The following is a 55,997-nucleotide window of genomic DNA, read 5'->3' as shown; positions in this document are numbered from 1 at the left end:
GCATCGATGTTTTAGTGGTGGTGCCCCATAATGCTGAATCCATGGCTGCGATTGTGGAAAGAGCGCATGATGCAGGCATTAAGGTTCTGTCCTACGATCGTCTTGTGCGAAATGCGGAAGTGGATTTATATGTATCGTACGATAATGAACAAGTAGGCGTCCTTCAGGCGGAAGCCATTACAAAGCTGGTTCCAAAAGGGAGATATGTTTATCTTGGCGGAGCAGAAACCGATTATAATGCCCATCTTATGAAGCAGGGGGTATTTTCTGTGTTAAAGCCTCTGATTAACAGCGGCGAAATCACAGTCGTCTTTAATCAGTGGACAAAGGACTGGCTGCCGGAGTACGCAAAGGATAACATGGAAATTGCGCTTGATGTGAATGACAAAAAAATAGATGCTGTCATTGCAGGCAACGATGCCACAGCAGGTGCAGCGATTGAAGCGTTGGAGGAGCTCGGCTTAGCCGGCAAGATTCCTGTAGCGGGCCAGGATGCGGATCTATCGGGCGTCAGACGAATTGTTGAAGGCACGCAAAGCCTGACCATGTATAAAAGCATTGATGCGCTTTCGCAAAAAGCAGTTGAATTGGCCATTATGCTTGCAGAGGGAGAAGAAATTACAGAAGACCAAACCATTAATAATGGAAAAATTAATGTTCCTTCCATCCTTCTTCCCCCTGTTCCGGTTGACGAGACTAATATTCATGAGACCGTTATTGCAGATGGCTTTCACCTTGAAGAAGAAATTTTCTCTCCTTAAGTTCGATTCTATTAAGCCTATCCGGTGCACCGGATGGGCTGTTTAACATGCACGGCCCTTCCTAACCCACCCCCTACTAAAAATAAGAATATTGAAAAATTACAGAACAAAGCTAATTTACTACTACAAGTAAGCGTTTTCATTAGGGGATGCGATGCTATATTTACCATGTAGTAGTTACTTCCATATTTGAAAGGGGATCTTACAACAATGGGGAAAAGATCGAAAGCATTGGGGTTACTGACAGCAGCCGTTCTAACAATGGGTATGGCAGGCTGCGGCAGCGAAGGTGGATCCGGCGGCGGCAGTGAATTGGACGTAGGAATCGTGCTTCCAACAAAAGACGAGCCTAGATGGGTTCAGGATGAAACAAGATTCCAGGATGCACTTGCTGATTCGGATTACACGACTGAAATTCTTTTCAGTCAGGGATCATCAGCGAAAGAAAAAGAAAATGTTGAAACCTTAATCAGCAAAGGCATGGACGTGTTAATTATTGCACCACATGATGGAGCAGCTGCCGGGTCTGCAGTGGAAGCAGCAAAGGATGAAGGCATAACCGTTATTTCCTATGATCGGCTAATCACGGATACAGACTCTGTTGACTATTATGTGACCTTCGACAGCGTAGCGGTTGGAGAAGCACAGGGGCAGTATCTGGTGGATAATGCAGAGGGTTCAGGCATCCCGCTTTACCTTTACGCAGGAGCAGCCTCTGATAATAACGCATTCCTATTTTTTGAAGGGGCATGGAACGTTCTGCAGCCAAAAATTGCAGATGGAACATTTGTCATTGCCAATTCAAGTGAAGCTGAAGCACTTAAAGATAAAACAGAACTGAGCCGTGAAGAGCTTGGAAGCATCCTTGGACAGGTCACAACCAACTGGGATCCAAGTGAAGCCAAAAACAAAGCAGAAACTCATTTAACTTCTGCAGGCGATGATATGAAAGGGAATGTCTCCATTCTTGCACCAAATGACGGAACAGCCCGGTCCATTGCGGATGTTTTTGCAGCAGACGGTGCTATTACGGATTACATGATCACAGGCCAGGACGCTGAAAAAGCTTCTATTCAATACATTATCGACAGCAAGCAGTCCATGACTGTCTTTAAAGACGTCCGAACACTCGTTGAAGATGCGATGGGTATGGCAGTTGATGTTTTAGACGGAAACACGCCGGAAACTACGGCAACGTATGACAATGGCAGCATGGAAGTAAATGCGAAACAAACGGACGTCATTGTGGTCGATCAGGAGAATGTACAATCTGAACTGATTGATTCAGGTTACTACGAAGCCGGTGAATTTGAAGGATTGGAATAACAGTTAAAAAATGGAGTAATCACGCCGTTCACACTTGACGTGATTGCTCTGTATTCATTAACAATCATGTTTTAAGGAGGCAGAAGGATGAGCGGTACAATACTTGAGATGAAAAAGATCTCAAAGGAGTTCACTGGTGTAAAAGCGCTCTCTAATGTCAATTTCAAAGTGGAACAAGGAGAAATCCATTGTCTTGTCGGGGAGAATGGTGCCGGAAAGTCCACCTTAATGAAGGTTCTGAGCGGTGTTTATCCTTACGGAGAATATGCGGGAGATATTTTATATCTGAATGAAGTTCAGCAGTTTCATACAATCAGTGACAGCGTAGAGGCTGGCATTGCGATTATTTATCAGGAATTGGCTCTCTTTCCCGACCTCTCCATCTATGAAAATATTTTTGCCGGGAACGAGCTGCACCGAAAAGGCATCGTGGATTGGAATGAAGCGATCACAAAGTCTAAGGAGCTGCTGGATAAAGTAAATCTTCACATCAATCCGGAAACCTTAATCAAAGAAATCAGTGTTGGCAAACAGCAGCTGGTTGAAATTGCCAAGGCACTGAGTAAAAAAGTAAAGCTCCTTATTCTCGATGAACCGACGGCCGCTTTAAATGATAAAGACAGTGAGAACCTCCTGCAGCTGTTAAGAGAGCTGAAAGAGCAAGGCATCACATCCATTATGATTTCCCACAAACTAAATGAGGTCATCGCGATTGCAGATAAAGCGACTGTTCTTCGGGATGGGGAAACCATTTGTACACTTGACGCATCAAAGGGAGAAATCACCGAAGCTGCAATTATTAAGAACATGGTAGGCCGCGACATTGAAGACATTTACCCTAAGCGCAAGGTACCTGCGACAGGGGACAAATTGCTTGAGCTGCTTGACTGGACCGCTCATGACCCGCGGACCGGCCGAAATGTTGCAGAGAATATCAATCTTCATGTGAATTACGGGGAAATCGTTGGGGTTGCCGGTCTGATGGGCGCAGGCAGAACGGAACTGGCTCTTAGTATCTTCGGCAACTCCAAAAAATATAAAACAAGCGGAACCATCCGGATAGACGGGAAACCTGTAAAGCTCAGCCATACAAGTGATGCCATTAAATCAGGCATTGCGTACGTCACAGAGGATCGAAAAGGAGACGGCTTATTTTTACTGCAGGATATAAAAAGCAATATTTCCATTTCTAATCTTGGTCATTTATCTAAGTACGGCGTGGTCAATGAAAATGAAGAAATCAAAACGGCTGAGGAATACAGAAAATCTCTCGGTGTGAAAACCCCGTCCATTCAGCAGAAGGTTGGAAATCTGAGCGGCGGAAATCAACAGAAGGTTTCGATTGGCAAATGGCTCTTTGTCGGTCCTAAGCTGCTCATACTTGATGAACCGACCCGTGGAATTGACGTCGGGGCAAAGCTTGAAATATATACGGTGATGAATAAGCTGATCGAAAGCGGCATGAGCATTATTATGCTGTCTTCCGAGCTTGGTGAAGTACTCGGCATGAGTGACCGCGTGTATGTAATGGCGAAAGGCCAAATAAAAGGGGAGCTTTCTTCTTCAGAAGCCAGCCAGGAAAAAATAATGGAATTTGCTACACAATAGGAGTGATGGACATGAACATATTGAAAGAGGCGAAAGCGCTATTAAAACATAATATACGAGATTATGGAATGTACATCGCGTTACTGGTCATTATGCTTATTTTTACCGTGATGACAAATGGTCTTTTTATGTCATCCCGAAACATCAGCAACTTAATTGATTCTGCCGGGTATATCGCTGTGCTCGCTGTCGGGGTTATGCTCGTCATCGTGATACGCCATATTGACTTATCCATTGGTTTTTTAGCGGGTTTTCTTGGCGCCATTGCAGCCATTTTACTGGTACAGGTCGGTCTTCCTGTCTATCTGGTTATTCCCATCATTCTATTGCTTGGGATGGCTGCAGGGTCGATTACCGGATTACTTGTCGCAAAAGTCGGGATTCCCGCATTTGTAGCAACACTCGCCGGCTGGCTGATTTACAGAGGAGCTCTTTTACAAGCTACCGAAAAATCAGGCACGATCAACGTGAATAATGACGCTTTCAACGCCATCGGCAATGGGTATATCCCTTCCCTTGCTCAAATCGGAGGCCTTCACCTTCTCTCTTTACTGCTTGGTGCTGCAGCAATTATTTACTATATTTATAGTGCCATTAAAAATAGAAAAAACAAACTGCGGTACAATTTCGAGGTCGTTTCTGCTCCATTGTTTATCATCCAGCTCGTTCTCGTTTCTTTTTTGATGGGGTATGTGACTTGGATTCTTGCCGGCTACAACGGCTTTTCGTGGACGATGATTATCATCCTGCTGGTGCTGATTGTTTATCATTTTATAACGACTAAAACAGTCCTCGGCCGGCATATCTACGCAGTCGGCAGCAATCCGGAAGCCGCGCATCTTTCGGGAATCAATGTAAGTAAAATTACGTTTATTGTCTTCGGTTCAATGGGGATGCTTTCCGCTTTATCCGGAATCTTATTTACATCCCGATTGCAGTCTGCCACAACTACTGCCGGCACCCTGTTTGAACTGGATGCAATTGCTGCTGCGTTTGTAGGCGGAGTTTCTGCAGCAGGCGGTGTCGGAAAAGTAACCGGTGCTGTCATCGGGGCAGTCGTAATGGCTACACTTGTAAACGGAATGAACCTTCTTGGCGTCGGGATCGCCTCTCAATACATGATCCGCGGCGGCGTTCTTGCACTGGCAGTTATCTTTGATGTCATGACAAGAAGACAGGGAGCATAGGGACTCCATTAGCAAACCAAGGCTTGAGGCTGGGACCTAAATTGTCTCAGCCTCCTGTATTCGGTTAAACATTTCTATTTGTTTCTTATCTCCCACTTTAAAACAAGAAATATAATGATAAATAACACCTTGAGTTACACATCCTGTCAGCGTGTAACTCAAGGTGCTATCCAAGTTAAATACTGCGATTCTTTAATCCCTTTGTCTCAACCCAACGGACAGTTCCCGCAATAGGGCTGCTCCTGGCCTTCTTTTAATTGATAGAGACGGCAGCAAGTTTCTCTGATCGGAATGGTCTGCCAATCTTCAGGCCTCTGCAAGTACTTTGAAAAAGGATTTTCTTTGCATCCCGTCCACTCTGCATCCACTTCCGTCATTTCATCAAACAGGTCTTGCAGCTGTGAATCGGGATAGTGAGTTGATTTTTTTCGAAAAACAGACTGCAGACGAACGGCGATATTTTCCCATAAAATCTTTTGCGGGATTCTGCATGTTTTTGAAAACTGCTCCACCATTGGGGTGAGATGATGGGCAAATACAGTTGTTTTCCAGTCCTCGTCAAGCGCAGGATTTTGATCATCCACCAGCAGGGCGAAGCGATCAAAAAGAAATTCAGCATTGTTAAGCCAGTTTTCTTTTTCCTTTTGAAGTCCGTAGTATTCAAGAGCAGCGGCCGCTGTTAAAACGGCGTACCGCTTGATGATCAGCGATGCAGCCGTTGATTCGAGTCTGATGTCACTTACACTGGCGTAGCGGCTGACAATTTGGGCAATCGTTTCCGGTTCTGTCAGCTTTTCTGCCGGCACACCCTCTCTGCCATCCTTTTTTTCGATTCCGTAGCTGTGTAAAACGTCCATGCTTGGTCTCCTTTACATTCTGTCCTTTATTGATTACGGTAGCGAAATAATAAATAGAGGAAAAACGGTGCACCGATTGCGGCTGTGAATACTCCTGCAGGAATATCAAGCGGCAGGAAAAGGGTCCGGGCAACAAGATCGGCTATGATAACAAGGAATGCGCCAACTAGAGCGGTGACGACAGCCAATCCAGGGAACGACCGGTGAACCATGCGCCTGGCAATATGCGGCGCCATCAGCCCCACAAATTCAATTCCTCCAGCATAAGCCGCTGCTGTTCCTGCAAGCATGACACTGCACATCAAAAAGATAAATTGCTGAAGCTGCACGCGAATGCCGACACTGACAGAGAAATCTTCCCCTATCTCTGTGACATTCAGGCCTCTCCCAAACACAATGAGAAATGGAATGGGAATAAGAAGCCACCAGATCATAGAGGTGACATCACTCCAGGAAGCCCCGTAAATGCTTCCCGTCAGCCAGATATAAGATTTTGTTGTCGTAGCTGTTTCACTCATGACAAGCATAAACGTGACACATGCCTTCATAATGGCAGAAAGCCCCACTCCGATCAGCACCAGCCGGATTGGCGTTACTCCTTTATTCCATGAAATAAGATAGATTAACAGAGCAGCAAGCAGGCCTCCCAGGATGGCTGCAAGCGGCAGATACTGCATGCTGATTACACCTGCACCAAACGAAATAAAAGTGACAGCACCAAAAGAGGCACCGCTTGTAATTCCGATAATATCCGGTGAAGCAAGCGGATTTCTTACAAGACTTTGTAAAATCAGACCCGCTACACCAAGCGCCGCCCCTACCAGCAAGGCGAGCAGCGCCCTCGGAAGACGCAGCGTTTCCACAACAAATGTGTGCTGATCAATTTGTCCTGATAGCTGCTTAAACACTTCAGATAGAGGTATCCAATTGCTGCCTGCTGAGAGACTCAAAAGGAAGACCACTCCTACTACTGCAAACCAGCCTGCAACAGTGAGCAGCCAGCGCATCGACAGCTGAATCGAGATACGGTCATTAAAAAGACGCAAGGTCCAGTACTTCATTTTTTCGCCACCCCTTTCTTAGCAAGGTAAATAAAGAAAGGTCCGCCAATCAGCGCGGTCATTACTCCGATCGGCACTTCCTGGGGGGCAATAATAATGCGCGCCACGATATCCGCTGACAATAAAATCGCTGCACCTAATAAACCACTGTATGGAAGAACCCATCGATAATCATTTCCCACAAGGCTTTTTGCCATATGCGGAACGATGAGGCCGATAAATCCAACAGAACCCACTACAGCGACTGAACCGCCCGCCAGGACGATAACCAAAAGACCCAGAATGAGCTTGGTTACACCCACTTTTTGTCCAAGCCCTTTTGCCACATCATCGCCTGATGAAAAAACACCCATCGGCCGCGCCATAAAAAAGCTCACCACAAGCGCACTCAGCAAAAACGGCATGACCGACATGAGCATGTCCATATCGCGTCCTGCAACGGAGCCTGCAATCCAAAAAAGGACCGTTTGAATGGACTGTTCATCCAGCACCAGCATCCCTTGTGTAAATGAAACAAATAAAGCGGTTAAAGCAACCCCTGCGAGAATGACTTTGATCGGAGTAAGACCGTCACGTCCAAGACTCCCGAGAAAAAACACAGTCCCCCCTGCAATGGCTGCTCCGAGAAAGGCAAACCACATATAGCCTGAAAGTGAGGACACTTCAAGCCAGGTAATCGCAAAAACAATGAAGAAGATCGCTCCCGCATTAATCCCTAAAAGATCAGGTGCTGCAAGAGGATTTCTTGTTAACGCCTGCACAAATACACCCGCCAAGGCAAGGTTTATGCCAATAACAAGTGAAATGACCGCTCGCGATAAACGCGAGGTGCCAATGATTAAATGATTGGTAATATCAGGATCATATCGAGTCAGCGCCTCCCACGTTTCCGAAAGAGGAATGGCGGTCTGTCCTACTGCAAGACTTGTTAGAAACAGCAGGGCAACAGCCATGAACAGCCCAATTAACCCGATCCATTTAACTAGTGGGGAATGCAACATATAAACGCCTCTTCTTTCATGAGAAAAAGGGGACGCATGATGCCTCCCCTTCAACCATTTTTATTGCTCAACCTCGAAATACTCGTAAATATCATCCAGCATCCCGTTTGCAGCCTGTAAGCCGCCAGCCATATTCCATGAAACCTCATCAACGGTATACACATTGTCGTTTTGTACCGCCTCAAGGTTTTGGTAAAGCGGGTGAGCTGTCCATTCTTCAAAATTCTTCTGTACGTCAGGCGTTTCCTCCATGAATTGGAAGAAAACATCCGCATTCATTTGAGGAATCGCTTCTTTGTCATTTAGCATGACAATTTCTTCATTTTGTCCCTGAAGCTCAATTGGCTCTTCAAACCCAAGCTCCTGCAAAATGGACCCCGCAAAACCAGTTACATAGATTCGAGCATGATCTGGGCGGTAATTTAGTACTGCAGCACTCATCGGCCAGTTTTCTTCTGAACCGATTTTTTCTTGAAAATCAGCAATTCGGCCGTCCCATTCTCCTAAAAGACTCTCAGCCTTTTCTTCTTCTCCAAGCGCCTGTCCAATCAGATTCGTTGTTTCTTTAAAATCATAGATTGTTTCATTGACAATCGTTGGGGCAATTTCTGATAGCTGCTCATAGATCTCTTCATGACGGATCTGAGAAGCAAAAATCACATCAGGCTCCAATGCAGCGATTTCTTCTAGGTTAGGCTGTGTTTCCTGACCTACATACGTAACCTCCTGCAAATCATCTTTTATGTAATCATACATCGGAAGTTCCACCCAGGATTCAACCACTCCAACCGGCGTAACATCGAATGCAAGTACTGTATCCGTTGCTCCCTGATAAAGTGACACCACACGCTCCGGCTTTTCTTCAATCGTTGTTGTACCCATTGCATGCGAAACTTCAATTGCTTCACTTTCTTCTGCAGCATTGCCGCTATCCGATTCAGCTGCATCCGATCCTTCTTCCTCACTGCCTCCACAGGCTGCAAGAAAAAGCACTGAAAGCATACATGCTGCAATCAAAAGTAATAATTTCTTGTTCATTGTTCTAATCTCCTTTTAGTGATAATGATTTTCATTCGCAATTTGATTGTATGATACTTGCAAAAGTTAATCAACCACTAATTGAGAATTAATTTCAATTATTTTTTATTTTATATTGACTTATTTTTTCCTTTAGATGAAAGAAACCCCACAGCGCTCTTCCAAATAAACATGCCATGTAGATGCTTCAACTATGAAAAATTCGCTCCAAACCATAGAAAAAATGCAAGGACAGCTATATTTAAGAGAGTTATGATAAGCGCTATAATCGAGATTAAGCGTTTCTCTTTACTGCGAATAAAAGTGATAATGGACAACACAATGGAAAGCAGTATCTCTGCAAAGACAAAGTTTATTATGATTGTCGCTACTCCTTCTGAAAACGCAACAGCTATTGGATCAATGGATACCATCAATATCGATACGAGTACACTTACCGCAAGAAAAGAATAACTTCTCCAAGAGTAAGACTTCGCCATACATTTTCCTCCTTTCGATTAATTATGTTTCATAAACCATACCCACTATTAGATTAACATTTTTTACTTTTGTTTCCAAAATAACATTAATAGTTAGACATTTTTACAATAGATGTCTGACGGATCCGTGCCTTCTGAATTCCGGTTCTATTGAAAGGTTTCGATTTTCTGGCAAGGTTTGTCTATCTCCTGTCGTGACAAGCTTCCATGAGTATGTCATAATGATAGTGTTTTAAAATGCAACACGTTAGGAGTCGAAGCCTTTGAAAGCAATGTTGATTGCCCCTTACAGCGGGATGGCTGAAGTTATGAAGCAGCTCACCCTGCCTTCAGATGTGACGCTTGATATACGAGTGGCAAATCTGGATGAAGGCGAGGAATTTGCACGCCAGGCGGAGCTGGAGGATTATGATGTTTTGATCAGCCGGGGAGGAACCGCTTTAACTATTGAAAAAGCGGCATCATTGCCTGTCATCCATATTGATATAACAGGATATGATATGCTCCGGGTATTTACACTTATTAAAAATATGAATAAAAAAGTGGCACTTGTCGGTTTTTCTTCTATTACTCAAGGTGCTGCCACACTTTGCAATATTCTTGAATACGACGTGGAAGTAAAAACCGTCCATACCCGGGAAGAAGTAAAGCCTTTGCTCGAAGAATTAAAAGCACAGGGCTTCCAGGCGGTGATCGGTGACGTCATTACAGTTCAGACCGCTGAATCGACCGGGATCCACGGGGTGCTCATCACTTCCGGAAAAGAGGCACTGCTGCAGGCGGTTGAAGAAGCAAGACGGGCATTTTTGCTTTCAAAAAAAGTGAAGCACAATTTCTCACTTCTGCACGAAACCTTTTTACAGTTCCCCTATCCTATGGCGATTGTAGATGAGGAATTGTCCATCCGGGAAAAGAATGAAGAATTCGACCGAATTGCCCAACCGATCACTTTTTCCTCCATAAAACGGTCTGTTATGGACAGCATAGACAGCCAAACAACCAAATGGATTCCATTTACGACAAACAACCGCACCTACATGCTTCAAATTTTTTGTATAAACCGGTATATGGCCGGGCTGATCTTTTACCCAACTAACGGGCTGGAAAAACGGAATGATGTTTCCATTCACTTTGATGTGAAGCCTATGGCGCTCATCGGAGACAGCTTGTACACCCATTCATTAAGAAATCAACTGAAAATACTTTCCTCCCAGCACAAGCCTGTTCATATTATCGGAGCAGCAGGAACCGGCAGATCGGCAGCTGCATCATTCCTTCATATTGAACGCTTTAAGGAAGCACCGTTAATATCTCTCGATGGTGCACAGATGGACCAAAGCAGTTTAGAAACTCTTACGAAAATTCTGCTGCCGATCCAAAAAGGAACCCTTCTTATTCACCGGCTCCAGTCTGCAGACCCGGAATTACTAAATCAAGTAACCGTATTGACCGAACGGTTGCCAGCAGATATTCAAATTCTATTCATTGATGACCAGCCTTATTGTGAAACTAAAGAAGCTGAAGCGCTTCATCTGCTTCCTTTAGTGGAGAGAAAAGCAGATATTCCGGCATTTGCACACTACTTTTTAACATCCTTTCACATGGAAACCGGCAGTGAAACGCTTGGCATAAAAACGGAAGCAATGGAACTTTTAAAACAATATCATTTTCCGGGCAACTTAAATGAACTGAAACAAACCATTCGCGAATTAAGCAGGCAGGCATCAGGTTTTTATATTGAACCGGAAGATGTAAAAAAGCTGCTGGAAGCGAAACAATCTCTGGCTTTCTCTAACCAGCTGCAATTGTCAGGAACTTTAAAGGAGATGGAAAAACAAATCATTGACCAGGTGCTGAACGAAGAAAACGGCAATCAGTCCAAAGCAGCCAAACGTCTTGGAATAAACCGCTCCACACTGTGGCGTAAACTAAATGAGGAATGATGGAAGACTCTCTTATCGAGTCTTCTTTTTTGTTTAAAATTGCAACATTATTATATTATCTAATTTTTTGTTTAATTTAACTGTTGCAAAAAAGCGCTTACAGGTTTATATTAATAATTGAAAGCGCTATATTTTAACTATTTATATAAAATATCATCAAAGGGGATGGCAAAATGAAGATTAAAGCTACACTTGACCGTATTCCAGGTGGTATGATGGTAGTGCCATTGTTGCTTGCTGCAACACTTAACACCATTGCACCAGACTTGCTCCGAATCGGGAATTTTACTCAGGCACTATTTGTAGATGGAGCGAGCACTTTAATCGCACTCTTTCTTTTATGCACCGGCGCTCAGATCAACTTTAAAAATGTAGGCGTCAGTCTTGGCAAAGGAGCGACACTGCTAACCGTGAAATGGGTTGTCGGAGCCTCTGTCGGGTTGCTTGCTTACACATTTGCTGGTGACAATGGGCTTTGGCTTGGACTTGCTCCAATTGCTATTATTGCAGCAATGACAAACAGCAATGGCGGTCTGTATGTTGCACTAGTCGGTCAATACGGCGATAAAACAGACCGTGCAGCTTATTCACTTCTTGCGTTGAATGACGGACCTTTCCTCACAATGGTGGCCTTAAGCATCTTTGGAGCAATGGGCTTTGTGGACGGATTGTTCTCGGTAACATCATTTATTTCCGTTTTACTGCCTATTGTAATTGGAATGATTTTAGGAAACCTGGATGAGGATATGAGAGACTTTTTAAATACAGGAAGCTCTATGCTAATCCCATTTTTCGCATTTGCCCTCGGAATGGGAATTAACTTCACTGCGATCGTTGAAGGCGGTCTTGCAGGTGTGGTCCTTGGACTGCTTACGGTCTTTGTCACAGGATCAGCTGCTTATCTTGTATTCAAAGCGATGAAATGGAACCCGATCGTCGGAGCAGCAGAAGGCTCAACAGCGGGGAATGCGGTCGCAACACCTGCTGCGATCGCTGCAGCTAGTGCAGGTTTTGCTGCTAATGCAGAGCTTGCTACTGTTCAGGTAGCGGCTTCTGTTGTGACAACAGCGATTCTTCTTCCGCTGTACGTTGCCTTTTTAGTAAAGCGTCTGGAGAAAAAAGGAGTCAGACTGCCGGAAGATTATTCAACGGAAGACAGCTCCACGAAAGCATCTTAGAATTAAATGAGGGATTAATATGAAAAAAATGATCGGAATTATAGCAGATGATTTAACAGGTGCGAACGACAGCGGAGTACAGCTGACGGAAAAGGGCATCCCAACCTCTGTGCTGTTTGATCTTTCTGACCGGTCGCACACCCTTGACAGCGGGCTGGTCATCGACACAAATGCCAGAGCGCTGGTCAGAGAAAAAGCAGCTCAGCAAACAAAAAAAGCCGCACTTTTTTTAAAGGAAGCCGGCTATCAAACCATTTATAAAAAAATGGATTCGACCCTGAGAGGGCATATCGGCACGGAGTTAAAAGCAGTAAAGGAAGTGTTCACACCTGATTTTGTGTTCATTGCCCCTGCTTTCCCTGCCCTGCATCGCACAACAAAAGATGGTATACATTATATAAAAGGTCAGCCATTATCGGAAACCGAGATTTCAAAAGACCCGAAGCACCCGGTCACAGAGTCCTCGATTCCCCGCCTGATTGAGCAGGAAATCGGAGAAAAAGTCGGGCTGCTAAAAAAGGACGATCTGGAAGATGAACAGCTATTTACTGAAAAGGTCCAGTCCCTTAAAAAAGACGGCTTTGACTATCTCGTGTGCGATGCAGAAACAGAAGAAGACCTGCGCCTTTTTGCAGGCAGAATGAACCGGCTGTCCTCCTCTATTATCTGGGCAGGTTCTGCCGGACTTGCGGAAGTCCTTCCGGATGTACTGAATATTTATCAGAAGTCTGCAGAACGTGAACTGACACCTGCTGATCAGGTGGTCGCTGTATGCGGAAGCCTGTCGGGCGTTACACAGGAACAGGTCCGCTATGCTGCAGAACAAGAAGATGTGATCGGCGTCGAAGTGGATACACTCGATTTTTTTTCAGATGAGTGGAATGCCACAAGAGTCCTTTATATGAAACAATGTGAAGAAATCATCAAAAGCAAACTGCATCTTGCCCTTTACGTACCGTCTCATGCAGACATTCGGGAAAAAGTAAAAGTACGGGGACAGCAGCTTGGTCTATCAAGCTATGAAATTGGCGAAACGATCTCCACAGCACTTGGTGAAATTGTAAGGGATCTTGCAGCCCGTTCCCCTCAACTGAGGAGTTTCGTTCTAACAGGCGGCGACACAGCGAAAGAAACCGCAAAGCTCCTCGGAGGCAGCGGAATCAGACTAATTAAGCAAATCGAAGCCGGAATTCCAGCCGGAGAATTAATTGGACCTAAGCGCACGATGACCATTGTTACAAAAGCCGGCGCATTTGGAAACAAGCAATCCATTTACCGTGCTATGTGCAAACTGAAAGGAGCGGCAATTCATGAGTAAAAAACCGATTATAGGCATTACAATGGGTGACGGCGCAGGAGTCGGACCTGAAGTGATTATCAAAAGCCTGCAGCACCAGCATTTATATGAGGAATCACATCCCATCGTCATTGGCGACGCCTCACGTCTGGAAAAAGCAGCTGAATTACTTAACATCCCTATCCAATTAACAAAAGTGAACGACCAGGATTCAATGACGGAAACGGCGCATGGAGAAATCCAGTGCCTGGACCTCAACCTTCTGCCCGCTGATTTGCCATTTGGACAAGTAGCGGCTGAAGCTGGCAATGCTGCTTTTCAATATTTGAAAAAGGCGATCGAACTCGCGAATGAAGGGAAAATTGATGCAATCTGCACCGCTCCTTTAAATAAAGAAGCGCTTCATAAGGGAGGTCACCAATATCCTGGTCATACCGAAATTCTAGCTGAACTAACAGGCACAAGTGATTTTTCCATGATGCTGTCTTCTCCAAAACTGAAGGTCATTCATGTAACCACCCATATGGGACTGATTGATGCCATTCAATCCATTCAGCCGCAGCGTGTACTGAAGGTCATCGAGCTGGCACATGAGACACTATCAAAATCAGGAATCTCATCACCAAAAATCGGTGTGTGCGGTATTAATCCACACGCCGGTGAAAATGGTTTATTTGGCTACGGTGAGGAAGAAGAAAAAATCATCCCTGCCATTGAAGAAGCACAGGCAAAAGGTATTCAGGTTGAAGGCCCATTGCCAGCTGATACACTCTTCTTCCGAGCTCAGCGCGGCGATTTTGATATCGTGGTTGCTATGTACCATGATCAGGGTCACGGCCCCATCAAAGTGCTTGGTCTCGAAGCAGGGGTGAACATCACAGTCGGCCTGCCGATCATCCGCACAAGCGTAGACCACGGAACCGCATTTGATATTGCAGGAAAAGGCATCGCCGACGAAGGCAGCATGCTCGAAGCACTTCGCCAGGCAATTGAGCTGGCACCGGAGAAATAAGAAAAAAGCATCCCTGGGACTTGGGGATGCTTTTATTGTTGTTCCACGTGGAACTTTTTACTTAAGTAGCAATTCGCTAAGCTAAATTATGGTGAGCGCTCCCAAATCAGCGTTGCCCGTTCAATAATGTCATTTCTTTTTTCAACGAAGATTTCTTCTGCATCAAATTCTGCATAGTACACCAAATCAACTTCTTGTTCCCTTGAAAGTTGAAAAGTGGACCCTTGAATATTTGTATTTTCCTTAGGATTTATAAAGCTGCCTGAAGGTGAATCGTAAAGCGTTTGGGTATAAAACATCACGATTACATTCTTTTCTATTCCATCTATTTCAACAGTCATGGGAAGCGTGGCGTGAACGCCTGCGTAGCTCTTGCCGGAATATCTTGAGACCAACTGGTTGTCCTGCGCTTCAATTGTAATCAGTTCCTCTGAATAAGGTATAACAGTTTCAAAGTAAAAGATATAAGCAAACATTCCAAATAAAAGAGCCATCGTCGCTAAAATGGACGCCATTGCGATGATCCACTTCTTTTTACGCCACCTTTTTTTAATTTTGATTAAAGCAGACCCTTTGTTCTCTGCAGGAATGTGAACCGCTTGCTTCATCGACCTATACTCCCGCCGGCAATATTCGCATTGATGTAAATGCTGCTCGACCATTTCTTTTGTATCCTCACTCACTACTTCGTCCACATAAAGGGGAAGAACATCCTGGATAATGGTGCACTTAACTTCGTTCATCATTCATCTCCTCCATATATTCCATGATCTCTTTTCTCGCCCTGTGAAAGGTGACCCTTGCCCACCCCTCACTTTTCCCAAAAAGTTCTGCGATTTTCTTAAACGGTAATTCTCCAAATGTGCGCAGCGTAAAAACTTCCTTATACGGTTCCTTCATGCTGTGCAAAAACTGGTGAACCGTAAAGGCATCTTCCTTGTTCATTAAATGATCCGTAATTTCAACGCCTGTATTCGTCTCCTCCATTACATCAGACAGAATCTGTTTTTTCTGTTTTTTGTAATAGGTGAAATACGTATGTTTGGCGATGGTAAAAAGCCACGCGCGAATATCCGATGGACCTGTATCGTTTTCAATAGCGTTTAACGCCTTAAAGAACGTTTCCTGAGCCATTTCTTCGGCAATCTTTTCATCCCGGCTTAAAGCTCTAAGATATAAATAAACGTCATGAAAATAGTCCTGGTAGATTCCTTCAAAATTCATCACTTGCCTCCTTTCATCTATACAACTTCTGAGATTGAAAAACGTTACAATAATAGTGAGCAACCTTTATATTGAAGTAAATGAATTTTTTTATATTCATTTAAAAATATAATTATAATAAGCTTAAAACTTATTAAGATCATGAAGGGAACGAAGAGATTGAGTGAGAATCGTAACTGTTTACACGAAATAAAAATAAGATCCCTGTACACGGATGATTACAACAGTGTTTTAAAATGGAGCAAAGATCCTTCTTTTTGTTCAGCTAATGGCTGGGAACAAAATCAGCCTTCGGAAAGATTGTATACTTGGTGATCAAATTGTGTAAATAATGCGGAGAAAGATTTCATTCGAAAAGGGATAGAGTTGAATGGAGAATTAATTGGATATGCTGATTTAGCTTCTATCAAGGATCATACAGCTGAACTTGGAATCGCCATTGGGGAAAGCAGACTGTGGGGAAAAGGAATTGGGTGCCATTCAGCTATATGTATGATGAAATATGGGGCAAAGTATGCAGGAATCTCCACTTTTCTTGCTGAAACACATGAAGAAAATAGACGAGCCAGAAAGATGCTCGAAAAAATCGGTTTTAAAGAAGTCAGCAGAATGGGCAGTGAAGATTACTTAGGAAGGAAGAGTCAGCTTATCCAATACAGATTGGTTGATGACAGGGACACCATAAAGTAAGGATCTCCCTGTTTTTTAAAAGGTGTATATTCCGCTGCTCCATCAAACTCTTTTCCCGAAATTTTTCTCATTACTTCACAAAATTTTACCCAGTCAGCGAGAAATAGATTATCACCTGATTTGGCTATATTTCTTCCTGATCTAACCACTTCGACAAACCAGCTTTGTTCCATCGAGTGCACCTAAATCATATTTAGCCCGCCAATTCAGTAGATTCGTTGATTTGAGTATTTCGAGCAAATATCCGCTATCCATTTCACAAAGTGCTTGCTCGAATTCTTGAACCTCACCAAACGCCGTACTGCTCCACATCACTTTTTTCGTACCAAAACAAATTTCTATGTTATAGAAACCATAAAGGAAGCCCCTTATAGAAGCTTTAATTCCTCAAATCTTTTCATAGGCAGAATCGATTGCATGTTCTTTGACCCATTCATGTCTGCAGCGTCTCTCCCGGAAAAGTCATTTGACCACTCCTGTGCAATAATTGTCCAGCGTTAATTTATATTAAATGAAAGACATTGCGTGAAAGGATATAGTGTGAACAAGGAGGCTTGTATACATTGATCAAACTGAGTAATTAACCCGATAATTGTAACTCATTCATTAAATAAATTTTTTCTAGCTATCCACTTATACTCACTCTTTTAAAACCCTGGTTTCCATAATAAATAGGATCACAAAAATAACCCAGTGGGGTTGTCTTCTTTAGTACATGTGCTATTTTGCGCAGATTAACGAAAAGAGGAGCTGAACATATGTATTCTTAACTTTGCCATAAAATTTATTAGTATGAAGGCAGTTTCACGGCCAATGAGAGTACTCTTTTTTAAACGCATCTTAGAACCTGTTTCTCTCTTCTGACCATCAAATTACGAGATGTTATTTTTAGTAAGAAGAAGTGTTGGACATCCTCTTCTTACATCCCTTTTCGTTTCTACTGAAGATTACTCGTACTTTTTCTTCAGACTATATTTATAACCATTTTTTTCATTGCTCTTCCTCTTCTTTTTCTTACAGATGCACTTGCGGTGCTGCTTTTTTTCTTTCCAATTTTCGTGCACTTTCTGTTGACTTTTTTTCTTGTTGTTCATAGAGTCCATACGATGATGGTCCTCGATCTTCTTCCAATCGCTGTAATCAACAGATATCTCTTCTACGTAATCCGTTTCCTCTTCCTTCCACTCTTTTTTCAGGATGTTGTGCACTTCTATTTTTTTGCAATCATCTTCGTGATCAGTTATTTTAGAACATTCACAAATCCATTTCCCCTCGTATTCCGAGGAATGTTTTTCCTTATAACACTTGCACAATAAGCGAATTTCAATGTGTATTCTGCTCACCACTATTCACCTCATTTCTTTTAAAAGTGTTTAGGGTGCACAGTCGATCTGTAACATTGCTATGTTACTTCTTCTTTTCATTCCGTACTCTATTGCCTGCCAATTGTAGAAATGATTTTCATAGATAATGTTTGATAAACCAACACCTTATATTAGGATATTAAAAAAATCAAGAAACGTATGGATAGATGAACTGCATCATCTATCCAATTTTTAGAATTAAGATTAAATGATTACTCAGCCTAGCCGAACTTGCTGAGACTGCAACAAGTTTAGCGTGATATCTACAATCATTTTTTCTGATAAAACGCTGATTACCAGGGGATGAGGTTTTTTATGTTCTTTTTCCTTATCACATTTTTTTTCATATTCCAAAATTTCTTCCGTAAGAATCTCCGATAATTCACTAAATGACTTTTCGCTTAAATTATGCAGCTCCACTTCTTTTACCGATTTGCCGCCATGTCCCTTATCTTGGTCTTCACATTCCAGGCTTTCCTGAAGTACGACTTCCACAGTAAATTCTTTCTTTTCACTTGAAAGTTCTTCTTTTAGAATATTCCTTGTGATCAGCTCATCTATTTCAAGAATTTCTGCTTTAACAAGCTCACAATAAGGCAACTCATTAAAATACTCTGTACTGACTTGATGAATATGTGAGAGATCATTTCCAAGCAGCTGATCTTTCTCAGAAAAATCCTTCCTCTGTTGCTTTAAAGAATAACTAAACTCTTCCTTCGAATTAGTTGAAGGGCCAATAGGAGCTACAATAAATTCATCTATTTGTGCTACACATTCAAAAGGCACTTCAGCAGTCAGTGATTTTATTGAGGATCGTATTTCCTTGCACTTTTCCTTTGGGTTTGCAGCATACTGAATATTCTTCCTCACAAAGCCTGCAATAAAGAGCTGGCCTTCTGAAGCACCATCCCGGTAAACGAGTCTGCACTGGGTTAAGTAAAGATGCTTCTTAATTTCATTAATTTCAAGCACTTCTTCCCCCTTTGGAAACGAAATCTTTGAATGTACTGGAATTTCCACTTTGACCTTCTGCAGAAGCACAGGAATCTTAACAAAAACTGCTTTTGATTCAGGTGCAGATGGCTGAAGGATTTCTGCCTTGCATTTATGTGCGGATGCTGTTCTTGGAAATGGTTCAACGGACATGAAGTTACCCCCTTGTTTTACATTCTACATTTCATACTATGCAGTATTCGGTTAACTGGCTAAGTTTTCTTTTCTGAATAAAAGCAAAAAAAGAGAAGAGCCCTACGCTCTTCTCCTGAATGAATAATGATTATTCACTTTCTTTTTGGTCGTATACACCTAATGAATTTACGCGAACTTGCTGCAATTGAAGTACTTTAAGTCTAAGATCCAACACCATTTTTTCAGACATTCTTGTAAATGTGCCTTCACCTACGACAAATTCATTATCATCCGCAAAAGGATTTCGGTTCAAGGACTCATCAAATTCAATAATATCCGCACGGACGAGCTCGCAATACGGAAGTTCATTAAAGAACTCTGTGCTTGTTTGGTGGAATTGGGATAGATCTGTTCCATCTAATCGATCTTTACGGGCAAAATCTCTGCCATTTGGAAGCTCCTGAGAAATTAAATAACCAAACTCATCCCGAAAATCTGTATAAGGTCCTACTGGCAAGTTCATGAAACCATCTACTTCTGCTACGCAATCGAAAGGCACCTCGACTGTTAGAGATCTAAGTTGAGAAAGAATTTCTCCAGCATCGTCCACTACAGGATTTGCAGCGTACTGAATGTTTTTTCGAACGAATCCACTAATAAATAACTTTGCTTTGTAGTCCCTTGGATATGCTCCTTTATGAGGAGCTCTGTTAAGAAGACGGCATTGAGTAAGATACGTGCGTTTTTTAATGGTCTTAATTTCAAGAACTTCCTCACCTTCTGGAAATTCAATTTCAGCATGCATTGGAATTTGAATAGACACTTCTTGCAGTAACACCGGGACTTTAATAATTGGATCCGCATACTTTGAGATGGAATGCGGTGTAACATTTTCTGCATCACAATGGTTTGCAGATGTTGTTCTTCTGAATGGGTTTACAGACATTCATTTATTCCTCCTAATAATATTTGAGCTTTAACAATTGGATAGACTGGACACTTACCGCGCTTCTTAAGCTTTTCAACCAAATAGAGTGATCAATGCCGTGGAGATATACTATTTTTATCACTCTCTTTTTCAGCCTCTATCTGAATGAAAACTATGAAAACTCTAATTCTATTAACGATCCATCCTTTTTTATACACTCTATATATATAATGAAAAAGCGTTGTTATAGGAGAAGGCTTTTTATTCATCTTACGAGCCCTTTTTATAAAAAACCTTTCTTTCTTGACTTGCATAGGCTATGTAAGAATTCTTTTCGAATGGGGGGTTAATATGGCTTCAGATCTGAGATCCTGTTCACAGGAAAAACATGAATGCAAGTGCCACGACCTATATCAACTGCTGCATCAGGCTCGGCAGCTCAATCATTATTTATCTCAAGCCATTTCAGAAGAGCTGGCTGTCATAAATAAATTGACTCCTTATATGTCACAGGAATTTTTAATTGGATTAAAAAAAGATTTAAATAACTCATTAAAACTGGCCATGAGCAAAGAAATGTTGAGTAAAATGCTTCGTGACAAGATAAATAACACTTGCCCTCTGTATGCTCAGCAAATGGAGAGTGAAGAAGAGGATTTTTCACCGATTCGCCTGGCATCAGAAGGGCATGAAGAACATAGCAAAGAAATTAACGAGGATAATTTTATAGAAGAATTAAAGGATGAGGGTACTCATAAGTTTGAGGTTGTGGTGTCAGAGGCAATGAATGTATCCCAGAAATTAAAACAAAAAACTTTTATAAAAAAGATCCGAAAACCGAGGAAGAACCAATCACAGCAAATCCTTACCAATACCCCCATTATCGATCATGAAAAACTTGATAAACATCCCTTCTCCAGTACACACAAACCGAACTCAGAAAAACCAAAGCCAAAAACAATTAGACGAACACGCAAAAGGAAAATCTCCAAGAATGATCATAAAGAGGAAGAATCGAAAGCACACCATCATGTGTTACAAACACATAGCGACACCCTCGATTATTCTGAAAAATATGTTTATAAATCCAGTACAATACAAAATTCCAAACCCTGGGTTGCCCCCCTTTGTTTTACCCCAAAATAAAGGGAGACGAGGGGTGCTGATCTCTTTAAAAAGAGGGGGCGCATGGGGAACAGGACATGTTAAAATTCATGCCTCAGGAAAACGCTTTGAAGGACCATCAAATACTGGAGTTAGAACTTTCCTTTTTTCGTATACATTAGCTGGCACATACAATGAGATTACATCGTTTCTCCCCATTGATGACGTGCTGACAAAAAGTCTAACTGCAAAAAATCTGTAAGGTGCTTACAAAAAAAAACACCTCTTATTTAGCACGTAAAATACGTGTACCAAATAAGAAGAGGATAGCTAAGTACTGTTGGCTTGCTGACAGTTCAATTTAAATCTGGTACCGTTTTTCATCTTACTTTAACTATATTCATCCGACTCCTCACCGCCCGTCCGCAACGATATGAAGATCGATATTGGATGTTTCCCGCATAATCAAATTGACAATCATCCTTTTCTGATTTCTTCCCATCTGGTTCGGGCAGACTGACCCAGCAGGATCTGTGTTACCTTATATTTTTTTGCAACGTCAATGATCACTTTAGCCGGCTTTCTGCCCTGCCTTTCTTCGACGATCATGGTTGAGTTAAACTGTTGGGCAAGCATATGCCATTCTTTATTTTTCTTCGCGTTTAAAGCGCTCTCTTCCCCGTTATGTGAGGTGACACTCAAAATAAATAATTCCGCCTACAATCGCACATCATGCACTGCCTCGGAGGTATTCTATGTATTCATGGACTGCACAAGTTAAAAGGTGCAGTCCACTCTCATTAGCTTATTGAGTAATCAGTTCCAGTTCTACCGGTACGAATTCTTCCACCGTTTCTCCATCCAAAACGGTTTGTGCTGTTTCAATGGCGCTCATTCCGATTTCATCGGGCTTCTGTGCAACTGTAGCTGCCATTGTTCCAGCTTCTACTGCGGCCACTGCATCCTCTGTAGCGTCAAAACCAACTATGATTACGTCTGACATGCCTGCTGCTTCGAGTGCTTCTGCTGCTCCTAATGCCATTTCATCATTATGGGCAAAAACTGCGTCAAATTCTGCACCGCTTTGAATGATGTTTTCCATTACAGAAAGTCCTTCAGCACGGTCAAAATTTGCGGTCTGATTTGCGACGATTTCAATTTCACTTTCATTGACAACTTCATTGAAACCTTCTCCCCGTTCACGAGCAGCTGAAGATCCGGCGATTCCTTCTAGCTCCACAACATTACCTGTTCCACCAAGCTCTTCAATAATGAAGTTACCTGCAAGTCGTCCGCCTTCCACATTATCAGAGGCAATATGTGTCACCACTTCCCCGCCCTCTGCACTTCGGTCTATTGAAATAACTGGAATATCTGAGCTGTTCGCAGACTCAATTGCAGATGCTATTGCGGCAGAATCGGTCGGATTCACAAGAATCAAATCTACATCTTGCTGAATTAAATCCTCAATATCGCTTATTTGTTTTGCAGGATCATCCTGAGCATCCACGACAGTAATGTCCATTCCTGCTTCTTCAGCCTGAGCCTCAGCACCTTCTGATAAGGTCACAAAAAACGGATTATTCAAAGTAGAAATCGAAAATCCTATCGCACCATCATTTTCACTGCTCCCGTCCCCTTCATCGCTTCCCGCATCTTCACTATCAGAACCGGGCGAATCAAGCGAACATGCAGCTAAAACAAGAGACATAATCAGCATTAAAACCAATAGAGAATTTTTTTTCATTTTCTAACACTCCTCTGTATTTATTATTAAGCAGATTTCTTCCGATCTAGCAGGACTGCCAGCAGAATAACGCCGCCTTTTACCACTTGCTGATAAAAAGAAGAAACGTTCATTAAATTCAAACCATTATTCAGAACTCCTATAATCAAAGCGCCAATTAATGTACCAACTATCCATCCACGGCCGCCAGTCAAGCTTGTTCCACCCAATACAACTGCTGCAATCGCATCAAGCTCATATGCAGTTCCTGCTGTTGGCTGAGCAGAGTTTAATCGGGAAGTAAGAATGATTCCAGCGAGTACACTAAGCACACCTGTTAAGGTGTAAACACCTATCTTAATTCGGTCAACATTTAATCCGGCAAGCCATGACGCCTCTTCGTTGCCTCCCACTGAATATACCCCTCGGCCAAACGTTGTTTTCTTAAGAATGAACCATAAAACACCAAAGGCAAGAAACATGGTAACGACAGGGAAGGGGATGCCGAACACATAACCTTTCCCAATCATTTGAAAAGAAAACGCATCAGACAACCCTGTAACCGGACGTCCTTCTGTGTACACAAGTGTAAGTCCCCGGTAAATTGTCATGGTCGCCAAGGTCGCAATAAACGGGGCAACCTTCCCTTTTGTAATGATCAGGCCATTAAATGCCCCCATTGCCGCCCCGAGCAGTAAACCAATTAAAATTGCCAGAATGGGATCAAATCCGGATGTCATCGCGCCTGCTGTCAATGCTGCGCCGAGTGCCAGCATCGAGCCGACGGACAAATCAATTCCCCCTGTTAAAATAATAAACGTCATTCCAAATGCTATAAGGGCATTAATAGAAACCTGCCTTAAAATGTTTAGAATATTATTAAGGTCAAGAAAACTGGGACTTAAAATAGATAACACGGCAATAATTAAGATTAAACCAAGAAATGGACCTATTTTTTGGATAATACCTGTGTTTTTCACCTTACTCTCCTCCTGTCGCTGCCGTCATAATTTTCTCCTGGTCTGCCCCGGCTCTGTCCATGATAGAAGTAACTTTTCCTTCATGCATGACGAGTATCCGGTCTGACATACCAAGGATTTCCGGGAGCTCTGATGACACCATTATGATCGAAACACCTTTTGCGGTCAGATCATTCATGATTTGATAGATTTCTTTTTTCGCTCCAACATCTACTCCTCTTGTCGGTTCGTCGAGGATCAATACAGATGGGTTTGTCGCCAGCCACTTGCCGATCACAATTTTCTGCTGATTCCCTCCACTAAGTGACTTTGCTTCCTGCTCCATCCCAGATGTTTTAATTCTTAGACGCTCAATCATGTCCGTTGCTGATTCCTGTTCCTTTTTTATGCGGAGCAAACTCCATTTTGAAAGCTGATTAAGCTGAGCAGTTGAGAGATTCTCCCTAACGGTTTGGTTCAGGATCAGCCCCTCCCCTTTCCTGTCCTCCGTGACAAAAGCCATGCCAGCACGGATTGACTTTTTCGGAGATGGCTTTTTAAGGGTTTTTCCTTCAATTCGAATGACACCTGAGCTTTTATCTGCTCCAAACAAAGCCCTCATCAGCTCTGTTCTGCCAGCCCCCATCAGTCCCGCCACACCTAAAATTTCTCCTTCTCTCAAGTCAAATGACACCGACTTCACTCCGGTTGAAGAAGATAAATTGTCTACGGTAAGTCTGACTTTCCCCGGCGTTCCTTTTCTCTCAGGAAATTGCTCACCCAGTTCTCGTCCCACCATCATTTTGACTATTTCCTGAAAGTCTGTTTGATTTATAACTCTGGTCCCAACGGAAGCCCCGTCTCTTAATACGGTAATCCGGTCGCACATCGTAAAAATCTCTTCCATACGATGTGAAATATACACAATGGCCACGCCCTTTTTCTTCAAACCGCCCATCACATTAAATAAGACATCAATTTCCTTTTTTGTGAGCGCGGCGGTGGGTTCATCCATGATCAGCACCTCACTGTTTGCCGATACTGCTCTGGCGATTTCAATCATTTGCTGCTGACCAACAGAGCATTCAGAAGCAGGCTTTTTAGGATCCAGCTTAATCCCCAGCTCCATTAACCATGCCTTCGCTTCTTCATTCATCACTTTGTTTTTTAAAATACCTGTCTTTCCTGCCGTTTTCTCTTTTCCTAAAAAGAAATTTTCAGCCACCGTCAGTTCAGGAATAATGTTCAGCTCCTGATGAATCACACTAATTCCGGCTTTTTCAGCTTCCTTAGGACTTTTAAATGTAATTTCCTTGCCTTTATACGTGATATTGCCCTGGTCTTTTGAATGAATCCCGGTCAATATCTTCATTAATGTCGATTTGCCGGCACCATTTTCTCCCATCAAAGCATGAATTTCACCACTCTTTAAATCAAATGAAACCCCTTTAAGCACATTTACTTGTCCAAATGCTTTATGGATCCCCTTCATTTCAATGATCGAGCTGCTCAAAAGATCACCCCCGCATGCAGAATTATATTTGCGTATGGCGTATGTTCTCCCGTTCTGATTACTGCTTTTGCCGACTTCGTCTGTTGTTTAAATACTTCATGCGAGACCTTTTCTAAAGAGTGGAAACGGGCGTTGGCAAATTGGCTGAACGCTTCATTGCTTACTTCTGCTTCTTCAGCGATCGTCACTTTCTCGACTTCCATTTCATCTACTACCGCATTTATGACCACATCTATTGCAGGAACTCCTAATGTGAGAGACAAGTCTATCTTTTTCACACCATCAGGAATAGGGAGGCCGCAGTCTGCAATCACGATTGTATCTGTGTGGCCAATGTCCGCAAGAACTTTTGTTATCTCACTGTTTAAGAAACGACTTTTACGCATGGCTATCCCCCAGTTGCTCTATGGTCGGCATTGCACTTTGTGCGCCAAGCGATGTAATAGATATACTCGCTGCTTTCACAGCCTTCTCAACAGCTTCCCTTAATTCAAATCCTTGATCCAGGAATGCTGCCAGTCCTCCGTTAAACGTATCCCCAGCACCTGTCGTATCAACCGGATGAACCTTTGGTGCAGGAATCAGTACCTCCTTGCCGTTTTCGAAAAAGCTTGCTCCTTTACTGCCTCTGGTTACAATTAATTTTTCATTATAGGCTTCTAAAAAGTTGTTATCCTTTCGAAGAGCCGCAGCCTCATGTTCATTGGGTGTTACGTAATCTGCCAGTTGCCACCATAGAGAAGGAAGCGGCTTGAACGGAGCGGGATTCAAAATAACGATCCACCCTTTTTCCTTCGCTGTTTTCATTGCTTGCTCAACCGCATCACCCGGAATTTCTAACTGAACAAGAAGAATTCCTTTTTCCAGCTTTTTCATCGCATCCTTAACATACTCTGGGGTGACTTCGCTATTAGCTCCTGCCACTACGATAATTTGGTTGTCCTGCTCTGCTACAACAATAGAAGCGGTGCCTGTTGGTAAATGTGTAACCGGTTTCACATCAGACACATCAATCTTTTCTTTTGTTAAATGCGCTACGTAGCTCTCTCCATATAGATCATTTCCTACACGACCCACCATCTTTACTTCACTTCCAAGCCTGGATGCTGCAACGGCCTGGTTCGCTCCTTTTCCGCCAAAGACAGTGGAGAAACCCGAACCCAAAATGGTTTCTCCCGGAAGCGGAAATCTTTCTGCCTCTGTCACGAGGTCAATATTTAAACTGCCTGCAACTGTAATCATGCGATCACTCCTTATATTGTGGATTGTCTAATGGTTAATTCAGCATTCAACCTCACATGCTCGGCAGACACTTTAGGATTCTCAAGCCGCTTCAACAGCATTTCTGCTGCTTTTTTCCCAATTTGATAAATAGGCTGCTGCATAGTGGTTAATTCCGGCGTGACTGCTGTGCCCCACTCAACACCATCAAAACCCATGACAGAGAGTTCCTTAGGCACTTTAATACCAAGTTTGGCGGCTGCTTTTAAAGCACCGATCGCCATCACATCATTGCCGGCAAAGATAGCGTCGATCTGCTTGTCTTTAGTTAAAAGCTGCATCGTATTTAACATGCCGCTCTGAAGCTCGTAGGCTCCTTGCTGAATAATGGAATCCAGTCCTTCTTCATTCATAAAGTCTTGATAGGCTCTCCTTCTCTCACCTGAAGTAAACACATGAGAAGGGCCTGCTAAATGGGCAATTCTTTTACATCCTCTGTCGACGAGAAACTCCAGCGCTCTGCGGCTACTTTCATAATTATCTATCGTGACGGAGGCAATTTTGTTATCAATATGGCGGTCTAATGCGACGACTGGCACGTTTAATGGCGCAAGATGCTCCCACTTAAGAGTATTTGAAACGATAATAAAACCGTCAATATACTTTGAAGTCATTCCTTTTAAGTAGTCCAGTTCATGTTGTATATTTTCATCACTGTTAAAGAGGATAGTCGTATACCCTTTTGGATACATAACGTCCTCTACCGCTCGTACAAGCTGCGGAAAGAATGGGTTTGTAATATCGGGAATTAAAAGGCCAATCGTATTCGACGTTTTCTTAAAAAGACTTCTCGCAACACTGTTCGGGTTGTAATCTAAATCTTCAATCGCCTTAAGTACAGCTTTGCGCGTGTCCTGGTGAACATAACCTTTATCATTCAGCACCCGTGACACAGTAGCCACCGACACTCCAGCTTCGTGCGCCACCTGTTTGATCGTTGCCATTTCATCACATCCCGCCATTTATGTAATCGGTTACATATCAGTTTATAAAAAAGGGTTACATTTCGATCCGACCTGTGTAACCGGTTACATGAAGTGTACAGGGTTTAACTTAAGCTGTCAAGGAGGAAATGATTGAACGGATAAAATTCGGCCAGCTTATCATATCTAGTAAAACTGCTATCATGATGCAGGATTCTACATTCTTATGTTGAACTACGTTAAGAAGAGACTATTTTTATTATGAAAAGGAGAGATCTACATGCAATTAGGTGCTTTTTCAATCAGTTTAAATGTAAAGGATATCCACGCGTCAAAGGCATTTTATGAAAAGCTGGGTTTTGAGGATTTGGGAGGCAATATTGAGCAGAATTGGCTGATCTTAAAGAATGGACAAACCGTGATTGGGCTTTTTCAGGGGATGTTTGAGAAAAACATGCTTACCTTTAATCCTGGATGGGATCAGGATGCAGCGGACATCGATTCGTTTACAGATGTGCGGGAATTGCAGAAAAAGCTTAAGGAAGCCGGCATCCAGCTGACTAGCGAGACAGATGAAAACAGTTCAGGACCTGCGAGTTTTACGCTTGAAGATCCGGACGGCAATCCAATTTTGGTGGATCAGCATCGGTAGTGTATTGGTTTTGATTAAAGCATAGGAAAAAGCATCCCGCCTATGCTTTAATTTCTATTTAATGAATGTTCCACATGAAACAATGACCTTATTCACTGTCCATTCCCCCCCATTAAATACTTCTTTTTAAACTCCTCCACCCACTCCTGATCAAGCGGCCCATTGATCACCTTGTACTGATTCTCACCCGTTAGCACAACTAGCACAACATCTCTCTCAAATAGTGAAGAATAGGTTGGAATCCCATCTTCATAAATAAAATGCAGATTGAGCTGCTCATCCGGGTATTGGGATTCAAAATCTCTCAACCCGGTTTTCTTCACTTGATACTGACTGAGGAATTCAAGGAGTTCTTTCAATGCCTGCGGATTCCCAAGCTCTTTATTTTCAAACTGGTCACTGCCCTGTGGGACATACGTATACGAGACATCAATGATATCTTCCGCATGTAACACGTCAGTCAGTTCTTTTGCCTTGTAGTCCACCCATCTATTGATAAGTAAAAACAAAAGGATGCCACTAATCAGTATAATAAAAGAGATCCGTTTCATCCCATGCCTCCTCTGATTGATGAACGCTGCACCAGATTCTATACGGGCGCAGCGTTCATTGATACAAGTAAATTTTCATTCTTTCAATTTTGCTTTTCTGAAAGCCTGTTTCTCATCTCATTTGTCAATTGGTGCAAGGCGGTTCCTTCAAGGTAGAGCGGATGCCACTCCCCAATTGCGGCTTCCACCTGATCAAGTGCAGCAAACGCCTTCTTATTTTGACCTCTTGCAATCGCTAAATACGCATCACGCAGATACCGGGATACAGGCTCGCGGTCTGAGATGAGCTGAAGCTTTTCTTCAATATTCTCTTCGTCCTTTAGCTTGCCGGCAAAATAGAGTCCAGCAGCGGCAGCCACATCTTTCATATCCTGCAGAATAGACCCTTGTTTTGAGCGGGGGTGAAAGACTTTTCCTTCAGTCAGTTCAAGAAAGCGTTCCGGATTGGACGTATAGAAATAAGGTCCAATCGTGGAAAGAAGAGAAGAGGCGAGCGGCCAGTCTCTGTATTTCTCAATGACGTGCACTGTCTTCTCGATGGTTTCACGGCTCCATTGACCCATCGCCTGAGGGTCCTCCTGCAGCAGCTGATAGCTTACTAAAATTACTTCTACTCCCGGCTCTTTTCCTTTCAGCACCGCAATCATTCTACCATCGCTTTGAGCACCCGCTGACGTTTCAACATTAGCCAGATTTGTCAGTCCGAAGAATAGGTTGATTACTCCAAAAATCAACAAAGCGCCAGACGGCCAGATCAAATAAGCAGCAGCAATAGCAGGGATACCGGTCACCAGATTTGAAATCGGGCCTGCATAAATAAAGCGAAGCAGCTTCTTTCGCATGTCTCTTTCCTCGATCGGTTCAGGAAAACGCATCATTGCACGTCCTAAGTACCCAAGTGCCGGAAGCCGGAAGAAAAAACGCTTCCTTCCGTTTACTTTTGCATAGACAAACGGGCCGTAGGAAAGATTCATGACTTCCATGCCGCCAAGCTTCCCCCCGATCGCATGACCTGTCTCATGAATCATGACACTGAGAATAATGCTGAATACCATGATGAATAAAAGATAGACCACACCATTCAGGCTGAATGCCACATCTTCTCGTATAATATAAGAGGCAATTAACACACCGACTATAGCGCCTCCTGCAAGCTGTCCAGCTTTTGCTGCGAGTTTAGGCAGTAATTGCTCTGATTTTTTTTGGCTGTGCTGTTCCATTTTCAACCCCCTTTTAATGGAATAAAATCTTACGATCCTATACATACGAACGTACGCACAAAATAGATTCATATGCACTCAATGAATCATGAATGTTCAAGAAATTCTTTTCAAAAAGAAGCTGTATGATAGGATAAGAGTAAACACAAAGGACTGAAGCGGATGACTCAATTAGATGACCTAATGCACGCCATTAATGAATTTCGTGAGGAGAGGAACTGGAAGAAATCGCACAATCCAAAGGACCTCGCCATCTCCATTTCCATAGAAGCAGCAGAGCTTTTAGAGGATTTCCAGTGGAAAAGCAATGAGCAAGCCATTGAGCAGAACATGGAAAACATTAAAGAAGAAATAGCGGATGTCCTGATTTACTCTTTGACCCTCTGCAGTGAGCTGAACTTGGATGTAGAGGAAATCGTAAGAGAAAAAATCAAGAAAAACGGATTGAAGTATCCCGTTAAAAGCAGCAGATAGACTGAAAGGTGCGTTTGGCACGCACTACTTACATAGTAAATTTTATTGATCAGGAGCTGTCTTTATGAAGAAAACAGTACAAGTAGTCGCTGCAGTTATTGAAAACGAGAAAGACGAAATTCTGTGCGCACTGCGTTCACATGACATGCTGATTCCAAACATGTGGGAATTCCCAGGCGGCAAAGTGGAAAATGGTGAACAGCTGCAGAAGGCACTGGAAAGAGAAATTGAAGAGGAACTTCTATGCACTATAAAAGCGCATGACATCCTCAACGAAAATGTACACGAGTACGATACGTTCATTATCCATTTGATCTCGATCAGAGCTGAACTCGTTAGCGGCAACCCTGTAGCAACCGAGCATTCAAAGCTCATCTGGCTGCCTCGCCAAAACCTTGAATCACTCGTTTGGGCGCCCGCGGATCTTCCGGCCGTTCGGGATGTAATGAATCAGGTTCGAACGTAAAAAAGCAAAGAGCCCTCCCGCTCTTTGCTTTTTTACTTATGGTTATGAAGCAGCTTCTTAAATCTATCTCATGCCTCAATTGACTTTTTCAGAAGTACTATGTTATATAAATTGCATATGCAAACTATATATTACATTGCGCAGGTGACAAAGTGAGAAATAATGTTAGAATCACGAGGTTAAAAGCTTCTATTACACAGGAGCAATTGGCCAAAAAAACAGGGGTAACGAGACAAACGATCGGACTCATTGAAAAAGGGCAATATAATCCAAGCCTTCAGCTATGCGTGTCAATTGCCAAAGAGTTGAATAAAACGTTGGATGATTTATTTTGGGAGGTGGAAAAGGAATGAAAACCTGGATCAGTTTGTTACTGCCAAATGATGAATATAAAGAGAAAAAAATTCTAGCCTTCTTAGCTGAAGGAGGCGTTTTACTTTTTATCTCACTGATTTTCATGACCTTTCTAAACCGGTACACTAATGTTGACGCTGAGATTGTTTTATTAATCTCGATGGGGGTTTTTGTCCTTTATATTTCGGGCAGGTACACCTTATCCGGAATAGAGTACACAGAGGTATCAACAGAAAAAGCATATAAAAAAGAACGAAATGTGATTCTTGTGAAATCATTCTCTTTTATTCTAATTTTTGTCTGCTTATACTTTGTTTTTATTCAATTTCCTGCAACCTGGGCTGAGTGGGCGGAAATTTCCGGATTTTTATTGACGGTATTTCTACTCATGTATGTATCCAGTTTCATCTCCCTTAAGCGCTCGTATAAGAAGAATAAGGAGCTAATCTAAAAAACCATCTTTGATCGATCCAAAGATGGTCCCCTCCTTACTTTGCCTGCTCATCCGGCTGATGAATGCCAAAAATATTGCCTTCTGTATCTTTAAAATATCCCTGCCATGCCATTCCCGGGAGCGCATGCTTGGCTAACGCCACGACGCCGCCATTTGCAAGAATGATCTCTTCTGTTTGATCAAAGTCTTCGACCATCATGGTGCATGCATATCCATTTACCGCCTGATTTCCTTCTGGTGGAGGACCCTGACGCTGCATGAGTGCCCCGTTTACTCCCATTTCACTGTCATCGCCTGTTACTGCCCCAAAATAAGGCATCCCGGTATATTCACTCCAGTCTTCATACGTCCAGCCAAATGCTTCCCCATAAAACTTCTTCGCTCGATCCATATCATCCACATGAATTTCAAAATGAACCAGTCTTCCCATCCCTTTTCCTCCTTTTTATTATCAGATTATTTCGTCAAATTACCTCCTTATCATAGCTTATAAAAAAGAAAGCGCCAAGCAGCAAATGATATAAAACCAATGATGTTTTGATTAGCAGCTGACATCTATAACTAACATAATTCATAAAAAAAACTCCCGGCAAACTGCCGGAAGTTTTGATCCCCGTTCCCTCCCTCACGATAAGAAAATCAGTACCAGGTTGTGAAGTGTAAATGCTCATTAGTAATCATGTAACCGTAATGGGCGTCAGTGTTAGACAGGACTCGAACCATTAGGGCTGCCCCTAAGCCCGTACCATAAAGTTACCTTCCAATTTTCCCATTGGTGGGTTGGCACTCGCCTTTTCCATCGCTACCTGCAGGCTGTCCTATTCTATCAAGCTGGTCAGCCAGTTTAATTCCTGAATTCTTGTATCAAGCTGACGATATTCCTGTGAAAGATCATCCACCCGTTTTTGTGTTTTCTTTACATCAACGGTAGACACAGATTTGATTTCCGTGCGGGAATACCGGTCGTGCCGAACAGAAGCCTGCTCAGCCAGCTCACTGAAAATCCTTCGTTCCTGTCCAATCAGCTCCCGCTCTGTTAATGCATCTGCAAGCGATCTCTCTTCATCAAAAGGGGTCGTCAGGTTTGTCCGGTTAATTCCCTGAATAAGCTCCTTTAACTGTTTTAAAATCTGAAGCAGCTCTTTTTGGAGATCCTTAGGATCTTCATTCGGCTCTTCCCCATCCTGCACTCTCGCATTCTGAATAAGGCGATGCCTCAATTGTTCAATTCGTTTCTGATAATCTGCTCGTAAAATCAACGCTTCTGCAAGCTTCACTGAACCCCTCCTTGACCATTGTTGTTTATTTACTTATTTTAACACCACTATTTTGAATTTACAGTTTTTTATAAAAACCGGTAACTTCACTCCAACACAAAAAACCCGGAGACCATAAGCAATCTCCGGGTTTCATATTTTTTAAATTAAGCTGTACGAACCGTAAAATTAACATCCATATTGCCGCGAGTTGCGTTGGAGTAAGGGCATACCTGGTGGCCTTCTTCTACTAGCTGGCGCGCCACGTCTTCTTCTACTCCTTTAATCAGTACGTCCATTTCAACTGAAAGGATGTAGCCTGCATCTCCTTTATTAAGGGATACATGAGCTGTGATTTCAGAGCCTTCGTGCTGGATCTTTTTTTGCTGCGCCACGATGTTCATGGCAGAATCAAAGCATGCTGCGTATCCTGCTGCGAAAAGTTCTTCCGGGTTGCTTGCGCCTTTAGTGTCTGCTCCAGGCATTGGCATAGCCAGTGGAAGATCAAATGAGCCGCTTTCTGATGTTACGCGTCCCTGACGTCCGCCAACTGCTGTTGCGGTTGAAGTAAATAGTTTCTTCATACATGATTCCTCCTGTAAATTATGATATATTTAAGTTGTGTACAATTTAATTTTACACAACTTAATTTTATTTGCAAATTATATGTTTCTCTCAGGAGGAGATTTTTTGAATCCATTATCCCTATCCAACCAATTATGCTTTCCGTTTTACGCTATATCAAAAGAAATAAGCAAGCGCTACCGTCCGTTATTAGCGCCGCTCAACCTGACCTACCCTCAATATCTCGTTATGCTGGTGCTATGGGAACAGGATTTCATCCCCTTGAAATCGATCGGGGAGCGCCTGCAGCTGGATTCCGGAACGCTGACACCTTTGATCAAAAAATTAATTGAAATTGGCTATGTGAAGAAAACCCGAAACCCTGATGATGAACGACAGCTTGTGATCACACTGACAGAAAGAGGCGGGAAGATCAAAGAGGATGCACAGGAAATCCCTGCGAAAATTAACGAAGTACTAGGTCTGGATGAAGAGGAGTTTATCCGTTATAGAAGGCTACTGGACGAGTTGGCATGCCGCCTCGAGCTGTCCGATGGCGATAAAAATTGTGAATGATAAGGGGATGGACAGAGTAAACAAGGAACTTTTTTACATGCCCCTTTCACTCTGCCCTCTGTATTATATGAAAAATCCGTGTAGCGTGCCAAGCAAGGTAAAGATGACCAGATGATCCCCTGCTGCAATGGTAAAATTCTTTTTCGTAATCAGCCCAAAGAGGGAATTTTTAAAATAGACAAGTGTGATGACGGCTCCCATGATAAAACCAATAAGTGCACCCTGAGCCATTCCTTCTGCACCTGTGCTTTGAACCAGAATTCCGATAAGAAATGAACTGATAAAAGCAATAATAATGGAAATGACGTAATGAATAGGAGGAGTGCTCTGCTCTTTTTTATCCTTCAATAGAATAGAATAATAGACCGTGCCATAAATAATGTAGAGAATTGCCCCAAAAAGTACGGCAATAGGTGAACTGTATGCGATCATAGATGATCCCTCCAAATTAGTCAGGCTCGATGGGCAAGGCGATCGCATAGATCCGTGTTTGGAGTGTAAGATGATCCTCATCTTCCTTCATCTCGATCAGCTCAATGGGATTTCCAAGGTATCGGAATCCGGATTGAGGCAGCCAGTAGCTGTACAGCTCTGAATAACACTCGATTAACGTCCCCCGGTCCTCATAGCAAACCGGCTCATCAAATTCAACCAGGACGTATCTTCCTCCTTTAAACGGAAATCGCTCTTCATCTTCGTCTCCTTTAGCTGATACTGCCAGTCTGCAGTCATAAAAGCTTTTTTCGGGAGGGGTAATATACGGATTGTTTCTCGGTATGCCGATCATCAGCGTGGATGACGAGATCATTTCCCTTGATTTCCCCCAGCGGTAAAGACCTTCCCATACCTCAGGAATCCCTTCAACATACGAGCCGATGTGATAGCGATTAATTGTGTAAGCATCAGGAAGGCGAATCACCTTCACCTTTTTTAAATCGAGCCATTTAAATTCATTATAGGACTCATTCTCCTCGTCTGCTTTCAACTTTCTGCTGAGAACTTTCGATTTCTTGCGATTTGCATACTCTCTTGGGAAACGCTCCAGATAGGCGCCGTTCCTCCAATTTTTCGGGCTCGTTTTAAAATAGTTCGTAAAGGAGTACGTAAAGTAGGATAACGAAGAAAAGCCGCAATTCATGCTGATTTCTGTAATGGAGCGATGCCGCTCATAAATAAGCATATGAGCCGCATGCTCAAGTCTGATCCGCTTTACATACGCAGCTGGCGTTTATCCGATCATCTCTTTAAACAGACGCTGAAAATGAAAGGTGGAGTACGTCGATTTTGAGGCTAAATGCTGCAGGGATAACTCTTCTGTCAGATGCTCTTCTATATAATCAATCACTTTCACCATAAGTCTTTGCTGTTCTTCATGATAAAGCATATGGAATCCTCGCTAACTTTTCGATTGGTTTTGATCATACAGAAAATCCTTAGACTGCACCACAAATTTTTGAATGGGTAAAACAGACCTGCCATCACTGCTGTTTTACCATGAAATCGTTCATTCGGAGAGAAAGTTTGAAGACATGCGGGGTTACGTGAAGTTAACTTTGGATGTGTTTTTTCAAATGGTAAATTTCTTTGTCATGCTCTTGATTTTTGTGCAGCAGATAATCATTATTTTGATTGTTCACGTCTTGTTTTTGAGAGATGTGTTTGAGCATTGACATAATTTCTGCCTGACGCTCATGTTCCATACGGTCAAGCTGCGTATGAACTCCTGTGAATTTTTCTTTAAGCTGCGTGAGGATTCCAGTAAATTGCTCATCATGCTCCTTCAACTGCGTGCGGATTCCAGTAAACTGCTCATTATGTTCATTTAGCTGAGTACGAATTTCAGTAAACTGATCATCATGATTCTGCAAACGCTCATCGATCCCATCAAATCGGTGTTCTACTTTTTCAAAACGGCTTTCCATATTTTTTTGAAGCTCAGCAATCGCTTTTAAAATATCATGTTCCATATTATTACCTCCTTTCTTTTATAGTAGTAGTATAAAATGCCGGAAGATGAAAGTATAGTAGTACATGAAAAGTCCTGCCTCATTAAACCCCATATGGTCTGACCTTTTTACAAACGCAGATTTGCTGAGACCTTTCGATTTCATGCGATTTGCATATCCTCTCAGGAAACGCTCTTGGGAGGCACCTATCCTTCAACTTTTCGTTTTAAAATAGCTTATTACGGACGTCTTCCTAGCTTTTCTGCATAGAATCTCCCATTGATGATCAGACCATTAATACTCAGGAAACTCCAGTCGGGCACCTTTATGGATGTCTTCTGTCCCCGCTTCCAATGCTGTTTGATAGTACCGGCATTTGTGCTCAATCATTTCAATCGTCTTTTTCATTTCTTCTAACTGTGCCTCTACACAGGCCTTTCTTTCAAGAAACATTTCGTAGCGCTGCTGTAATGTAGCATCCCCTTCTGAACACCAGTCGATAAAATGCTTGATTTCTTTTATCGGCATTCCTGTTGACTTGAGGCATTCAATCATTCTCAATGCGTCAAGGTCTTTTTCTTTGAACCGCCTTGTGCCGCTTTCGGTTCTCTCCACAAAGGGAATCAATCCTTCTTTATCATAATAGCGCAAGGTGTAGGCGGTTAAATCGAGAGACTTTGCTGCTTCACTGATGGAATAGGTTTTCATCTATTATCTCCTTTTACACAGTAGATTTCGAGTTAACTATAAGTATTGAAGTGATTCTATCAGCCCCTTTTCACTCTGTCAAAATTCTCAGCATGTTCATTCTTGACCTAGAGTTAACTGTAAGGTTTAGAATGAGGGAAAGGGTCAGGGATCAAAGGGCTTGCTGCCAGGTCCGTTTCTCTTAAACTAACAAGTGGAGGTTTTTATATGGTAACTGCAAAAGCAAGAGCGGTACACGGTCCCGATCAAAATTTTCGTGAAGCTGAACTTAAGCGTCGTGAATTGGACACTACGGATGTACTGATTGAAATTAAATTTGCCGGCATTTGTCATTCTGATATTCATACTGCACATGGCGAATGGGGGGAAGTAAACTACCCTCTAGTTCCCGGACATGAAATTGCAGGAATAGTCACTGATGTAGGAGAAAATGTGACCAAATACAAAGTGGGAGACCGTGTAGGCGTAGGCTGTATGGTGGATTCCTGCGGGGAATGCAAGAACTGCCGTGAAGGAGAAGAACAATATTGCTTAAAAGGAAATATTCCAACGTATGCCGGGACCGATAAATACGGTGAACCGACTCAGGGTGGCTACTCCACACATATCGTGGTTACAGAAGAATTTGTTCTCAGCATCCCTGAAAACATCGGATTAGATGAAGCCGCTCCTTTACTATGTGCGGGTATTACCACCTTCTCTCCTCTCAACCACTGGAACGCTGGACCTGGCAAAAAAGTCGCGGTAGTTGGAATGGGCGGACTTGGCCATATGGCTGTGAAAATTGCTCATGCAATGGGAGCCGAAGTAACGGTTCTTTCCCGCACGCTGAATAAAAAAGAAGACGGTCTGAAATTCGGTGCAAAAAATTACTTCGCGACAAGTGACGAAGCTACTTTTACCGAGCTTGCCGGCACCTTTGACCTGATTATTAATACGGTTAGTGCAAAGATTGATCTGAATGCCTATCTGTCCCTGCTGGCATTGAATGGCTCTCTTGTAAACGTCGGAGCACCTGCAGAGCCGCTGGAAGTCAATGCCTTTTCATTGATTCCTCACCGCCGATCCTTCGCGGGTTCGCTGATAGGCGGCATCCGTGAAACCCAGGACATGCTGAATTTCTGTGCCGAGCACAACATTGCACCGAGCATTGAAATTATCTCGGCTGATGAAATCGATCAAGCGTATAAACGCGTGCTCGATTCTGACGTTAAGTATCGTTTCGTTATTGATATCAGCACGATGTAATCAAGGTGATGGCCAAAAAAAGTAAAGTGAATGGACAAATCACACACAGTCTGAGGAATCACGTATCCTTCCCTGGCTGAAACAAAAGGTCTGCTGCTCATTTAAGGCAGCAGACTCTTTTATATGGACCGTACTTTTTTACATACATAGATCATTTCCGTGCTGTCATTTGTCACAGGCGTTTCGCTCCAGTCCTCATACATTTCAACAATTTCAAACCCATTTGCATAAAGAAGGCGTTCCATTTCTTTCGGAAAGACGTATCGTAAACTGATTTTTGTGCGCTTCTCTTCCGCTATTTCACCGTGACTATTTTTATACCTGCGTATCGTCGTGTAATGCTGAATTTGATTTAAAGCGTCATAGTGACTGATGGTCGAAAGATCCACTTTCCAGTCATCATCCGTATACGTTCTCCAATATTCCTCTGCACTCGGCTGAAGCAGCTCCTCAGCGCTTGGAAACCTTGTCCCGAAAATAAAGATGCCGTCCGTTTCCAAATGCTCATTTATAGAAGAAAGCAAGCCGTCCTGCGCTTCGTTTGTTAAAAAGTGCTGAAAGGAATTGCCAACAGAATAAATTAAATGACTTCTAACGTTTACATGAAGCTTCGTACAGTCCTGCTCGATCCAATCAATGTTCAAGTCCTCGCCCTCTGATTTTCTTTTAGCTTCTTTCAGCATTCTCCGATGAATATCCACCCCTGCCAGACGGTATCCTTTTTGAGCTAAAGGAATGGTTAATCTTCCTGTCCCGCAGGCTATATCGAGAATCGTTCCCTTCGTTTTAGAAGCCCACTTTAACAAAAAGGGCAATTCGGTAAGATAGTGACCATTTTCTTTATCGTATAACGCCGGGTCTTCGTATTCTTCAAAATTATCACGTGTCATGGAATGGCTCCTTATTATTTCGTCTTAGCACCGTCAATTTTATCATATAGACTGACTTTTCTTACTTTTTTACATAAAAAATCCTGTTCTCTCAAGATGAGACAACAGGATTTCCTTTAAAATGCTTTCCGCTGATAAATAAACGTGGTAAATATCCACGACATAGTATAAAACACCACGGCAATAATGGCTGCGCCGGAGTATAAGATCGTGTCGGATGTTTGAGTAAAGAAATTTGTAATTGCCGTAAGATTTTCACCTGCCATTCTTACAATAAAAGGTCCTATACCAGCCCCTATAACGATTAGAAACATGAGGGATGCTGTTATATAGCCCTGTTTTAATATGTAGAACAGGGGAAAGGTAACCGCGCCAAATAGCAAGAAAGCGCCTGCTCCCATACCTACATCTATGGCTGAAAAGTCTTTGCTGAATAGCAGCATTGCAATGCTTGATAACCCGATGGCCGCTGCCATGAAGAAAAGAGCGCCAAGATAGCGTGCTGCTATAATTTCTTTACGTGTATACGGCAGCGAATTCAAGAGGATATTCACGTCCGATTTTTCATCATAGGCGTACGCATTAAAAGGCACGTAAATACTGGCTATAAAAAAGGTCAGGATCGGGTGTGCATCCAATAAAATAAAGAACAAAGCAAAAGGAACAAAGAGCAAAATTAATTTCTTCTGCAGGATCACGTCACGTCTGATCAGATTAAGCATAGCTTTTCCTCCCTTTTGTATAAAACATAATATCCTCAAGCGTAGCCCGTTCGATCATGACGGAGGAGCCAAATACTTCTCTTACTTCATTTACATTATCCGTCAGAGCTTCAAAGCCCGTCGATGCACGTTTAACATGCACGAAGGATCTTTCCGTATCACGGTCCAGCAGATCGGTCCAGCCCTTTACAAGTGCGTAGGTTTCAGACACCTCGTGAACCGTTTGATTAAACACGAGTTCTCCGCGATTTAAAAAGGCAATATAATCCGCTATCCGCTCAAGATCCGTTGTGATGTGGGTGGAAAACAGAATCGTCCGTTTTCCGTCAAGCATCAGCTCCTGCAAAAGATCGAGCAGCTCCCGCCTGAAAACCGGATCCAGCCCCGCTGTCGGTTCATCCATAATAATCAGTTCTGCCTCATGTGACAGCGCAATTGCAAGGGAAGCCTTCATCTGCATGCCTTTTGAAAAGGTTTTAATCGGTTTTTTAAGCGGCAGCTCAAACATTTCCACATACTGATAAAACAACCGGTCATCCCAATGCTTATAGGCCGGTCCGACGATTCTCTTAATATCCTTTAAATTCAAACCTTCAAAAAACACATTGCCATCGTAGACAAAGCCAATCCGTTCTTTAATCGCTTTTTCATGGGACGCGTAGTCCTGTCCAAACACGTTCACATTCCCCGTGTCAGGCTGGATTAAATTCATGATCAGCTTTAGAGTCGTCGACTTTCCCGCTCCATTGGCTCCGATCAATCCTGTCACATACCCTTGCTTTACCTGCAAATTCATCGTCGGAATCGAAAAATCCTTATACGTTTTCGTTACATTCTGTAAATCAATCACATGCTCCATCCCATTCACTCCCTGTATAAAATGTCCAGCAGCTCTTTCAGTTCTTCAAGGGACAGTCCAATCTCACGGCTGTTTGAAATGACCGCAGACAGCTGCTCCTCAATCACCTTCAGCTTCTTTTCCCTGATAACCTCTAAGTTCTGCTCTGCGACAAACGAGCCTTTGCCGACAACAGAATAAATGAATCCCGCTTTCTCAAGCTCCTCGTAAGCACGCTTCGTCGTAATCACGCTGATGTGCAAATCCTTTGCAAGCTGACGGATCGAGGGCAGCGCTGCCCCCTCCTCGAGCTCACCTGCCAAAATAGATGACTTTACCTGGTTAGCAATTTGCTCGTAGATCGGCTCCTTTGAACTATTGGAAATTAAAATCTGCATGGGAATCCCTCTTCATCATTAATGATATAGTGTATATATACTTTATATACAATATACACAGACAGAAAAAGAAACGCAATGATTTATTTAAAATAATGGCATTGTTAAAGATTAAATGTTGTTTTCCAATACAACAAAAGAGACCGGGACAAAAAATGTCTCAGCCTCTTTGACCGGTTCGCTGCACTGCAGGTGGACGCTTTCCGCAGGGACGGCGCTGAGCCTATCCAGGACGTTGTCCTGAAAAGTCTCAGCTTGCCGTCATCTCCTGCTGGAGTCGCCACCTTCCGTTACGCTCACCTCTTACTATTGAGAATTACTGTCTCTTTTTTATAAACTTTTTTGAGTTTCGTTCTAACCTCTTTTCGTTGTTTTATGGCTTCTTCAACTAAAGCACCCTTTACTTCAACAAGAGCAGCCACTAAACCTGCTTAGATAAGTAGCTGTATCTCTTTAAAATTCGCCACCCCTTAGTTAAATAAGGTTTCGTTATTCATACCCATCTTTTCAAGACATTTGTTTAGAACATTTTTATCGATTTGATTTACTACATAATATTTTTCTTTATAGATGGCTCGAATTGCTACACGAATTTCTGCCTCGGTGATTTCAATTCTTTGTTGATTCTTAATAAAAAGATTTAATGGTACATTTATATCCCCAAGATGTAATGGTGGTTGTAAGTAATCAATTCTTTCATATTGCTTATAATTATTTCTTTCAAAGAATCTGTTTCTTTTAATACAGTCCTCTTTTTCTTCTTTCGTATGTACCATTTCTTGTGTTTCTGTTTCTAATATTATTGCTTTAAGCTGCTTGTTTCCTGCTAACACGGCATCTTTATTTAATAATTCTTCCAATTTTAATAATGTTTTTGCCCCTAAGCCTTTACCTCGTACAAAAGGATCATTAACTATATAAACTATGAATCCTATATTTGCTTCAGCGAAATAGTGTCCTGTTGCAAAAGAAACGAGCTGTTCCCCTTCAAACCCAACTAAGAACCGAAAATTATTCGGCTTTTTATTTCTCGCATACTCTATACTATTTACAAAAATACTATGTGACTCTCTTACTTCAATAGGAAATGCTTGGTCATATAACTCAAAGACCCTATCTAAATGTGTTAAATTTTCGAGTGTTATTTCATCCCATTTTATCGCCATAACATTACCACCTTTTTTATAAAAACATATTAAATTGTACCAGGTAGCTCGAACAAAGAAAGCAAATCTTGTTGTACTAACCTGCCCCGTTAGTTTAATAACAAGTGGCGTTTTTACGATAAACCTTCATCTCATATTCGCACCATTCTTCTTTTAACTTATTCAAATGGGTTACCTTCCAGGGGTTGAAGAAAGTTTGTCCATTTTTATTAAAGAAGAGGTTATTGTCAATATGGTAAGACGCGTGCTGAATGACTTCTTCATCATTGACCCAGGTAATAACGTCTCCTTTTTTTATTTCATCGTTTATTGGTAAAAAGTTTGCTCTTTCCAAACCAATCATAAATGTATTAGGGTGAACCCACTCTCCAATTATCCACTCTTGTCCCGTAACAGCAAATAAAGTGGCGGATAAACAATTACTTCCCGCCTCTGTTGGAAATTTATTAGCATACTTTTTTATGTGTGCAGGAGTCTGTTCTGGAATATCAAAATTGGTCCAGCTATCCCATAGTTGAGCATACTCTTTTATTGCACTCTCTTTGATTTTATAGGGAAGTTTCGTCCAAATATTCTGTTGTATGATTAAGAACCTGTCCATTTTCTCCTCAACAATGTACTCCTCAGGAAGTGAGCTTGTAGAAGAAAATAATGACACGGGAAAGATTAAACCTCTTTCCATTTTATATTGGATGTTAAGTACTTCCCGCTTCCTTTGCTCAGGCAGGTTTGTTATCCAATCAGGTTGTGCCACAATAACTAACTTAGCCTTCTCTGAAATTTGCCAATACAGATAACTATTGACCATTTGAATTTCCTTATAGGCTGGATGGTTGAAAAATTCTTCTCTTGGAACAACTAAGACTTCCCTTAAGCACTCTGATAACTTTTTTAAATCTTCTTCTATGAAAAATAAGTCTTTTTTGGGTGATGGTTCCATTTTAAATGTCATCTTTACCCCATCTTTCTTTCAACTCTTTTTTCTTCTTCAAACAGTACTGCTTATTTACTTTAACAATGACGGCTGCATATTCAGCAATCGTCACCGTCAATGTTAGTCAGGCATTTCTCTTCGTTTATGACGACACTAAATGAAATATTAAGTTTATCCCAAACCCAAGCCTGAAAAACCTTATCAATTTTTAGCTTTAATGTATTATCATCTACGTCTGCATCAATACCTAACTCTTCAAGAGTAAATGTTTCTGTCGCCTCTGTACCTTCATAACTTGAACTATTAAAAGAAAAAGTGACTCTTTTCCTCATTTGTATCCCCCCATTATTATCACTATATTACTCAAATTAATCATTTATATTTTTCTCTCTTACTCCACTAACCTGCCCCGTTAGTTAAATAAGTAATAGGATTATCTCGTGAACGTAGACAAACTATTTATATCCTGTGTTTCGATAACCGGGATTAAATTACCTTTATTATCATCGTGTATTTGTGATTCAAATATCAACCACGACCTTTAACATAGCTAAAATAAATACAAAAAAATGCATAAGCAATTACTCCCCATGCATGGTAGGTTGATTTAGTTCCTCTTCAACCTTCAGTGTATATCCTGCTGTTCTCTAAAAAGTTTAGCTAAGTCAAAATTCAATCAATAATAATATGCTGAAAGTCAATCATTCTTTTATCTTTGCGAAAGCTGTCAGGTGACATTCCAATCATCTTTCTGAACACTTTACTAAAGTAGTTAGCATTTGCATATCCGGTTTCTACCGCAATTTCTTGTATTGGTTTATTGGTCGTAATTAAAAGCTCCATAGCTTTTTTTATACGTGTTTTCGTCAGGTATTGAATGGGAGTTGTTTTTAAATATTTTTGAAATTTGTTGGTGAAGTAATACTTGGAGAGGGCTGCCCGTTTTGTAATGTCTTCAAGGGACAGCGGTTGGTCATAATGCGTTTCGATAAAGCGGACAGCTTCACGAAGATCATCCGGCAGGTTAAGGTTGGTGCTGCTCATCCCCAGTGAATAGCGGTAGAGCTCCATAATGAATTCGTATCCTTGAGCTGACGAGATAAACGTGTCACGAATGCCTTGTCTTACAGCAAATTGATAAATTTTACGAAGAGAAAAGATGAGGGGATCATCAGCCCCTATCTTCATGACCATTCCAAACTGGTCTATTATTTGACTCCAGCATTCTTGCGCTTTCGACCCCTCAAGCGTAATAAAGAGAAATTCCCAGCCCGGACTTTCCTCAGGAAGATAATAGCAATGTTCCCCCGGTACTTTAACGATAAAGGCCTCACCGGGCTTAACGGTGTATGTACTTTCTCCAGCTTGAAGATGTCCATAGCCGCTAATGGTATATTGAAAAATGCAGGTATTGTGATCATTATGGCGAAATCGGCCATCCCAATAATAATCTGTTGAGGTCCTCTTTTCAAAACCTATGGATTTAATTCGGACCGCTTCAGTCAACGGTTCTTTTGGAATGTGATAGGCAAAGCTATTGTGGATTTCATCCTTTTTATAGAGCAATATATTACCCACTTCCCCATTTTATTTACCATTGTTGTCCAAATGAAAGCGTTGTATTATTTGGTATAAGATTTACCTTAATGAATATGGAGTAAATAATCAACTGAAAATAGGATGGGAGGGTCACAATGAAAAAGATTACATTCATCGGAGCCGGAAGCACGATTTTCACTAAAAATGTATTGGGGGATTGCATGCTGTCACCTGCTCTGCAGGAATTTGAATTTGCCCTATTTGATATCGATCCAGACCGTCTTTCAGAATCTGACGTGCTATTGAATGCGTTGAAAAAGACAGTAGGAGCAGACGTGACGATTAAGACCTACACAGACCGTAAAGAAGCACTGATGGGGGCAAAGTATGTAATCAACGCCATCCAGGTTGGCGGCTATAAACCGAGCACCGTCATTGATTTTGAGATTCCAAAAAGATTTGGTCTGCAGCAGACAATCGCTGATACGATCGGCATTGGAGGACTATTTCGAGCACTGCGCACCATTCCGGTTATGCTGGACATCGCCAAGGACATGGAAGAGGTTTGCCCCGATGCCTGGCTATTAAACTACACCAATCCTATGGCCGCCTTAACGGGAGCAATATCCCGCTATACGAAGGTAAAAATGGTTGGTTTATGCCACAGCGTACAAATATGCACGAAGGATTTATTAAGAGACCTCGAAATTCCTTATGAAAACATTGAAGAGCGCATTGCCGGAATCAATCATATGGCCTGGCTGCTTGAAATTAGATCAAATGGCAAAGACCTTTATCCTGAAATTAAAAAAAGAGCGAAAGAAAAACAAAAAACAAAGCATCATGACATGGTTCGTTATGAATTAATGGACAAGTTCGGTTTCTATGTAACTGAATCTTCTGAGCATAACGCTGAGTATCATCCCTATTTTATAAAATCGAACTATCCTGAACTAATTGACAGATTTAATATTCCGCTGGATGAATACCCGAGGCGCTGCGAAGCACAGATTAACGGCTGGCTGAAAACAAAAGAAGACCTCCTGCATGAAAAGAATTTAACGCATGAACGGTCCAAGGAATATGGTTCCCGAATCATTGAAGCCATGGAAACAAATGTCCCCTTCGTGTTTGCCGGCAATGTACTAAATACGGGAGGACTCATTTCCAACCTGCCGGAAAAAGCAGTGGTAGAAGTCCCGTGTATTGCCAACCGAAACGGTGTTACACCGGCTTATATGGGTGAGTTGCCGGAACAGCTCGCGGCACTCAACCGAACAAATATTAATACGCAGCTCCTAACCATTGAAGCCGCTATGACCCAATCAACCGAAAAAATCTATCAGGCTGCCCTGCTGGACCCTCATACTGCAGCTGAACTTTCTATGGATGCCATTATTCGTTTATGTGATGAATTAATTGAAGCGCATGGGGATATGCTTCCTTCTTATAAAAAATAAAAGCGAGTCCGGGACAAACGACCGGTTCACTGCGCTTCAGGAGGACGCTTTCCGCAGGGACGGCGCTGAGCCTTCTTGAGCTTTGCCCTGCGAAGTCTCAGCTTGCCGTCATATCCTGCTGGAGTCGCCACCTTCCGCTCCGCTCACCTCTTTCTAATATAAATAGTTCTCCTCTTACATTAGGTCTCTTTCTATATTTAACTATTGGCAATTATAGACTACAATACAAATTATGGATATAACACTCTCGAAATAAGTTCATAAGGTAGGATGTGCCCTAAATGCCAATAGGAAAGAGAAAGCAATTTGAATACATAAAAACGATTCCAGTAACGATAAGTTTTATACTAATCTATATAATCTTCACGCTTTGTGCCTTATTGCTTGGAGGCTACGATGAAGAAGTTCGTATACGATTAGGCGCTTATGACTGGCAATTAGTCCATGAAGGACAAGTATGGCGCCTCTTTACGTATTCACTTGGGCATATGAGTTTATTTCATCTTATAATTAATCTCCCCTTTATGTTCTTCTTTGCTCGACCTTTAGAAGAAATGATGGGTAGTTTTAAATTTATGGTAAGTTGTATCGCACTAAGTATTTTTGCTGGGATGATTATTCATTTATTTTCTGACTACCCTTCTCCATTAGCAGGTTCATCCGGGTTAGGATTCGGCTTTCTTGGTGTTTTCCTTGTCTTACTTTTTTTAAGACCGGAATATTTTACGACCTATCAAAAAGCAATGATTTCCCTATTCATTATTCTGGCTTTTGCAGGAACGTTTTTTATAGCTGATATCAGCAAGGCAGGACACATCGGGGGATTCATAGGGGGTACTATATTTTCTATTTTCTTTTTACGTACGAGGTTACTGCTCAAGAGGAACTCTGAAACAGAAGCTTTCCAGCGTTAGTCAGCTTCCTCACTCAGCTCGAAAGGATCTTCACATAAACCCCTGCCACCGCTATTTTATATGCTTCCTTCTGCATCTTCTCGACATTTTTCGACACTTCTGATGCAGAAATAATTTGTCCGTTAATGAAAACAAAAGGGTCAAGCAAGCGAAGCTTATTCTTTCTATGTAGATCAAATTGCGCCTTGTCTTCTCGTACCCGGACATTTGGATGGATTTGATTCAGCAGATTCAGTAATTCCCTGTCATTTGTTGCTCGAATCTTAGCAAGCACATCTTCATCCCTGCCGAGAAAGTCCTCTGCTGTAAGAACATGTTTAGTTAAAGCGAGCTTTAGAAGATTTGCCAGTCTGTCATTGCTGTAGATGTTTAATGGATTCATAAAGAAACCTATGACCTCTTTAAAGTAGGTTTCAACGATCCATTCGGCTGATTCGATGCTTTGAAGGAACATTTCCCCCTCCAAAACTTTTACGTCCTGCAAAAAGCGGCTGATTTCTGTTAACGTAATATGGCCGTATCGGTACATATCCCGCAGCGTATAATCCACGCGGTCCGCACACAGCTTTGGGGCAGGCTGTTCAAGCAGCGTCCACTGACTGTCATCCAGCAGGATATCTTCATAATGATAGCCATGCTTCGCCAAAATAGACGGAATGACCGACTCTTTTACAACAGATGTATAGATCTTTTCATGATAATCCTCTGCCTGATTTTCAAAAACTGCATCCACCACATGTGAAAAGGCGGTATGCGATACATCATGCAGCATACCGGCAATCTGCTCCTCCAGGGATCCATCAAGCAATCGGATCAGCAGCATCACACCAACAGAATGCTCATATCGGGTGACGTTCCAATTTTCATTTACCATGTAGCCTGCCCCTCCCTGGTGAACCCCTTTCAGCCGCTGAACAGGTTCACTGAGGATCAGCTCTTCTAAGACCTTTTCTACAGTAAAAGCACCATATAAATCATCTTTTATATACATGGCTTCCCCCCACTCTTTCCACCTGCTGCAGAACTTTTCCATCAAAAGTCAGCTTATAGATGTCCGGCATCGCTAGTTTCCGCCAGAACTCCACATCATACTGCTCACTAAAATAGTTCATAATCAGCACCATAATGTTTCCATGTGTGCCGATTGCGACATGCTGCCCGGGGTGTTTTTCAAGCACCTCAAACAGTGCCTGAACGCCTCTTTGTTGAGCAGTCACGTTTGATTCCCCACCTTCCCATGAAAACGCCGCATTCTCCCAAACTTTTAAAATCGCGTATTGAAAGTCTTCGATAGGTTTGTCAGAAAGCAGCCGTTCCCTGAAGTCTTCAACGATGTTAATCTCTTTTTCTATATACTGAGCAATTCCTTCAACGGTCTGAATCGCGCGTTTATATGGGCTTGAAATCACTGTATCTATCTTCTCCAATTTTAATAGCGAAGTCACCCTGACTGCATCTTCCTTTCCTCTTTCGGATAAGGGTCGGTTCAGCTCATCTGGCGAGTAAATGGAATGGGCGTGTCGGACTAAATAGATGGTTGTCAACATTCATGCACTCCTATCCAGTATATTTCAGAAAAAAGGGGCATTTATTCTTGATATGGAAAGTAAAAAAGCTCAGGCATTCACCCAAAAGTTTACTTTTTGACGGTGTATCAATTCTGGGTAAGAGGGGAGCGGAGCGGAAGGTGGCGACTCCTGCAGGATTTGACGGCAAGCTGAGACTTTACAGGGCAGGGCCCTGAAAAGGCTCAGCGTCGTCCCTGCGGAAAGCGTCCACCTGAAGCGCAGAGAACCGGTCAAAGAGCCTGAGCCACTTATGGTCTAGACTCTCAATTTAATGTAAATTACTCAACGGATCATCCACTTAATGCTCAAGCTTAATCCTTCTTCTCGTCTGCTCAATTTTATTTTCTAGTTTTAACTGCTCTGTGTGCGACAGGCCAGCTGGTTTTTTGGGTATAAACAGGGGTTGAATCCTAGATAGGAAAAAATAATAATGTTTTTCATCTTCTGATACACGTATGATTCCATCCCAGCGGAACTCAAGTATTGAATAGTTCATTTTTCTTACCAGTGAATGATCATCTATTTTAAATTCAGCCTGGCCGATGGCATGATCCATATTTGGCATGCTGACCTGTCTGCGTAAATTCTTAACCATGCTTTTTTCAATAAGCTCAGGAAACAAGACGCCAATCAGCACAATAATGATCACGGACGCAATCAAACCAAGCATGGTGTTAAAAAATCCATAAATCACCATGAGCAAAATGGAGAGAACCATGCCAAGAATTGAAGCCCTCTTTTTGATTTTTCTAAGTTCTCCGCTTAGCTTCAGCCTCTTGACCTGCATCTTCAAGTAATCATCTGTTGTATGTTCGGTTGTAAATGTAATTTTATTTTCGATTTCACTCTTCCTTTCTCAAAGCTTTTCCTGTTAAATTTACCATAGATTCACCTCCCATTGCACGGGAACAACGGATTGATTTCTACTTTATTCTGGAGATTTCCAGATTCATAACTCACAGCCGAGGGGGCAGCAAAATGAACAATCACCACTTTATTGAAGTTGTGTTTGAAAATCTGGAATCGATTATCCTGAAAGCAGACCGGTTTCAAAAACTGACTTTTGATTCACTCCGAAAAGTGGAGAATAGCCGGGAACATTATGATGTATTTAATGCAGATGTTGTTCATTTCCAAATCAGTACGAAAGACGAGTCTAAGCTAAACTACAATTCAGAGGAGCAGCCGGAACCACTTGGCATGTATACAGCCAACCCGGTCAGCAACCGCGTCCACGACCGCCCTGAAATACTTGGACGTCTTTTGAACTTTCATGATATTACGTCCCTTGATTTTCTGGACGATCAGGAGAATATGCTCTCGAGTGTGCGTGTACCATGGAGTGAAAAGGATGAAATGGTGAATGAATATATGGAGGTTCAGATCGAGCCGGGGTATGTGGACGTGAAAGTTCGTAAAAAAACAGCGTAACCAGTGAATCACTGGTCATGCTGTTTTTTTGCATCCATATCCAAGAGTCCTTTACTCTAAATACTTATCCTTCAACGCGTCACTGCCAATGCCGCCTGCTACCATCAATATAAGCGGTAGAAAGTTTGCCATGAATCTCGGTACCCCTTCGAATATGAGGAATTGGGTTCCCAAAAAGTAATTCAATGCAATAATGAATATTTTTGAGACGAGCAGAAAAGCCCCGACTAAAAACATACTGTCAAACAACAGCTTCCATCTTGGATGCGCCAATTGCTTGCTGTCCTTAATCACTTTTTCTTTCAATTCTGCATCACTCCTTAATAGTTCATCGATCGTAATGCCAAATAGATCACTAAGATCCATGATTACCTCAATGCTAGGGTAGTTTTTTCCTGTCTCCCATTTTGAGACGGACTGACGGCTGACGTGAATCTTTTCGGCAAGCTCTGCCTGAGACCACCCCTTTTTTTCTCTTTCACTTTTTAACCGTTCACTAAAAATCATGTAATTCAACGCCTTTCTTTACAAATTCAGTATGTATGGATCGAGCAAATGAAGTAAAGCGAGTTATGCGCGCACCAAGGCGCAACCTGTCGTTGCACCCCGAAATATCCTTATGTATAGGATGATTTTACACCGTTCGCATCATTTTAAATACGTACTCATCTTTTCAAACTGGAATTTCTTTTTAAAAGTTTGCATTGATTATGTGGCCAAGGGAATCATTGCCACGAAAGCTCGTCCCCTTGCACTTTTAACGAGATCCCAGTAAAGTAGATACTGATTGAAGTTTTGTGTTTTTACTCGTCATTTAAATAAAGGCAAATCATATATTATTTCCGGGAACATGTTTCCCTTTAAAGAAAGGGTTCAGATAGATTATGAAAGATAATTTTTGGCTTGAGCTGCCGCGTCCGTTTTTTGTACTGGCGCCCATGGAAGCCGTGACGGATGTTGTGTTTCGTCACGTGGTAAGTGGAGCAGCAAGGCCTGATGTGTTTTTTACAGAGTTTACGAATTCAGAAAGCTACTGTCATCCAAAAGGAAAAGACAGCGTGAAAGGCCGCCTGACGTTCACTGAAGATGAGCAGCCAATGGTTGCCCACATTTGGGGTGATAAGCCTGAGTATTTCCGCCAAATGAGTATTGGAATGGCGGAAATGGGCTATCGCGGCGTGGATATTAATATGGGCTGTCCTGTACAGAACGTAGCAGCGAATGGAAAGGGCTCCGGGCTGATCCGGCATCCGGAAGTGGCAGCAGAAATCATCCAGGCTGCTAAAGCAGGCGGACTGCCCGTCAGCGTGAAGACCCGTCTCGGCTATACGGAAGTGGACGAATGGCGCCACTGGCTGAAGCATATTTTAGAACAGGATATTGCCAATCTTTCTATTCATCTGCGCACGAAAAAAGAGATGAGCAATGTCGACGCACATTGGGAGCTGATTCCGGAGATCAAAAAACTCCGTGATGAAGTGGCACCTCAAACGCTTTTGACGATTAATGGTGATATCGCTGACCGTCAAATGGGCCTTGAGCTCGCCGAAAAATATGGCATAGACGGCGTAATGATCGGACGCGGGATTTTCCAAAATCCGTTCGCGTTTGAAAAGGAAAAGAAAGAGCACACGAGCGAAGAGCTTCTTGACCTCCTTCGTCTGCAGCTTGATCTTCATGACAAGTATTCAAAAGAGCTTGAACCTCGTCCATTTAAACCGCTTCGACGCTTTTTCAAAATCTACGTACGCGGATTCCGCGGCGCAGGTGAACTGAGAAACCGGCTGATGGAGACGGAAACAACCGACGAGGTCCGTGATTTGCTGAACGAATTTATGGCGAAGAATGGCATGAAAGAAGAAGAAGGATTTTCAGTTTCGTAAGTTTGTGGAAGCTGGGATATAGCAGTGTAACGGAGAAAACTGAGGCAATATCAATAGGTAGTATGAGGTGAGCGGAGCGGAAGGCGGCGACTCCAGCAGGATTTGACGGCAAGCTGAGATTATACAGGGCAAGGCCCTGGAAAGGCTCAGCGCCGTCCCTGCGGAAAGCGTCCGTCTGAAGCGCAGTGAACCGGTCAAGGATCCTGAGACACATTTGTCTCAGGATTCTTTTTTAAACTCCTTGCACATTTGCTCCTGACGATCATTACTTCTAAATATATTTTCAGTATACTATTTTTCTTATTGAGCCAGTGTACGCTTGTTTTTTGGTCCTTATTTCACCCAATTCAATATGCTTCTTTCTAAATATTTTGTTGACAATGATTGAGGAAGCCTTTACATTAATGATAATGATAATTGTTATCAATTAAAAAGAGATAGAGGAAGTGTAGAGGCAATGAGTAGAAAAAGAAGATCTTCATTCGTTACCGTATCCATGTCAGCGATGCTGATGCTTGCGTTGGCTGCATGTTCAGACGATACAGCCACAGAAGAAACAGAAGCTTCAGGAGATTCCAATACAGAAACTTCAACGGAAGAATCATCAGCCGAGTACCCGATTACGATTGAGCACGCGCTTGGTGAAACGGTTATCGAAGAAAAACCGGAACGTGTGGCGACCATTGCCTGGTCCAATCATGATGTTGCGCTTGCACTTGATGTCGTGCCTGTTGGTTTTTCTGCCGCAAACTATGGTGTGCAGGACGACAGCGGCATGCTGCCTTGGACAGCTGAGAAGCTTGAAGAACTGGGCGGAGAAACGCCAACGATTTTTCAGGACACAGACGGTCTGGACTTTGAAGCCGTTGCAGATACAAATCCGGATGTAATCCTTGCTGCATACTCAGGCATTACGCAGGAGGAATATGACACATTAAGCGAAATTGCACCGGTTGTAGCTTATCAGGAAGGTCCATGGGTAGCTTCATGGCGCGAGCAGGTTACTTATAACTCAATGGCTATGGGACTTGCAGAAGAAGGCGAACAGCTTATTGCTGAAACAGAACAGCTCATTGCTGAAAAAGTGGAAGAGCACCCGGAAATCAAAGGAAAAACCGGAGCATTTCTCAGCTTGAATGCTGCTGATCTTTCTTCATTCTTTATCTACTCACCAGGAGATCCGCGAGGCGAATTCCTGACAGAGCTTGAAATGGAATACCCGGAAAGCATCACAAGCCAAATGACGGACCCTAACAGCTTTTATATCGAAGTAAGTGCTGAAAATGCCGATATGCTGAATGATGCAGATGTATTAGTCTCTTACGGAGATGAGAACACGCTTGAAGCCCTTCAAAATGATCCGATCTTTGGAAAGGTGCCGGCCATTGAAAGAGGCTCTGTCGTTATCATTGGAGATAACACACCGCTAGCTGCAGCCGGAACACCAAGCACGCTTTCGATTGAATACTCCATTGACGAGTACTTAACGCTCATGTCAGAAGCTGTAAGCAAGCTCGAGTAGCATGAATGATCTTTCCGTAACAGAACAAAAGCAGTGGCGTGCACCAAAGAATTTTATTAAACTGCTGATTCTCTCCCTTGTGTTATTTGGAATCTGTGTCGTTGCCTCACTCGCTTTTGGGTCGCGAATCGTCGGATGGAATGAAATTATGAATGGTTTATTCTATCCGGACGTCGAGACTCATGGGGCAAATGTGGTTCGTCAGCGAATTGCCAGAACCATTTTTGGCTTTATGTGCGGAGCTGCACTTGGGGTATCGGGGGCTTTACTGCAGTCTGTCACCCGCAACCCCATTGCAGACCCGAGCATCTTAGGTGTAAACACGGGAGCAGCCCTGTTCGTCGTATGCGGCATTTCCTTCTTTAATATCGGCAGTGCCAGTCAATACATCTGGTTTGCCCTTGCAGGAGCCATCATAACGGCCATATTTGTATACGGAATCGGTTCAATGGGTCGTGGCGGTGCCACGCCCCTTAAACTGGTTTTAGCGGGGGCTGCAACAAGTGCAGCCTTGTCATCGCTTGTCATGGCGATTATGATCCCCCGTTCAAGTGTCATGGACCAATTCAGATTTTGGCAGGTAGGGAGTGTGGGTGCAGGTAACTGGGATTCTATTTCTCTCTTTACCCCTTTCCTGGTGATCGGTATACTAATTGCGATTTTCACAGCTCCGGCATTAAATGCATTGGCTTTAGGGGATGAAGCGGCAAAAGGATTAGGTGTTCAAACTGATACACTTAGACTGATTGCAGCGTTTGGCGGCGTGGTGCTGTGCGGTGTCACAACGGCGCTTGCCGGCCCCATCGGATTTATCGGATTACTGGCCACTCATGTCATTCGACTGATTATTGGACCTGATCTGCGGTTTGTGATTCCGCTGTCCGCCATATCCGGAGCCATCATCTTAAGTATGTCAGATGTCACCGGACGAATTCTTGGAAGTCCCGGTGAGCTTGAAGTCGGCGTTGTGACCGCGTTTATCGGGGCGCCAATTTTAATTTTGATTACCATGAAAGCGAAGATGCGTGCATTATGATAAAGCCATCGATTTACCCTATATTGTCAGGAAGAACGAAACGAAAACGACGATTTTTATTCGTCACAACACTTTTATCAGTCATTGCTTTTGCTCTTTGCTCGACCATGCTGATGCTTGGCAACACCATTTACCCCGTTTCAGATGTGGTGCGCGTATTGCTTGGTGAGCAGGTTAGCGGAGCTTCCTTTGCAGTGGGCACGATCCGGCTGCCAAGAATGATCGCAGGCGTGTTTGCCGGTTTTGCATTTGGTGTGGCAGGCCACGTTTTTCAGACCATGCTGCGAAATCCGCTGGCGAACCCAAATGTAATCGGCATTACCGCTGGATCCAGTGCTGCTGCAGTGTTCAGTATCATTGTGCTGCAGGCAAGCAATACATTTACTTCCATTGCGTCTATTGCCGGCGGGCTCGTCACAGTGACTGTAATATTTCTATTATCAAGAAGCACTTCCTTTTCCGTTGGCCGTTTAATTTTAATCGGCATTGGGATTCAGGCGATGCTGAATGCGGTCGTTTCCTATTTACTGTTAATTGGCCAGCAGCATGATATCCCTACGGCCATGAGGTGGCTGACCGGCAGTCTGAACGGCGCAAAAATGGAAGGTCTTTATCCGCTGATTCTTACCGTGCTGATCTTTGCACCCATTATTATTGCGCTTGGAAAACGACTTGATATGCTGGAGCTTGGCGAACAGGCCGCTACATCCCTTGGCGTTGATACAGATAGAACACGATTATTCCTTATCATCAGCTCTGTCCTGATTATTGCGCTCGCTACTGCTGTGACAGGACCAATCGCCTTTATTGCCTTCCTTTCAGGTCCGATCGCAAAAAGACTCGTGGGCGCCGGTTTTTCAGGCATCGTCCCGGCAGGTCTGGTTGGCATCATCTTAGTTCTGGCATCGGATCTGGTCGGGCAATTCGCCTTTACAGCGAGATATCCGGTCGGGGTTATCACTGGAATCATTGGCGCACCGTACCTGATCTACTTGCTTATCAGAATGAATCAAAAAGGAGACTTATAATGAAATCGACACATGCTTTTAAAGCGGACCATATCACTGCCGGATACGACCAGACGACGATTCTTCATGATGTCAATGTTTCCATTCCAAGCAATAAAATCAGTATTATCATCGGCGCAAACGGCTGCGGCAAATCCACCCTGCTTAAAACGATGGCTAGACTAATCAAGCCGGTTTCCGGACAAGTAACGATCGGAGGAAAACCGATTCACAAAATCCCGTCGAAACAGCTGGCGCGGGTATTGGGGCTTCTGCCGCAAACTCCGATCGTACCAGAGGGCATCACGGTTGCAGATCTCGTTGGCCGAGGAAGATTTCCCCACCAGAAATTTTTAAAAGGCTGGTCAAAGGAAGATTATGAAGCGGTAAGTGAAGCAATGGACATCATGAACATAACTGAGTTTGCCGACCGTCACATCGACGAACTTTCAGGCGGTCAAAGGCAGCGTGTCTGGATCGCCATGGCACTGGCTCAGCAAACAGACATCCTGTTCCTGGACGAACCAACCACGTATCTCGATATCACCTACCAGGTTGAAATACTGGATCTTTTAACTGACCTGAACCGGAAATATGGCACCACGATCGTCATGGTGCTGCACGACATCAAT

At 42.7% G+C, this 55,997-nt stretch carries 63 protein-coding genes and 2 pseudogenes (2 of these 65 running past the window's edge); 25 read left to right on the top strand and 40 right to left on the bottom strand.

All coding sequences use genetic code 11. The annotated features are described in order from the left end of the window. From ACQCT8_RS14595 to ACQCT8_RS14580, 4 genes are all read left to right on the top strand, one after another. Nucleotides 1-761, top strand: the 3' portion of a protein-coding gene (locus tag ACQCT8_RS14595) for a sugar ABC transporter substrate-binding protein (protein ID WP_426872186.1). The gene continues 295 nt to the left of window position 1, outside the view; the window shows 761 of its 1,056 coding nt (coding positions 296-1,056); its start codon lies off the left edge, out of view; its stop codon occupies nt 759-761. Nucleotides 762-971: 210 nt separating this feature from the next. Next, on the top strand, nt 972-2,087 hold the full coding sequence (locus ACQCT8_RS14590; RefSeq protein ID WP_426872184.1) for a sugar ABC transporter substrate-binding protein: 1,116 nt from the start codon (nt 972-974) through the stop codon (nt 2,085-2,087). Nucleotides 2,088-2,174: 87 nt separating this feature from the next. Further along, nucleotides 2,175-3,695 carry an ATP-binding cassette domain-containing protein gene (locus ACQCT8_RS14585; RefSeq protein WP_426872182.1) on the top strand — a complete coding sequence of 507 codons (1,521 nt, stop codon included), beginning with the start codon at nt 2,175-2,177 and terminating at the stop codon, nt 3,693-3,695. Nucleotides 3,696-3,706: 11 nt separating this feature from the next. Further along, nucleotides 3,707-4,882, top strand: a complete 1,176-nt coding sequence (locus tag ACQCT8_RS14580) for a sugar ABC transporter permease (RefSeq protein WP_426872180.1) — start codon at nt 3,707-3,709, stop codon at nt 4,880-4,882. Nucleotides 4,883-5,088: 206 nt separating this feature from the next. Here the strand turns inward: ACQCT8_RS14580 and ACQCT8_RS14575 are convergent, their stop codons facing one another. The 5 genes from ACQCT8_RS14575 to ACQCT8_RS14555 form a co-directional block, all read right to left on the bottom strand. Further along, the gene (locus ACQCT8_RS14575) at nt 5,089-5,739 is read right to left on the bottom strand and encodes an IucA/IucC family C-terminal-domain containing protein (RefSeq protein ID WP_426872178.1); all 651 of its coding nucleotides are present in this window, start codon (nt 5,737-5,739) and stop codon (nt 5,089-5,091) included. Between the two features lie 26 nt (nt 5,740-5,765). Continuing rightward, nucleotides 5,766-6,800 carry a FecCD family ABC transporter permease gene (locus ACQCT8_RS14570; protein ID WP_426872176.1) on the bottom strand — a complete coding sequence of 345 codons (1,035 nt, stop codon included), beginning with the start codon at nt 6,798-6,800 and terminating at the stop codon, nt 5,766-5,768. Next, on the bottom strand, nt 6,797-7,801 hold the full coding sequence (locus ACQCT8_RS14565; RefSeq protein ID WP_426872174.1) for a FecCD family ABC transporter permease: 1,005 nt from the start codon (nt 7,799-7,801) through the stop codon (nt 6,797-6,799). Before ACQCT8_RS14565 ends, ACQCT8_RS14570 begins: the two co-directional genes overlap by 4 nt. 60 nt (nt 7,802-7,861) lie before the next feature. Then, a complete protein-coding gene (locus tag ACQCT8_RS14560) occupies nt 7,862-8,839 on the bottom strand; it encodes an ABC transporter substrate-binding protein (protein WP_426872172.1) in 978 nt (325 codons plus the stop codon). 191 nt (nt 8,840-9,030) lie between these two features. Continuing rightward, nucleotides 9,031-9,318, bottom strand: a complete 288-nt coding sequence (locus ACQCT8_RS14555; RefSeq protein ID WP_426872170.1) for a hypothetical protein — start codon at nt 9,316-9,318, stop codon at nt 9,031-9,033. 272 nt (nt 9,319-9,590) lie between these two features. Here ACQCT8_RS14555 and ACQCT8_RS14550 point away from each other — a divergent pair, with 272 nt between their 5' ends. The 4 genes from ACQCT8_RS14550 (at nt 9,591) to pdxA (ending at nt 14,748) form a co-directional block, all read left to right on the top strand. Continuing rightward, the gene (locus ACQCT8_RS14550; protein WP_426872243.1) at nt 9,591-11,261 is read left to right on the top strand and encodes a PrpR N-terminal domain-containing protein; all 1,671 of its coding nucleotides are present in this window, start codon (nt 9,591-9,593) and stop codon (nt 11,259-11,261) included. A gap of 173 nt (nt 11,262-11,434) precedes the next feature. Next, nucleotides 11,435-12,439, top strand: a complete 1,005-nt coding sequence (locus ACQCT8_RS14545; protein WP_426872168.1) for a 2-keto-3-deoxygluconate permease — start codon at nt 11,435-11,437, stop codon at nt 12,437-12,439. Between the two features lie 19 nt (nt 12,440-12,458). Further along, nucleotides 12,459-13,757, top strand: coding sequence for a four-carbon acid sugar kinase family protein (locus ACQCT8_RS14540; protein WP_426872166.1), 1,299 nt, complete (start codon nt 12,459-12,461; stop codon nt 13,755-13,757). Then, a complete protein-coding gene (pdxA, locus tag ACQCT8_RS14535) occupies nt 13,750-14,748 on the top strand; it encodes a 4-hydroxythreonine-4-phosphate dehydrogenase PdxA (protein WP_426872165.1) in 999 nt (332 codons plus the stop codon). The genes ACQCT8_RS14540 and pdxA overlap by 8 nt, the downstream gene beginning before the upstream one ends. Nucleotides 14,749-14,834: 86 nt before the next feature. Here pdxA and ACQCT8_RS14530 read toward each other — a convergent pair whose 3' ends face one another. After that, nucleotides 14,835-15,491 carry a zf-HC2 domain-containing protein gene (locus ACQCT8_RS14530; RefSeq protein ID WP_426872164.1) on the bottom strand — a complete coding sequence of 219 codons (657 nt, stop codon included), beginning with the start codon at nt 15,489-15,491 and terminating at the stop codon, nt 14,835-14,837. After that, the gene (locus ACQCT8_RS14525; protein WP_426872162.1) at nt 15,478-15,972 is read right to left on the bottom strand and encodes an RNA polymerase sigma factor; all 495 of its coding nucleotides are present in this window, start codon (nt 15,970-15,972) and stop codon (nt 15,478-15,480) included. The genes ACQCT8_RS14530 and ACQCT8_RS14525 overlap by 14 nt, the downstream gene beginning before the upstream one ends. A gap of 348 nt (nt 15,973-16,320) precedes the next feature. Between ACQCT8_RS14525 and ACQCT8_RS14520 the strand changes: the two genes are divergently transcribed. Further along, complete coding sequence (locus tag ACQCT8_RS14520; protein WP_426872241.1) at nt 16,321-16,662, top strand: GNAT family N-acetyltransferase; 342 nt, start codon at nt 16,321-16,323, stop codon at nt 16,660-16,662. Between the two features lie 947 nt (nt 16,663-17,609). Here the strand turns inward: ACQCT8_RS14520 and ACQCT8_RS14515 are convergent. From ACQCT8_RS14515 to ACQCT8_RS14505, 3 genes are all read right to left on the bottom strand, one after another. Continuing rightward, nucleotides 17,610-18,005, bottom strand: a complete 396-nt coding sequence (locus tag ACQCT8_RS14515) for a hypothetical protein (protein ID WP_426872161.1) — start codon at nt 18,003-18,005, stop codon at nt 17,610-17,612. A gap of 237 nt (nt 18,006-18,242) precedes the next feature. Continuing rightward, on the bottom strand, nt 18,243-19,172 hold the full coding sequence (locus ACQCT8_RS14510; protein WP_426872159.1) for a CsxC family protein: 930 nt from the start codon (nt 19,170-19,172) through the stop codon (nt 18,243-18,245). Nucleotides 19,173-19,302: 130 nt separating this feature from the next. After that, nucleotides 19,303-20,100, bottom strand: a complete 798-nt coding sequence (locus tag ACQCT8_RS14505) for a CsxC family protein (protein WP_426872158.1) — start codon at nt 20,098-20,100, stop codon at nt 19,303-19,305. 333 nt (nt 20,101-20,433) lie between these two features. Here ACQCT8_RS14505 and ACQCT8_RS14500 point away from each other — a divergent pair, with 333 nt between their 5' ends. Beyond that, entirely contained in the window at nt 20,434-21,228 is a 795-nt protein-coding gene (locus ACQCT8_RS14500) for a hypothetical protein (protein WP_426872156.1), read from the top strand. A gap of 370 nt (nt 21,229-21,598) precedes the next feature. Here the strand turns inward: ACQCT8_RS14500 and ACQCT8_RS14495 are convergent. The 7 genes and pseudogenes from ACQCT8_RS14495 to ACQCT8_RS14465 all read right to left on the bottom strand — a co-directional run. Further along, nucleotides 21,599-21,903, bottom strand: a pseudogene (locus ACQCT8_RS14495) (sensor histidine kinase KdpD); the annotation flags it as partial. Nucleotides 21,904-21,991: 88 nt separating this feature from the next. Further along, nucleotides 21,992-22,933, bottom strand: coding sequence for a ribose ABC transporter substrate-binding protein RbsB (rbsB, locus tag ACQCT8_RS14490; protein WP_426872154.1), 942 nt, complete (start codon nt 22,931-22,933; stop codon nt 21,992-21,994). A gap of 26 nt (nt 22,934-22,959) precedes the next feature. Next, nucleotides 22,960-23,892, bottom strand: coding sequence for an ABC transporter permease subunit (locus ACQCT8_RS14485; RefSeq protein ID WP_426872152.1), 933 nt, complete (start codon nt 23,890-23,892; stop codon nt 22,960-22,962). A gap of 1 nt (nt 23,893) precedes the next feature. Then, complete coding sequence (locus tag ACQCT8_RS14480; protein WP_426872239.1) at nt 23,894-25,363, bottom strand: sugar ABC transporter ATP-binding protein; 1,470 nt, start codon at nt 25,361-25,363, stop codon at nt 23,894-23,896. A 17-nt stretch (nt 25,364-25,380) separates the two neighbouring features. Next, a complete protein-coding gene (rbsD, locus tag ACQCT8_RS14475; protein WP_426872150.1) occupies nt 25,381-25,770 on the bottom strand; it encodes a D-ribose pyranase in 390 nt (129 codons plus the stop codon). Then, entirely contained in the window at nt 25,763-26,626 is an 864-nt protein-coding gene (rbsK, locus tag ACQCT8_RS14470) for a ribokinase (RefSeq protein ID WP_426872148.1), read from the bottom strand. The genes rbsD and rbsK overlap by 8 nt, the downstream gene beginning before the upstream one ends. 11 nt (nt 26,627-26,637) lie before the next feature. Then, nucleotides 26,638-27,609 carry a LacI family DNA-binding transcriptional regulator gene (locus ACQCT8_RS14465; RefSeq protein ID WP_426872147.1) on the bottom strand — a complete coding sequence of 324 codons (972 nt, stop codon included), beginning with the start codon at nt 27,607-27,609 and terminating at the stop codon, nt 26,638-26,640. Nucleotides 27,610-27,868: 259 nt separating this feature from the next. On the opposite strand from ACQCT8_RS14465, the gene ACQCT8_RS14460 reads away from it, so the two are divergent. Beyond that, nucleotides 27,869-28,240: a VOC family protein gene (locus ACQCT8_RS14460; protein WP_426872145.1), complete on the top strand. Its 372-nt coding sequence runs from the start codon at nt 27,869-27,871 to the stop codon at nt 28,238-28,240. Between the two features lie 92 nt (nt 28,241-28,332). Here the strand turns inward: ACQCT8_RS14460 and ACQCT8_RS14455 are convergent, their stop codons facing one another. Together ACQCT8_RS14455 and ACQCT8_RS14450 are read right to left on the bottom strand one after the other, a co-directional pair. Continuing rightward, nucleotides 28,333-28,791: a hypothetical protein gene (locus tag ACQCT8_RS14455; protein WP_426872143.1), complete on the bottom strand. Its 459-nt coding sequence runs from the start codon at nt 28,789-28,791 to the stop codon at nt 28,333-28,335. 83 nt (nt 28,792-28,874) lie between these two features. Beyond that, the gene (locus ACQCT8_RS14450) at nt 28,875-30,011 is read right to left on the bottom strand and encodes a M50 family metallopeptidase (protein WP_426872141.1); all 1,137 of its coding nucleotides are present in this window, start codon (nt 30,009-30,011) and stop codon (nt 28,875-28,877) included. A gap of 162 nt (nt 30,012-30,173) precedes the next feature. Here ACQCT8_RS14450 and ACQCT8_RS14445 point away from each other — a divergent pair, with 162 nt between their 5' ends. The 4 genes from ACQCT8_RS14445 (at nt 30,174) to ACQCT8_RS14430 (ending at nt 31,756) form a co-directional block, all read left to right on the top strand. Beyond that, nucleotides 30,174-30,485: a nucleotide pyrophosphohydrolase gene (locus ACQCT8_RS14445; protein WP_426872139.1), complete on the top strand. Its 312-nt coding sequence runs from the start codon at nt 30,174-30,176 to the stop codon at nt 30,483-30,485. A 64-nt stretch (nt 30,486-30,549) separates the two neighbouring features. Further along, nucleotides 30,550-30,951 (top strand): (deoxy)nucleoside triphosphate pyrophosphohydrolase, encoded by a 402-nt coding sequence (locus ACQCT8_RS14440; protein WP_426872137.1) that lies wholly within the window; start codon nt 30,550-30,552, stop codon nt 30,949-30,951. A gap of 152 nt (nt 30,952-31,103) precedes the next feature. Beyond that, the gene (locus ACQCT8_RS14435; protein ID WP_426872135.1) at nt 31,104-31,304 is read left to right on the top strand and encodes a helix-turn-helix transcriptional regulator; all 201 of its coding nucleotides are present in this window, start codon (nt 31,104-31,106) and stop codon (nt 31,302-31,304) included. Further along, a complete protein-coding gene (locus ACQCT8_RS14430; RefSeq protein WP_426872133.1) occupies nt 31,301-31,756 on the top strand; it encodes a DUF3278 domain-containing protein in 456 nt (151 codons plus the stop codon). The genes ACQCT8_RS14435 and ACQCT8_RS14430 overlap by 4 nt, the downstream gene beginning before the upstream one ends. Before the next feature lie 37 nt (nt 31,757-31,793). On the opposite strand, the gene ACQCT8_RS14425 is transcribed toward ACQCT8_RS14430, so the two are convergent. The 3 genes from ACQCT8_RS14425 to ACQCT8_RS14415 form a co-directional block, all read right to left on the bottom strand. Beyond that, nucleotides 31,794-32,189 carry a VOC family protein gene (locus ACQCT8_RS14425; RefSeq protein WP_426872131.1) on the bottom strand — a complete coding sequence of 132 codons (396 nt, stop codon included), beginning with the start codon at nt 32,187-32,189 and terminating at the stop codon, nt 31,794-31,796. 388 nt (nt 32,190-32,577) lie between these two features. Further along, complete coding sequence (locus tag ACQCT8_RS14420; RefSeq protein WP_426872129.1) at nt 32,578-33,036, bottom strand: DIP1984 family protein; 459 nt, start codon at nt 33,034-33,036, stop codon at nt 32,578-32,580. A gap of 146 nt (nt 33,037-33,182) precedes the next feature. After that, complete coding sequence (locus tag ACQCT8_RS14415) at nt 33,183-33,599, bottom strand: organic hydroperoxide resistance protein (protein ID WP_426872127.1); 417 nt, start codon at nt 33,597-33,599, stop codon at nt 33,183-33,185. A 106-nt stretch (nt 33,600-33,705) separates the two neighbouring features. On the opposite strand from ACQCT8_RS14415, the gene ACQCT8_RS14410 reads away from it, so the two are divergent. Continuing rightward, nucleotides 33,706-34,155: a MarR family winged helix-turn-helix transcriptional regulator gene (locus tag ACQCT8_RS14410; protein WP_426872125.1), complete on the top strand. Its 450-nt coding sequence runs from the start codon at nt 33,706-33,708 to the stop codon at nt 34,153-34,155. 63 nt (nt 34,156-34,218) lie between these two features. Here the strand turns inward: ACQCT8_RS14410 and ACQCT8_RS14405 are convergent, their stop codons facing one another. The 6 genes and pseudogenes from ACQCT8_RS14405 to ACQCT8_RS14380 all read right to left on the bottom strand — a co-directional run bounded on the left by ACQCT8_RS14405 (nt 34,219) and on the right by ACQCT8_RS14380 (nt 36,809). After that, nucleotides 34,219-34,587, bottom strand: a complete 369-nt coding sequence (locus tag ACQCT8_RS14405; protein ID WP_426872123.1) for a DUF1761 domain-containing protein — start codon at nt 34,585-34,587, stop codon at nt 34,219-34,221. 16 nt (nt 34,588-34,603) lie between these two features. Next, nucleotides 34,604-35,140, bottom strand: a complete 537-nt coding sequence (locus ACQCT8_RS14400; protein WP_426872237.1) for an AraC family transcriptional regulator — start codon at nt 35,138-35,140, stop codon at nt 34,604-34,606. 81 nt (nt 35,141-35,221) lie between these two features. Next, nucleotides 35,222-35,371, bottom strand: a pseudogene (locus tag ACQCT8_RS14395) (helix-turn-helix domain-containing protein); the annotation flags it as partial. A 12-nt stretch (nt 35,372-35,383) separates the two neighbouring features. Further along, nucleotides 35,384-35,539: a hypothetical protein gene (locus ACQCT8_RS14390; protein ID WP_426872121.1), complete on the bottom strand. Its 156-nt coding sequence runs from the start codon at nt 35,537-35,539 to the stop codon at nt 35,384-35,386. 163 nt (nt 35,540-35,702) lie between these two features. Next, nucleotides 35,703-36,122: a hypothetical protein gene (locus ACQCT8_RS14385; protein ID WP_426872119.1), complete on the bottom strand. Its 420-nt coding sequence runs from the start codon at nt 36,120-36,122 to the stop codon at nt 35,703-35,705. Between the two features lie 273 nt (nt 36,123-36,395). Further along, nucleotides 36,396-36,809 carry a MerR family transcriptional regulator gene (locus ACQCT8_RS14380; protein ID WP_426872117.1) on the bottom strand — a complete coding sequence of 138 codons (414 nt, stop codon included), beginning with the start codon at nt 36,807-36,809 and terminating at the stop codon, nt 36,396-36,398. 207 nt (nt 36,810-37,016) lie between these two features. On the opposite strand from ACQCT8_RS14380, the gene ACQCT8_RS14375 reads away from it, so the two are divergent. Further along, on the top strand, nt 37,017-38,057 hold the full coding sequence (locus ACQCT8_RS14375; RefSeq protein ID WP_426872115.1) for an NAD(P)-dependent alcohol dehydrogenase: 1,041 nt from the start codon (nt 37,017-37,019) through the stop codon (nt 38,055-38,057). Nucleotides 38,058-38,176: 119 nt separating this feature from the next. Here ACQCT8_RS14375 and ACQCT8_RS14370 read toward each other — a convergent pair whose 3' ends face one another. The 8 genes from ACQCT8_RS14370 to ACQCT8_RS14335 all read right to left on the bottom strand — a co-directional run bounded on the left by ACQCT8_RS14370 (nt 38,177) and on the right by ACQCT8_RS14335 (nt 44,571). Next, nucleotides 38,177-38,947 carry a class I SAM-dependent DNA methyltransferase gene (locus ACQCT8_RS14370; protein ID WP_426872114.1) on the bottom strand — a complete coding sequence of 257 codons (771 nt, stop codon included), beginning with the start codon at nt 38,945-38,947 and terminating at the stop codon, nt 38,177-38,179. 116 nt (nt 38,948-39,063) lie between these two features. Next, nucleotides 39,064-39,669: an ABC-2 transporter permease gene (locus ACQCT8_RS14365; RefSeq protein WP_426872112.1), complete on the bottom strand. Its 606-nt coding sequence runs from the start codon at nt 39,667-39,669 to the stop codon at nt 39,064-39,066. After that, nucleotides 39,662-40,528, bottom strand: coding sequence for an ABC transporter ATP-binding protein (locus tag ACQCT8_RS14360; RefSeq protein ID WP_426872110.1), 867 nt, complete (start codon nt 40,526-40,528; stop codon nt 39,662-39,664). The genes ACQCT8_RS14365 and ACQCT8_RS14360 overlap by 8 nt, the downstream gene beginning before the upstream one ends. Before the next feature lie 5 nt (nt 40,529-40,533). Beyond that, entirely contained in the window at nt 40,534-40,905 is a 372-nt protein-coding gene (locus ACQCT8_RS14355) for a GntR family transcriptional regulator (RefSeq protein ID WP_426872109.1), read from the bottom strand. Nucleotides 40,906-41,375: 470 nt separating this feature from the next. Then, the gene (locus ACQCT8_RS14350; RefSeq protein ID WP_426872107.1) at nt 41,376-42,071 is read right to left on the bottom strand and encodes a GNAT family N-acetyltransferase; all 696 of its coding nucleotides are present in this window, start codon (nt 42,069-42,071) and stop codon (nt 41,376-41,378) included. Between the two features lie 94 nt (nt 42,072-42,165). Then, nucleotides 42,166-43,023: a hypothetical protein gene (locus ACQCT8_RS14345; RefSeq protein WP_426872105.1), complete on the bottom strand. Its 858-nt coding sequence runs from the start codon at nt 43,021-43,023 to the stop codon at nt 42,166-42,168. A gap of 80 nt (nt 43,024-43,103) precedes the next feature. Next, complete coding sequence (locus ACQCT8_RS14340; RefSeq protein ID WP_426872103.1) at nt 43,104-43,337, bottom strand: hypothetical protein; 234 nt, start codon at nt 43,335-43,337, stop codon at nt 43,104-43,106. Nucleotides 43,338-43,677: 340 nt separating this feature from the next. Continuing rightward, nucleotides 43,678-44,571 (bottom strand): helix-turn-helix domain-containing protein, encoded by an 894-nt coding sequence (locus ACQCT8_RS14335; protein ID WP_426872101.1) that lies wholly within the window; start codon nt 44,569-44,571, stop codon nt 43,678-43,680. A gap of 128 nt (nt 44,572-44,699) precedes the next feature. Here ACQCT8_RS14335 and ACQCT8_RS14330 point away from each other — a divergent pair, with 128 nt between their 5' ends. Together ACQCT8_RS14330 and ACQCT8_RS14325 are read left to right on the top strand one after the other, a co-directional pair. Continuing rightward, complete coding sequence (locus ACQCT8_RS14330; protein WP_426872098.1) at nt 44,700-46,004, top strand: alpha-glucosidase/alpha-galactosidase; 1,305 nt, start codon at nt 44,700-44,702, stop codon at nt 46,002-46,004. 281 nt (nt 46,005-46,285) lie between these two features. After that, the gene (locus ACQCT8_RS14325; protein WP_426872096.1) at nt 46,286-46,918 is read left to right on the top strand and encodes a rhomboid family intramembrane serine protease; all 633 of its coding nucleotides are present in this window, start codon (nt 46,286-46,288) and stop codon (nt 46,916-46,918) included. A gap of 13 nt (nt 46,919-46,931) precedes the next feature. On the opposite strand, the gene ACQCT8_RS14320 is transcribed toward ACQCT8_RS14325, so the two are convergent. The 3 genes from ACQCT8_RS14320 to ACQCT8_RS14310 form a co-directional block, all read right to left on the bottom strand. Then, complete coding sequence (locus ACQCT8_RS14320) at nt 46,932-47,909, bottom strand: HD domain-containing protein (protein ID WP_426872094.1); 978 nt, start codon at nt 47,907-47,909, stop codon at nt 46,932-46,934. Next, a complete protein-coding gene (locus ACQCT8_RS14315; RefSeq protein ID WP_426872092.1) occupies nt 47,893-48,465 on the bottom strand; it encodes a histidine phosphatase family protein in 573 nt (190 codons plus the stop codon). The genes ACQCT8_RS14320 and ACQCT8_RS14315 overlap by 17 nt, the downstream gene beginning before the upstream one ends. Nucleotides 48,466-48,784: 319 nt before the next feature. Then, nucleotides 48,785-49,273 (bottom strand): YcxB family protein, encoded by a 489-nt coding sequence (locus ACQCT8_RS14310; RefSeq protein WP_426872235.1) that lies wholly within the window; start codon nt 49,271-49,273, stop codon nt 48,785-48,787. Nucleotides 49,274-49,464: 191 nt separating this feature from the next. Between ACQCT8_RS14310 and ACQCT8_RS14305 the strand changes: the two genes are divergently transcribed. Then, complete coding sequence (locus tag ACQCT8_RS14305; RefSeq protein WP_426872090.1) at nt 49,465-49,917, top strand: hypothetical protein; 453 nt, start codon at nt 49,465-49,467, stop codon at nt 49,915-49,917. A gap of 51 nt (nt 49,918-49,968) precedes the next feature. Here the strand turns inward: ACQCT8_RS14305 and ACQCT8_RS14300 are convergent, their stop codons facing one another. Further along, complete coding sequence (locus ACQCT8_RS14300) at nt 49,969-50,424, bottom strand: helix-turn-helix domain-containing protein (protein WP_426872088.1); 456 nt, start codon at nt 50,422-50,424, stop codon at nt 49,969-49,971. Between the two features lie 377 nt (nt 50,425-50,801). On the opposite strand from ACQCT8_RS14300, the gene ACQCT8_RS14295 reads away from it, so the two are divergent. From ACQCT8_RS14295 to ACQCT8_RS14275, 5 genes are all read left to right on the top strand, one after another. After that, nucleotides 50,802-51,800, top strand: coding sequence for a tRNA dihydrouridine synthase (locus ACQCT8_RS14295; RefSeq protein WP_426872086.1), 999 nt, complete (start codon nt 50,802-50,804; stop codon nt 51,798-51,800). Nucleotides 51,801-52,257: 457 nt separating this feature from the next. Then, nucleotides 52,258-53,322 (top strand): iron-siderophore ABC transporter substrate-binding protein, encoded by a 1,065-nt coding sequence (locus ACQCT8_RS14290; protein ID WP_426872084.1) that lies wholly within the window; start codon nt 52,258-52,260, stop codon nt 53,320-53,322. 1 nt (nt 53,323) lies between these two features. Then, a complete protein-coding gene (locus tag ACQCT8_RS14285) occupies nt 53,324-54,358 on the top strand; it encodes a FecCD family ABC transporter permease (RefSeq protein ID WP_426872082.1) in 1,035 nt (344 codons plus the stop codon). After that, nucleotides 54,355-55,386: a FecCD family ABC transporter permease gene (locus ACQCT8_RS14280; RefSeq protein WP_426872080.1), complete on the top strand. Its 1,032-nt coding sequence runs from the start codon at nt 54,355-54,357 to the stop codon at nt 55,384-55,386. The genes ACQCT8_RS14285 and ACQCT8_RS14280 overlap by 4 nt, the downstream gene beginning before the upstream one ends. Then, on the top strand, nt 55,386-55,997 hold the 5' portion of the coding sequence (locus ACQCT8_RS14275) for an ABC transporter ATP-binding protein (RefSeq protein WP_426872078.1). Its footprint extends 204 nt past the window's final position; the window shows 612 of its 816 coding nt (coding positions 1-612); the start codon lies at nt 55,386-55,388; its stop codon lies off the right edge, out of view. Before ACQCT8_RS14280 ends, ACQCT8_RS14275 begins: the two co-directional genes overlap by 1 nt.

The organism is Jeotgalibacillus proteolyticus, from assembly GCF_050107735.1.
GTDB lineage: Bacteria > Bacillota > Bacilli > Bacillales > Jeotgalibacillaceae > Jeotgalibacillus > Jeotgalibacillus proteolyticus_A.
The sequence above is the reverse complement of the archived record's forward strand: the minus strand, read 5'-3'. Positions and strand labels throughout refer to the sequence as shown.

Coding starts and splice junctions, on each gene's coding strand:
- ACQCT8_RS14590 (WP_426872184.1), top strand. CDS start 972: ATGGGGAAAAGATCGAAAGCATTGGGGTTACTGACAGCAGCCGTTCTA.
- ACQCT8_RS14585 (WP_426872182.1), top strand. CDS start 2,175: ATGAGCGGTACAATACTTGAGATGAAAAAGATCTCAAAGGAGTTCACT.
- ACQCT8_RS14580 (WP_426872180.1), top strand. CDS start 3,707: ATGAACATATTGAAAGAGGCGAAAGCGCTATTAAAACATAATATACGA.
- ACQCT8_RS14575 (WP_426872178.1), bottom strand. CDS start 5,739: ATGGACGTTTTACACAGCTACGGAATCGAAAAAAAGGATGGCAGAGAG.
- ACQCT8_RS14570 (WP_426872176.1), bottom strand. CDS start 6,800: ATGAAGTACTGGACCTTGCGTCTTTTTAATGACCGTATCTCGATTCAG.
- ACQCT8_RS14565 (WP_426872174.1), bottom strand. CDS start 7,801: ATGTTGCATTCCCCACTAGTTAAATGGATCGGGTTAATTGGGCTGTTC.
- ACQCT8_RS14560 (WP_426872172.1), bottom strand. CDS start 8,839: ATGAACAAGAAATTATTACTTTTGATTGCAGCATGTATGCTTTCAGTG.
- ACQCT8_RS14555 (WP_426872170.1), bottom strand. CDS start 9,318: ATGGCGAAGTCTTACTCTTGGAGAAGTTATTCTTTTCTTGCGGTAAGT.
- ACQCT8_RS14550 (WP_426872243.1), top strand. CDS start 9,591: ATGTTGATTGCCCCTTACAGCGGGATGGCTGAAGTTATGAAGCAGCTC.
- ACQCT8_RS14545 (WP_426872168.1), top strand. CDS start 11,435: ATGAAGATTAAAGCTACACTTGACCGTATTCCAGGTGGTATGATGGTA.
- ACQCT8_RS14540 (WP_426872166.1), top strand. CDS start 12,459: ATGAAAAAAATGATCGGAATTATAGCAGATGATTTAACAGGTGCGAAC.
- pdxA (WP_426872165.1), top strand. CDS start 13,750: ATGAGTAAAAAACCGATTATAGGCATTACAATGGGTGACGGCGCAGGA.
- ACQCT8_RS14530 (WP_426872164.1), bottom strand. CDS start 15,491: ATGAACGAAGTTAAGTGCACCATTATCCAGGATGTTCTTCCCCTTTAT.
- ACQCT8_RS14525 (WP_426872162.1), bottom strand. CDS start 15,972: ATGAATTTTGAAGGAATCTACCAGGACTATTTTCATGACGTTTATTTA.
- ACQCT8_RS14510 (WP_426872159.1), bottom strand. CDS start 19,172: ATGTCCGTTGAACCATTTCCAAGAACAGCATCCGCACATAAATGCAAG.
- ACQCT8_RS14505 (WP_426872158.1), bottom strand. CDS start 20,100: ATGTCTGTAAACCCATTCAGAAGAACAACATCTGCAAACCATTGTGAT.
- ACQCT8_RS14500 (WP_426872156.1), top strand. CDS start 20,434: ATGGCTTCAGATCTGAGATCCTGTTCACAGGAAAAACATGAATGCAAG.
- rbsB (WP_426872154.1), bottom strand. CDS start 22,933: ATGAAAAAAAATTCTCTATTGGTTTTAATGCTGATTATGTCTCTTGTT.
- ACQCT8_RS14480 (WP_426872239.1), bottom strand. CDS start 25,363: ATGAAGGGGATCCATAAAGCATTTGGACAAGTAAATGTGCTTAAAGGG.
- rbsD (WP_426872150.1), bottom strand. CDS start 25,770: ATGCGTAAAAGTCGTTTCTTAAACAGTGAGATAACAAAAGTTCTTGCG.
- rbsK (WP_426872148.1), bottom strand. CDS start 26,626: ATGATTACAGTTGCAGGCAGTTTAAATATTGACCTCGTGACAGAGGCA.
- ACQCT8_RS14465 (WP_426872147.1), bottom strand. CDS start 27,609: ATGGCAACGATCAAACAGGTGGCGCACGAAGCTGGAGTGTCGGTGGCT.
- ACQCT8_RS14460 (WP_426872145.1), top strand. CDS start 27,869: ATGCAATTAGGTGCTTTTTCAATCAGTTTAAATGTAAAGGATATCCAC.
- ACQCT8_RS14455 (WP_426872143.1), bottom strand. CDS start 28,791: ATGAAACGGATCTCTTTTATTATACTGATTAGTGGCATCCTTTTGTTT.
- ACQCT8_RS14450 (WP_426872141.1), bottom strand. CDS start 30,011: ATGGAACAGCACAGCCAAAAAAAATCAGAGCAATTACTGCCTAAACTC.
- ACQCT8_RS14445 (WP_426872139.1), top strand. CDS start 30,174: ATGACTCAATTAGATGACCTAATGCACGCCATTAATGAATTTCGTGAG.
- ACQCT8_RS14440 (WP_426872137.1), top strand. CDS start 30,550: ATGAAGAAAACAGTACAAGTAGTCGCTGCAGTTATTGAAAACGAGAAA.
- ACQCT8_RS14430 (WP_426872133.1), top strand. CDS start 31,301: ATGAAAACCTGGATCAGTTTGTTACTGCCAAATGATGAATATAAAGAG.
- ACQCT8_RS14425 (WP_426872131.1), bottom strand. CDS start 32,189: ATGGGAAGACTGGTTCATTTTGAAATTCATGTGGATGATATGGATCGA.
- ACQCT8_RS14415 (WP_426872127.1), bottom strand. CDS start 33,599: ATGAAGAAACTATTTACTTCAACCGCAACAGCAGTTGGCGGACGTCAG.
- ACQCT8_RS14405 (WP_426872123.1), bottom strand. CDS start 34,587: ATGATCGCATACAGTTCACCTATTGCCGTACTTTTTGGGGCAATTCTC.
- ACQCT8_RS14390 (WP_426872121.1), bottom strand. CDS start 35,539: ATGCTTTATCATGAAGAACAGCAAAGACTTATGGTGAAAGTGATTGAT.
- ACQCT8_RS14385 (WP_426872119.1), bottom strand. CDS start 36,122: ATGGAACATGATATTTTAAAAGCGATTGCTGAGCTTCAAAAAAATATG.
- ACQCT8_RS14380 (WP_426872117.1), bottom strand. CDS start 36,809: ATGAAAACCTATTCCATCAGTGAAGCAGCAAAGTCTCTCGATTTAACC.
- ACQCT8_RS14375 (WP_426872115.1), top strand. CDS start 37,017: ATGGTAACTGCAAAAGCAAGAGCGGTACACGGTCCCGATCAAAATTTT.
- ACQCT8_RS14370 (WP_426872114.1), bottom strand. CDS start 38,947: ATGACACGTGATAATTTTGAAGAATACGAAGACCCGGCGTTATACGAT.
- ACQCT8_RS14365 (WP_426872112.1), bottom strand. CDS start 39,669: ATGCTTAATCTGATCAGACGTGACGTGATCCTGCAGAAGAAATTAATT.
- ACQCT8_RS14360 (WP_426872110.1), bottom strand. CDS start 40,528: ATGGAGCATGTGATTGATTTACAGAATGTAACGAAAACGTATAAGGAT.
- ACQCT8_RS14355 (WP_426872109.1), bottom strand. CDS start 40,905: ATGCAGATTTTAATTTCCAATAGTTCAAAGGAGCCGATCTACGAGCAA.
- ACQCT8_RS14350 (WP_426872107.1), bottom strand. CDS start 42,071: ATGGCGATAAAATGGGATGAAATAACACTCGAAAATTTAACACATTTA.
- ACQCT8_RS14345 (WP_426872105.1), bottom strand. CDS start 43,023: ATGACATTTAAAATGGAACCATCACCCAAAAAAGACTTATTTTTCATA.
- ACQCT8_RS14340 (WP_426872103.1), bottom strand. CDS start 43,337: ATGAGGAAAAGAGTCACTTTTTCTTTTAATAGTTCAAGTTATGAAGGT.
- ACQCT8_RS14330 (WP_426872098.1), top strand. CDS start 44,700: ATGAAAAAGATTACATTCATCGGAGCCGGAAGCACGATTTTCACTAAA.
- ACQCT8_RS14325 (WP_426872096.1), top strand. CDS start 46,286: ATGCCAATAGGAAAGAGAAAGCAATTTGAATACATAAAAACGATTCCA.
- ACQCT8_RS14320 (WP_426872094.1), bottom strand. CDS start 47,909: ATGTATATAAAAGATGATTTATATGGTGCTTTTACTGTAGAAAAGGTC.
- ACQCT8_RS14315 (WP_426872092.1), bottom strand. CDS start 48,465: ATGTTGACAACCATCTATTTAGTCCGACACGCCCATTCCATTTACTCG.
- ACQCT8_RS14310 (WP_426872235.1), bottom strand. CDS start 49,273: ATGCAGGTCAAGAGGCTGAAGCTAAGCGGAGAACTTAGAAAAATCAAA.
- ACQCT8_RS14305 (WP_426872090.1), top strand. CDS start 49,465: ATGAACAATCACCACTTTATTGAAGTTGTGTTTGAAAATCTGGAATCG.
- ACQCT8_RS14300 (WP_426872088.1), bottom strand. CDS start 50,424: ATGATTTTTAGTGAACGGTTAAAAAGTGAAAGAGAAAAAAAGGGGTGG.
- ACQCT8_RS14295 (WP_426872086.1), top strand. CDS start 50,802: ATGAAAGATAATTTTTGGCTTGAGCTGCCGCGTCCGTTTTTTGTACTG.
- ACQCT8_RS14290 (WP_426872084.1), top strand. CDS start 52,258: ATGAGTAGAAAAAGAAGATCTTCATTCGTTACCGTATCCATGTCAGCG.
- ACQCT8_RS14285 (WP_426872082.1), top strand. CDS start 53,324: ATGAATGATCTTTCCGTAACAGAACAAAAGCAGTGGCGTGCACCAAAG.
- ACQCT8_RS14280 (WP_426872080.1), top strand. CDS start 54,355: ATGATAAAGCCATCGATTTACCCTATATTGTCAGGAAGAACGAAACGA.